Source organism: Blastopirellula marina, assembly GCF_002967765.1.
GTDB lineage: Bacteria > Planctomycetota > Planctomycetia > Pirellulales > Pirellulaceae > Bremerella > Bremerella marina_A.
The window spans coordinates 57,672-115,342 of record NZ_PUHY01000005.1 but is presented as its reverse complement, the minus strand read 5'-3'; the positions used below and the strand labels follow the sequence as shown (position 1 = coordinate 115,342).

At 53.6% G+C, this 57,671-nt stretch carries 42 protein-coding genes, 1 tRNA gene and 4 pseudogenes (2 of these 47 cut by a window edge); 23 read left to right on the top strand and 24 right to left on the bottom strand.

Translation table 11 applies throughout. The annotated features are described in order from the left end of the window. The 4 genes from C5Y83_RS04560 to C5Y83_RS04545 all read right to left on the bottom strand — a co-directional run. Positions 1-1,534 carry the 5' portion of a hypothetical protein gene (locus C5Y83_RS04560; RefSeq protein WP_105328477.1) on the bottom strand. Its footprint begins 128 nt before the window's first position, so the window shows 1,534 of its 1,662 coding nt (coding positions 1-1,534); the start codon lies at positions 1,532-1,534; its stop codon lies off the left edge, out of view. A 107-nt stretch (positions 1,535-1,641) separates the two neighbouring features. Then, positions 1,642-3,309 (bottom strand): hypothetical protein, encoded by a 1,668-nt coding sequence (locus tag C5Y83_RS04555; protein WP_105328476.1) that lies wholly within the window; start codon positions 3,307-3,309, stop codon positions 1,642-1,644. An 87-nt stretch (positions 3,310-3,396) separates the two neighbouring features. Continuing rightward, positions 3,397-3,918: a dual specificity protein phosphatase family protein gene (locus tag C5Y83_RS04550; protein ID WP_105328475.1), complete on the bottom strand. Its 522-nt coding sequence runs from the start codon at positions 3,916-3,918 to the stop codon at positions 3,397-3,399. A gap of 20 nt (positions 3,919-3,938) precedes the next feature. Next, on the bottom strand, positions 3,939-4,532 hold the full coding sequence (locus C5Y83_RS04545; protein ID WP_105328474.1) for a hypothetical protein: 594 nt from the start codon (positions 4,530-4,532) through the stop codon (positions 3,939-3,941). Positions 4,533-4,721: 189 nt separating this feature from the next. On the opposite strand from C5Y83_RS04545, the gene C5Y83_RS04540 reads away from it, so the two are divergent. The 3 genes from C5Y83_RS04540 to C5Y83_RS04530 all read left to right on the top strand — a co-directional run bounded on the left by C5Y83_RS04540 (position 4,722) and on the right by C5Y83_RS04530 (position 6,108). Further along, positions 4,722-4,976 carry a hypothetical protein gene (locus C5Y83_RS04540; protein ID WP_105328473.1) on the top strand — a complete coding sequence of 85 codons (255 nt, stop codon included), beginning with the start codon at positions 4,722-4,724 and terminating at the stop codon, positions 4,974-4,976. Positions 4,977-5,039: 63 nt separating this feature from the next. Then, positions 5,040-5,603 carry a hypothetical protein gene (locus C5Y83_RS04535; protein WP_105328472.1) on the top strand — a complete coding sequence of 188 codons (564 nt, stop codon included), beginning with the start codon at positions 5,040-5,042 and terminating at the stop codon, positions 5,601-5,603. A 118-nt stretch (positions 5,604-5,721) separates the two neighbouring features. Then, a complete protein-coding gene (locus C5Y83_RS04530; protein ID WP_105328471.1) occupies positions 5,722-6,108 on the top strand; it encodes a hypothetical protein in 387 nt (128 codons plus the stop codon). 1,089 nt (positions 6,109-7,197) lie between these two features. On the opposite strand, the gene C5Y83_RS04520 is transcribed toward C5Y83_RS04530, so the two are convergent. Both C5Y83_RS04520 and C5Y83_RS04515 read right to left on the bottom strand, forming a co-directional pair. Further along, entirely contained in the window at positions 7,198-8,259 is a 1,062-nt protein-coding gene (locus C5Y83_RS04520; protein WP_105328469.1) for a ribonucleotide-diphosphate reductase subunit beta, read from the bottom strand. Positions 8,260-8,405: 146 nt separating this feature from the next. Next, entirely contained in the window at positions 8,406-11,261 is a 2,856-nt protein-coding gene (locus tag C5Y83_RS04515; protein ID WP_233207097.1) for a ribonucleoside-diphosphate reductase subunit alpha, read from the bottom strand. Between the two features lie 910 nt (positions 11,262-12,171). Here C5Y83_RS04515 and C5Y83_RS04510 point away from each other — a divergent pair. From C5Y83_RS04510 to C5Y83_RS04495, 3 genes are all read left to right on the top strand, one after another. Further along, the gene (locus tag C5Y83_RS04510) at positions 12,172-12,930 is read left to right on the top strand and encodes a CbrC family protein (protein ID WP_105328467.1); all 759 of its coding nucleotides are present in this window, start codon (positions 12,172-12,174) and stop codon (positions 12,928-12,930) included. A gap of 75 nt (positions 12,931-13,005) precedes the next feature. Further along, the gene (locus C5Y83_RS04505; RefSeq protein WP_105328466.1) at positions 13,006-15,291 is read left to right on the top strand and encodes a DUF1592 domain-containing protein; all 2,286 of its coding nucleotides are present in this window, start codon (positions 13,006-13,008) and stop codon (positions 15,289-15,291) included. A 287-nt stretch (positions 15,292-15,578) separates the two neighbouring features. Next, entirely contained in the window at positions 15,579-16,955 is a 1,377-nt protein-coding gene (locus C5Y83_RS04495; RefSeq protein ID WP_105328464.1) for a DUF1552 domain-containing protein, read from the top strand. 11 nt (positions 16,956-16,966) lie between these two features. Here C5Y83_RS04495 and C5Y83_RS04490 read toward each other — a convergent pair whose 3' ends face one another. Together C5Y83_RS04490 and C5Y83_RS04485 are read right to left on the bottom strand one after the other, a co-directional pair. Beyond that, entirely contained in the window at positions 16,967-18,667 is a 1,701-nt protein-coding gene (locus C5Y83_RS04490) for an ATP-dependent nuclease (protein WP_105328463.1), read from the bottom strand. 262 nt (positions 18,668-18,929) lie between these two features. Beyond that, positions 18,930-19,805, bottom strand: a complete 876-nt coding sequence (locus C5Y83_RS04485; RefSeq protein WP_146117625.1) for a hypothetical protein — start codon at positions 19,803-19,805, stop codon at positions 18,930-18,932. Between the two features lie 172 nt (positions 19,806-19,977). Between C5Y83_RS04485 and C5Y83_RS04480 the strand changes: the two genes are divergently transcribed. From C5Y83_RS04480 to C5Y83_RS04455, 6 genes are all read left to right on the top strand, one after another. Beyond that, positions 19,978-20,469 (top strand): hypothetical protein, encoded by a 492-nt coding sequence (locus tag C5Y83_RS04480; protein WP_105328461.1) that lies wholly within the window; start codon positions 19,978-19,980, stop codon positions 20,467-20,469. A 115-nt stretch (positions 20,470-20,584) separates the two neighbouring features. Next, complete coding sequence (locus tag C5Y83_RS04475; protein WP_105328460.1) at positions 20,585-21,142, top strand: DUF3365 domain-containing protein; 558 nt, start codon at positions 20,585-20,587, stop codon at positions 21,140-21,142. A gap of 48 nt (positions 21,143-21,190) precedes the next feature. Next, positions 21,191-22,234, top strand: a complete 1,044-nt coding sequence (locus C5Y83_RS04470) for a TolB family protein (RefSeq protein ID WP_105328459.1) — start codon at positions 21,191-21,193, stop codon at positions 22,232-22,234. 496 nt (positions 22,235-22,730) lie between these two features. Then, on the top strand, positions 22,731-23,084 hold the full coding sequence (locus C5Y83_RS04465) for a hypothetical protein (RefSeq protein WP_105328458.1): 354 nt from the start codon (positions 22,731-22,733) through the stop codon (positions 23,082-23,084). Positions 23,085-23,378: 294 nt separating this feature from the next. Next, the gene (locus tag C5Y83_RS04460; protein WP_105328457.1) at positions 23,379-23,906 is read left to right on the top strand and encodes a hypothetical protein; all 528 of its coding nucleotides are present in this window, start codon (positions 23,379-23,381) and stop codon (positions 23,904-23,906) included. A 71-nt stretch (positions 23,907-23,977) separates the two neighbouring features. Beyond that, positions 23,978-24,571 (top strand): hypothetical protein, encoded by a 594-nt coding sequence (locus tag C5Y83_RS04455; RefSeq protein ID WP_105328456.1) that lies wholly within the window; start codon positions 23,978-23,980, stop codon positions 24,569-24,571. A 39-nt stretch (positions 24,572-24,610) separates the two neighbouring features. Here the strand turns inward: C5Y83_RS04455 and C5Y83_RS04450 are convergent, their stop codons facing one another. The 8 genes from C5Y83_RS04450 to C5Y83_RS04415 all read right to left on the bottom strand — a co-directional run bounded on the left by C5Y83_RS04450 (position 24,611) and on the right by C5Y83_RS04415 (position 32,395). Then, positions 24,611-25,693 (bottom strand): alpha/beta fold hydrolase, encoded by a 1,083-nt coding sequence (locus C5Y83_RS04450; RefSeq protein ID WP_105328455.1) that lies wholly within the window; start codon positions 25,691-25,693, stop codon positions 24,611-24,613. A gap of 368 nt (positions 25,694-26,061) precedes the next feature. Further along, positions 26,062-26,931, bottom strand: a complete 870-nt coding sequence (locus C5Y83_RS04445; protein ID WP_105329116.1) for a hypothetical protein — start codon at positions 26,929-26,931, stop codon at positions 26,062-26,064. Positions 26,932-27,015: 84 nt separating this feature from the next. Further along, the gene (locus C5Y83_RS04440) at positions 27,016-27,456 is read right to left on the bottom strand and encodes a hypothetical protein (protein ID WP_105328454.1); all 441 of its coding nucleotides are present in this window, start codon (positions 27,454-27,456) and stop codon (positions 27,016-27,018) included. A 58-nt stretch (positions 27,457-27,514) separates the two neighbouring features. Beyond that, entirely contained in the window at positions 27,515-27,748 is a 234-nt protein-coding gene (locus C5Y83_RS04435; RefSeq protein WP_146117624.1) for a hypothetical protein, read from the bottom strand. 307 nt (positions 27,749-28,055) lie between these two features. Next, a complete protein-coding gene (locus tag C5Y83_RS04430) occupies positions 28,056-28,706 on the bottom strand; it encodes a hypothetical protein (protein WP_105328452.1) in 651 nt (216 codons plus the stop codon). 156 nt (positions 28,707-28,862) lie between these two features. Further along, a complete protein-coding gene (locus C5Y83_RS04425; protein ID WP_105328451.1) occupies positions 28,863-30,260 on the bottom strand; it encodes a glutamate decarboxylase in 1,398 nt (465 codons plus the stop codon). A 137-nt stretch (positions 30,261-30,397) separates the two neighbouring features. After that, complete coding sequence (locus tag C5Y83_RS04420; protein WP_105328450.1) at positions 30,398-31,309, bottom strand: glycoside hydrolase family 18 protein; 912 nt, start codon at positions 31,307-31,309, stop codon at positions 30,398-30,400. Between the two features lie 111 nt (positions 31,310-31,420). Beyond that, positions 31,421-32,395, bottom strand: a complete 975-nt coding sequence (locus C5Y83_RS04415) for a hypothetical protein (protein ID WP_105328449.1) — start codon at positions 32,393-32,395, stop codon at positions 31,421-31,423. Between the two features lie 1,229 nt (positions 32,396-33,624). Between C5Y83_RS04415 and C5Y83_RS30130 the strand changes: the two are divergent. From C5Y83_RS30130 to C5Y83_RS04390, 5 genes and pseudogenes are all read left to right on the top strand, one after another. Next, positions 33,625-33,744: pseudogene (locus C5Y83_RS30130) on the top strand (ISAs1 family transposase); the annotation flags it as partial. 103 nt (positions 33,745-33,847) lie between these two features. Beyond that, positions 33,848-34,310 (top strand): annotated as a pseudogene (locus tag C5Y83_RS04405) (ISAs1 family transposase); the annotation flags it as partial. 326 nt (positions 34,311-34,636) lie between these two features. After that, on the top strand, positions 34,637-35,110 hold the full coding sequence (locus tag C5Y83_RS04400; protein ID WP_105328448.1) for a hypothetical protein: 474 nt from the start codon (positions 34,637-34,639) through the stop codon (positions 35,108-35,110). Between the two features lie 254 nt (positions 35,111-35,364). Then, positions 35,365-35,490: pseudogene (locus tag C5Y83_RS30125) on the top strand (ISAs1 family transposase); the annotation flags it as partial. A 103-nt stretch (positions 35,491-35,593) separates the two neighbouring features. Next, a pseudogene (locus tag C5Y83_RS04390) lies at positions 35,594-36,055 on the top strand (ISAs1 family transposase); the annotation flags it as partial. Here the strand turns inward: C5Y83_RS04390 and C5Y83_RS04385 are convergent. Both C5Y83_RS04385 and C5Y83_RS04380 read right to left on the bottom strand, forming a co-directional pair. Then, a complete protein-coding gene (locus C5Y83_RS04385) occupies positions 36,052-37,077 on the bottom strand; it encodes a hypothetical protein (RefSeq protein WP_105328447.1) in 1,026 nt (341 codons plus the stop codon). The pseudogene C5Y83_RS04390 and the gene C5Y83_RS04385 sit on opposite strands and share 4 nt — an antisense overlap. 418 nt (positions 37,078-37,495) lie before the next feature. After that, a complete protein-coding gene (locus C5Y83_RS04380; RefSeq protein ID WP_105328446.1) occupies positions 37,496-38,239 on the bottom strand; it encodes a hypothetical protein in 744 nt (247 codons plus the stop codon). Positions 38,240-38,612: 373 nt separating this feature from the next. Here C5Y83_RS04380 and C5Y83_RS04375 point away from each other — a divergent pair, with 373 nt between their 5' ends. Both C5Y83_RS04375 and C5Y83_RS04370 read left to right on the top strand, forming a co-directional pair. Further along, entirely contained in the window at positions 38,613-39,644 is a 1,032-nt protein-coding gene (locus tag C5Y83_RS04375; RefSeq protein ID WP_105328445.1) for a DUF1559 domain-containing protein, read from the top strand. A gap of 19 nt (positions 39,645-39,663) precedes the next feature. Then, the gene (locus tag C5Y83_RS04370; protein WP_105328444.1) at positions 39,664-40,113 is read left to right on the top strand and encodes a hypothetical protein; all 450 of its coding nucleotides are present in this window, start codon (positions 39,664-39,666) and stop codon (positions 40,111-40,113) included. Positions 40,114-40,396: 283 nt separating this feature from the next. On the opposite strand, the gene C5Y83_RS04365 is transcribed toward C5Y83_RS04370, so the two are convergent. The 4 genes from C5Y83_RS04365 to C5Y83_RS04350 form a co-directional block, all read right to left on the bottom strand. After that, positions 40,397-42,304, bottom strand: a complete 1,908-nt coding sequence (locus C5Y83_RS04365; RefSeq protein ID WP_105328443.1) for an acyltransferase family protein — start codon at positions 42,302-42,304, stop codon at positions 40,397-40,399. Positions 42,305-42,945: 641 nt separating this feature from the next. Further along, a complete protein-coding gene (locus C5Y83_RS04360) occupies positions 42,946-43,701 on the bottom strand; it encodes a DNA polymerase beta superfamily protein (protein WP_105328442.1) in 756 nt (251 codons plus the stop codon). Positions 43,702-43,894: 193 nt separating this feature from the next. After that, positions 43,895-44,257: a hypothetical protein gene (locus C5Y83_RS04355; protein ID WP_105328441.1), complete on the bottom strand. Its 363-nt coding sequence runs from the start codon at positions 44,255-44,257 to the stop codon at positions 43,895-43,897. Between the two features lie 156 nt (positions 44,258-44,413). Then, positions 44,414-45,379: a DNA polymerase beta superfamily protein gene (locus tag C5Y83_RS04350; RefSeq protein WP_233207096.1), complete on the bottom strand. Its 966-nt coding sequence runs from the start codon at positions 45,377-45,379 to the stop codon at positions 44,414-44,416. Between the two features lie 342 nt (positions 45,380-45,721). Here C5Y83_RS04350 and C5Y83_RS04345 point away from each other — a divergent pair, with 342 nt between their 5' ends. From C5Y83_RS04345 to C5Y83_RS04330, 4 genes are all read left to right on the top strand, one after another. Next, positions 45,722-48,103 (top strand): arylsulfatase, encoded by a 2,382-nt coding sequence (locus C5Y83_RS04345; protein ID WP_199194984.1) that lies wholly within the window; start codon positions 45,722-45,724, stop codon positions 48,101-48,103. Positions 48,104-48,174: 71 nt separating this feature from the next. Beyond that, positions 48,175-49,740 (top strand): arylsulfatase, encoded by a 1,566-nt coding sequence (locus C5Y83_RS04340; protein ID WP_233207094.1) that lies wholly within the window; start codon positions 48,175-48,177, stop codon positions 49,738-49,740. 196 nt (positions 49,741-49,936) lie between these two features. Then, complete coding sequence (locus C5Y83_RS04335; RefSeq protein ID WP_105328438.1) at positions 49,937-51,397, top strand: DUF3987 domain-containing protein; 1,461 nt, start codon at positions 49,937-49,939, stop codon at positions 51,395-51,397. Positions 51,398-52,194: 797 nt separating this feature from the next. After that, the gene (locus C5Y83_RS04330; RefSeq protein ID WP_105328437.1) at positions 52,195-54,039 is read left to right on the top strand and encodes a G8 domain-containing protein; all 1,845 of its coding nucleotides are present in this window, start codon (positions 52,195-52,197) and stop codon (positions 54,037-54,039) included. A 273-nt stretch (positions 54,040-54,312) separates the two neighbouring features. Here C5Y83_RS04330 and C5Y83_RS04325 read toward each other — a convergent pair. Together C5Y83_RS04325 and C5Y83_RS04320 are read right to left on the bottom strand one after the other, a co-directional pair. Beyond that, positions 54,313-54,386: transfer RNA gene (locus C5Y83_RS04325), tRNA-Val, on the bottom strand. A 320-nt stretch (positions 54,387-54,706) separates the two neighbouring features. Continuing rightward, positions 54,707-57,671: the 3' portion of a PspA/IM30 family protein gene (locus C5Y83_RS04320; RefSeq protein WP_105328436.1), read on the bottom strand. The gene runs 533 nt beyond the window's last position; only the last 2,965 of its 3,498 coding nucleotides appear in the window; its start codon lies off the right edge, out of view; it ends in the stop codon at positions 54,707-54,709.

Sequence of the window (57,671 nt, the reverse complement as noted above, 5' to 3'; positions counted from 1 at the left end):
CGTCCGTTAACAGCGATCGTCCGATCGTTACCGTCTCCAGACCTTCCAACTTCGCTAACTCCGCCAAAATTTGGTCATCAACTTGTTCCGAGAAGTCGATTTCAAGCGCTTTTAGATTTTTCAAACCGATCAAACGTTGAAAGCCTTCGGATGTGACATTCGAGTCAGGCCCAAGGATAAGGGCCTCCAGCGATCGAAATTCACCAATTGCCGCCAAGTGCTCGTTCGACAGTTTTCCGATGTCTAACCGAAGAGACCTCAGCGTTTCGCGGTCCTTCATCGTCAATAAGCCTACAGATGTGAACGGCTGGTCTTTTCCAATGACGATGATCGTGTGTAACTCCTCTTGCATCGCCAGCTTATGCCAATCGGCATCTTTCAGCGTGCCCTGAATCCAAACCCGCTTGAGCAGCGTTTTGTCAGGCAGATGACTCAGGTCGACAACGTCTTGCTTCGCGACGAGACTCAACGTCGTGGTGTTCTGAATACCATCCAGGCCTGAAATTCTCTCCATCACAACCTTGCCGGAATACACAACGTTTATCCACGGCATGCCATTCTCTAACATCCGAACGCTAACGTCGTTAATGTAGATTTGCTGAGGATCTCGTGCGGCGAACTGGCGAAGAAATTCGTCGGCGGTGATCTCCGTTCCGCTGAGTAGCAAGTTGCCCAAACTTTTCTGGACGGCGAGCTCCGGTAGGATCTCATCCGAAACGGGCACGTCCTTCAAACGGATAAGGGTGAATTGCTTGGAAGCTAACATCTGCTTGAAAGAAGCACTGTTTGTCCTTGATTGATGCCCGACAATCTCTGTCATCGTGGGATGAGAAATCAAATGTCGCGGCCAGTCGGCGTATTGCGTGTTTTCGATCGTTAACTGGGTAAACGAAATGTTTTTCAGCAGCGCGAAGCCTCGCTCGGTAAGCCCGTTTACCTTTAAGTCACGAATCTGAAGTTTGGGAAGTTGCGCAATCGCCGTTACTCCATCATCATCGAGCAAGAGTCGATGGTGCAATTCCCGTAGATTCTTAAATCCCACCAACTTAGTCAGCCCAGCTTGGGTTACTTTGGTGTCCTTCAGATCGAGTGCCTCCAACGCTTCAAGATGGGAAAGTTTGGACAACCCCTCATCGGTAACTCCAGTGCCCCAAAGCGACAAGCGGCGAACATGCTTTAACGTTCGCAGGTGATCGAGCCCCTGATCGCTGATCAACGGATTGCCAGCCAGGTAAAGTCGCTCAAGCGCCGGCAAGTCTCCAAGCAGCGACAACTCTTGATCCTGTTGACCACGCATCTGCAGATCAACCATCACCAGTTCCGTGAAGTAGTAGTCGCCCACCACATCTCGTAGCCACTTCGGCCCAGACGTCTGCCACTGAATCCGCGCATTCCTTTCCAGCAGCTCCTTCGCCACCGCATGCTGACGATGAATCCCGTCCATATGCCACCGCAACAGACCAAAGCAGACCGCTGCCACAAAGCAGAACAATAACAACGTGCGAAGACCAAACTGGCGAAGAAAGCGGGGCATCGTGCCGCTCGTGAAAGAGAATTGGGTGGGGAAGGGGATCTGATAGTTTCGACCGTATCAAATGCTTCAACAGCAGGCAAACATTTCGCGGTGCGGCAACTTGCGTCTTACCGATCAAAGACTTCCATCTTCACCCCGGGCAGCGCCTTACGTAGCCGCTCATTAGCGGCCGGGGACATGCGGGAGTGATAAATTGTCAGCTCTTTTAGATTTGTCATTCCCACCAAGGACGGGACGTTTTCATCCATGAAATCAGATTCTATGATCGTCAACTCTTCCAGTTTCTTCAGTTGGGCGGCCTCTGCTAAGACATCATTCTCGATCTGATCCTCAAATGCGATAGTCAACATCGTCAGGCGCGGCATATCGGCCAGGCATGCGATACCCTGTGGGGTTATCTCTCCGTGCGAGTGAATCGCCAGCGATCTCAGCTGCCTGCACTCACTGATCGCCGCAAGATGTTCGTCGGTCATTCGCGCGTCCTCAACCAGAAGCAGTTCCTCAAGCGATCGGCAATCTTTCAGAGCTTGCAGCCCAGTTGGTGTGAATTGATCGCCAGCACTCACGATGATTGTCTTTAAGCCTAGCTGAGGGGCCAGTCTCGCCAAAGCCGTGTCGTTAATTGGTACGTCAAGCACTATCAATTCCAGACTCGGTAGCGGAGGGAGATGGCTTAAATCAATCTTCGGATAACTAGTTTCGATACTCAGAAATCCAACATCGTGAAGGTTGGCTAACCCTGGTAAATCGTGCAGTGGCACCTGTCCTGTATACGATAGATACATACCCGGGATTCCCATGGACGACATCGATATGATTTCGTCACTTATATGCATCCTACCCGGCTGGCGATCACCAAGATGTTTCAGGAACCCATTGGCCGAGATCTTTGTTCCCTTGAGACGTAGGGTAAGCCCATTTCCTAAAGCGACGAGGGCGGGCAAGATCTCGTCAGAAACGGGAACGTCATTCAAAATCACGTAGTGTAGGTCATTGGTTGCTATCAGTTGCTTTGCTTGCTCGTCGGTAATTTCCACACGATGGAGTTCAATCTGGCTCATCGTAGGATGATCGTATAGATACCAAGGCCAGTCCGTCACGTTCGCGTTCTGTAGCGTAATCTTCGAGAACCGAATCTTGGGTAGCTGCGCAAAACCTCGCTGCGATATTTCGCCAACTTGTAACTCACCGAAATAAACCGTCGGCAATTGAGCGACCGCTTGCAGACCTTCGTCGGTGAATTCAAATCGGTGATAAAGTTCCTTCAGCTTGGGCAGTGGCGACAACCTCGCCAGCCCCGCTTGGGTTACTTGGGTATCTTTGAGATCGAGTGCTTCCAACGCGTCGAAATGGGAAAGCTTGGAAAGCCCGTTATCGGTGACTCCGGTTCCCCATAGCGACAAGCGGCGAATATGTTTTAACTCTCGCAGGTGATCGAGCCCCTGATCGCTGATCAACGGATTGCCAGCCAGGTAAAGTCGCTCGAGCGCCGGCAAGTCTCCAAGCAGCGACAACTCTTGATCCTGTTGACCACGCATTTGCAGATCAACCATCACTAGTTCCGTGAAGTAGTAGGCGCCCACCACATCTCGTAGCCACTTCGGCCCGGACGTCTGCCACTGAATTCGCGCATTCCTTTCCAGCAGCTCCTTCGCGACCGCATGCTGACGATGAATCCTGTCCATACGCCACCGCAACAGGCCAAAGCAGACCGCTGCCACAAAGCAGAACAGTAACAGTGTGCGCAAACCAAACTGGCGAAGAAAGCGGGGCATCGGTTAGACAGCCGGGGGAAAGATCTCGGACAAGGCACAACGCAAGTTCGACGGTAGCAGACCTTACCAGGATAGGCAAACAATTCGCTACTCGTATGCTGGCTCCATCAGTGCGGCTCGGTCGATGCGGCCGAGCTTGCGTCCCCAGTTGTAGATCTCGTCGACCAACGCAGCATCGACCAAGGTGTTATGACCTGGCTGGGCGTCGGGGGAGTGATCGGTGATAATTTGTTTCGCCTGCCGTTTTCCCATTCCCAGCGCGACCAGGTACAGCCACAGAATCGTTGGCGATCGGATTTGTCCCGCGATACAGTGCAAGTAAACCTTCGAATCTGGCTGGTTCAACATCGCATGCAACGTTTGGACGGCATTCAATGCTTGCTTCGTCGGAATCCGCACATAGTCATCAATCGGAATATCGCGGACCTCAGCGAAACCAGCGCTGCGAACCGTCGCCAGGCTATCGGCATCACTCACGTTTAGAATATGCGTGATGTCCTTCTCTTTTAAGAATGCACATCGGTCAGGCGTCGCGAATCGGCCAATCGCAATCCGGGTGGTAACTGGGAAGATACCTTCCTGAATCGCGGCGATCAGCTTCGGATGCATGGTTGCCCCTTTTTCGGCGGCTATGCGTTTCGAGTTCGCTCCCACAATAGCCGAAACCACTCGGCTGACTCAAGTTCACTGCGAAGCGGCGTTTGAATGAATTCAGGCGCGCGGAAGATATATTCCACGGCTTTCGCTTGCCCGATCTCGTCCAACGAGCGGATATGCGCACCCGCAGCCGCTAGCGAGAAATCGGCCTGACCGTAGCTAAGCTGTTTGAAATTGTTCGGTAACCCGGTCCACAACACATAATCGAAATCGGTTAGGCGTGCCCACTGATCGATGCTGGGTGGGACTTCCCGCAGTAAAGGAATTTCGGAGTGGGGATCTTTTCGCCAGACGCCCACCTGCTTCGGCGTCGCGCCTTCACGAATCTGTAGATCTTCAATCGCGTTTCGGACATCTTCCCGGTGACTGACCGTGTAAGCGACCTGACACTCGGAACCAATCGTCTTCTCGATCACCAGCGTTAACGCCTTTTGCCGACGTACCGACACCCGCGAAAACTCTAGCCGCAACCGCGGCCCATCGTAGAACCAAGGGCCGTGATGTTGATCGAATTGCGGCCGGTCGTCCCAAAGCAAGGACCCCCAACCGATAATGGCGGTTTTCATGCGTGATATCTCGGTGTACTGCACCCTCTATCCTAGCCGATTTTCAACGAGAGGTGAGTGCTGCTTCGCTGGCTGGTATAAAAAACATCGCCTGTTGCTCGACCATTTCCGATCAAAGCCCGTTCCTACGCGACCAAGCATCCTGAAACGTCTGAGAGAATTGCCGATCTTCTCGGCTGTATGAGAAACATGAACAACCAAGCTATCACGCGAGCCCTGATCGATCTGCTTTGCTTCCTGGAATTCACCGGCGATGAACTGCTTGACCCCGACGTTGCGGTATCGCAAATGGAACAGGTCGCGGCCACATTGCGAAGCGGCGGCGATCTGGCCGTGCACGCGTTTTGTCAGGCGTGTGAAGAGTACGCTTCCGCCATCGAGCGTACGAAAGCCGAACGAAGCGAATTCCTTCGGTCGCTGCCTGAGGCAATGGGATTGGTTTAAGGAAAAGACCTACACGATTAACGAAACTGGATAACATCGGCGAATAAGTTGGGATGTCTCAAAATGGAAAGTGAATTCCAGCATCTATCGAATCTCGAACATCTGCTACAAGGTCAAGAAGATGATTGCGATGACTTCGACGAAGGTTTCTGCCGAATTGCTGAAATGAGTCCCGCAGAGTACGCGTCGTTTCTTGAGTTAAGGGCTGCCACGACGTTCGGACAAGTCTGGTCACGCTATCGAAGTGCGATGTTCAAGATCGCTGACGACTACGGCCGCGGTAGTTCCGATCGTCAGAAGGCAATTCGGGAGACGATCCTTCAGTATCCCAACGTGCGGTTGTATCTCGGCACATTAATCGACGAGCAATCGTGGCGGGTCAATACGCAGAACGACGAACAACTCACCAATACGCTGCTTCTCATGTTGGCAATCGCGGATTTCGGAGACGACCCCGCAGCGCAGTCAATCATGACCAATCTCTACCATCAAGCCAAACAGGCAGGCATCAAGATCGATTCGCTGGTATCGTCCGTCGCAATAAATGCTTCCGACACACCGACAGGCAACCGTGGATACTCAACACAGCAATTCTTTAGGACATTCGCCCCGACGAAAGGATGGTGATAGGTTAATTGGAAAGCACCCTCGTAATCCACCGTATTTCCGACGAATTCCATCGGCATAAAATACAACGAGACAACGGCGATCTTCAACAACAGGAATCACATTGGGGATTTATCGGATGAATGTTTTTGATCCTTCGACTTGGCATACGCTTGATGATCATCCTGTAATGCTAGGGCTGGGGGATCCGAATTGGCGGGAAAACTACAGAGAGGTTGGGGATGCTCCAGATGCTGCCTTGCACGTTGTCCGAAAAGCAGCTCTTCAAATAAAGTCAACTTTCCCATCCGCTACTACAGAACTGGTTGTCTTAGATAGCCTGGACTGGTTTGCCATGGTCAACGCCTCAGAATTTGATGGGCAGATGGGGCATTGTGAAGACGAAACTGTGTACGTGAGATTTGACACGGAGAACAGAGAATCGTTTTATGAAGACGACATTCCTGTAGAAAAGCTAAGTGAGACGATCCAAGAATTCTTTGGCATTGATCGATGCTCTAACTAAGTAGGTACTGGTTTGATAGCATCTTACATTTGTTTCTAGCGTGCCTGTCTTACGAGAAATCTGTTTACGACCAAATACATAAAAAAGGCTGCCCATCCGTTCCAGAGGAGTAGGCTTGTAGAGCGAGAGCAGCAGCAATGCGAAGGCTTGTGGCTCGATGACAAGAACGTCGTCATCGGACTGTCGATGATCAATCCGTTGACACGGTATTCAGCGGTCAACAAGAGCTTGAGCAGAAAGCCCAAGCCGCCTCCATCAGGCGTGCCCGTGTTCATACCGTGGAAGCCTGCGAAGATCGTGATGCAGAAGCCGAATAGTCAGTGACCGATTGTTTACTACTTCGACACGTCACCGATCAAGTATCTCGATTTGCCTGTGCAACCGCATCGCAAGAGAATCGGCATAGAATCCTGTTTCGACCAATCATCGCTGTAAGCAGTCTCACAGAATTGGCATATCCAATTAAGGTGGCCTTCTCCGTCTGCTATCGACAACTCAACAGTAATGAAATACGCCTCCACCTCATCTTTGCGAATTCGCCAACCCACGTCTGACTTGGTTTCCGCCCACACGTTGCTAACAGCGTATTCGCTCTCTGTTGGATTGCCAAATGCGAAATGACTTTCAACCAATGCCTTGGCAGATTCTTCAGTTAGGGCAAAAACGTAGTCTTTTCCATTGCATTCACCTACGAATACGTTGATTGTTTTCGGACTGGAAGTCATGGACATCTCAATTCGATATTGTTGAGTGCATTGCGAACCAGACGGCGAATGTCGGTTCTCAATTCTGCCGAAACCTCAGAGGAGTAGGCTGGAGTAAGCGAAGCGCATTCCAGCGATTTCCGCCTGCGGTTGGCGGATCATCATTCCGCGGAGTGTTTCTCCTTGTATGATTCGATCAACAATGCAGAGTTTATGTCGGGCGCCGGTTTGTCTTCGCGGGGTCGCGACCCAGCATACATTACTTATCAATCTCAGGCTAACTCTGCCTTCCACCGCACAAAAAAAGGCCGCCCATCCTTTGCAGGGTGGGCGGCCTTTGTGGTCCTTCACAAGACACAATCCTTGGCTCTAACAAAGCTGCCAGTTAGTCCCAGCTGAGACCGCTGGAGCTTTGGTATTCGGTGACGCGGGTTTCGAAGAAGTTCTTTTCTTTGGCTAGGTCCATCGTTTCGCTCATCCAAGGGAACGGGTTGTTCGGTTGGTTGAACTGTTTGGCCAAACCAATACGTTCCAGGCGGCGATCGGCGATGTGGTGGACGTAGTCGCGGAACAGTTCGCGGTTGAGTCCCAGGATGCCGTTGGGGAGGCAGTCGGTCGCGTAGTTGATTTCCAGTTCGACCGCTTCCTGAATCAGGTCGATGATCGATTGCTGGAATTCTTCGGTCCAAACTTCCGGGTTTTCTTCCTTGATGCCGTTGATCAGGTCGATCCCGAAGTTCAAGTGAACCGTTTCGTCACGCAAGATGTACTGGAACTGCTCGCCAATTCCGGTCATCAAGTTGCGGCGATGGAACGACAACACCATCACGAAACCGGTATAGAAGAAGATACCTTCCATAATGATGTAGTAACCGATCAGGTTCTTCAGGAATGTTTGAATTCCCTCGAACGAGTCGGTGCGGAAGTCTGGGTCGAGCACTTCGCGGGTCAAGTTCATCTCGAACTCGTCCTTCTTCGTGATCGCGGGGACTTCGTGATACATGTTGAAGACTTCACCCTCGTTCAAGCCGAGGCTTTCCACGACGTACAAAAACGTATGCGAGTGGATCGCTTCTTCAAACGCTTGACGCAAGAGGTATTGGCGTGCCTCGGCGTTGGTCACGTGTTTAAAGATCGCCAGGACCAGGTTATTGCCAACCAGACTTTCGGCGGTCGAAAAGAAACCGAGGTTCCGCATGATGACCTTACGTTCATCTTCGGTCAGCTTGTCGCTGCGCCAAGTTTCGATGTCCTTGGTCATCGGAACTTCGGTCGGCATCCAGTGGTTGGCACAACCGTTGAGGTAATGCTCCCACGCCCAGTGATACTTCAGCGGCATCAGCTGATTGACGTCGACCTGATGGGCATTGATCAGTCGCTTTTCGCTGGCCCGAACACGCTTGGTTCCGGTCATTTCCGTATCAAAGCCAAGGCTTGGAGTAGACATCGTGTTTCTCCGAGAGGAAAAGTGGTTCAGGAAAATTGCGTCATGCAATCGCGCCGGCCGATTGGGTCTCGACGGCCGACGCGTTCATCATCAGGGCCTAACCGTGCATGATCGGGCCAGGTTAACCGATACGGCTTAACCAACGTTTACTGGCACGATTCGCAATCGCCATCCAAGTTGCAAACCTTGGCTTCCGGTTGCTGTTCCGGAAGTTGATCCAAGTCGGCTTGGCTGGTCTTTTCGCGATCGACCTTGATGTTGGCCGAAGCACTTTGATTCTTCATCCAGCGTGGCTGAATCCCGAATCGGTTGACGTCGACCGTCGACTTTTCGACCTGAGTCGCACTAAGCGTTCGCAGGTAATAGGTCGTCTTCAAGCCTTTGTTCCAGGCCAGGAAGTACATCTCGTGCAGCTTCTTCCCACTTGGCTCGGCCATGTACAGGTTGAGCGACTGCCCCATGTCCAACCATTTCTGGCGACGGGCCGCACATTCGATCAACCATTCTGGAGCGACTTCAAACGCGGTGAGGTACTTCAGCTTGATGTCGTCAGGAATACGATCGATTTCCAACAAACCGCCGTCGTAGTACTTCAGCGATTCGATCATGTCGGAATCCCACAAACCCAGCTCCTTCAGATCGTGCACCAGGCGACGATTGATCTGCGGGAACTCGCCAGAGAGGTTGCTCTTCACGAATAGGTTCTTGTAAGCCGGTTCGATCGATTGAGCGACACCAATGATCGTGGAAATGGTTGCCGTCGGAGCGATGGCCATGACGTTGCTGTTACGCATACCGTTCTTGGCGATCGCGTCGCGAACGACTTGCCAGTCCATCTTGCCATCGCGTTTGATGTCGATCTTGACACCCCGTTCCTCTTCCAGAATATCCAGCGAATCGATCGGCAGGATGCCGCGATCCCACTTCGAGCCCTTATAGGTCTCGTAAGTGCCACGTTCGGCCGCCAGTTGGCTGGAAGCGAGCAGGGCATAGTACGAAATCGCTTCCATGCTTTCGTCGGCGAAGTCAACCGCTTGCTCGCTGGCATAACCAACGCCCAGGGCATACAACGCGTCTTGGAAGCCCATCAACCCCATCCCGACCGGACGATGCTTGCGGTTGGAGTTGCCCGCTTCGACCGTGGGGTAGTAGTTGATGTCGATCACGTTATCGAGCATCCGAACCGCCGTGGTCACGGTTTCTCGCAGCTTCTCGTGGTCGAGCTTGCCATCTTTCACGTGGGCGACCATGTTGATGCTGCCCAGGTTACAAACGGCCGTTTCTTCCTTCGAGGTGTTCAGCAAGATTTCCGTGCACAAGTTGCTGCTGTGCACCACGCCGACGTGATCTTGAGGCGAACGGATATTCGACGGATCTTTCCAGGTAATCCATGGGTGACCGGTCTCGAACAAGCGAGTCAGCATCTTACGCCACAGTTCCAAAGCATTGATGCGGCGGAACAAGCGGATCTTGCCTTCGTCGGCTTGCTGTTCGTAGTACTCGTATCGTTCCTGGAACTTCTTCCCGTACAAATCGTGAAGATCGGGCACTTCGTCTGGGCTGAACAAGGTCCACTGACCGTTCTCGCGAACGCGTTTCATGAACAAGTCAGGAATCCAGTTGGCCGTGTGCATGTCGTGCGTACGACGACGATCGTCACCGGTGTTCTTTCGCAGGTCGAGGAATTCCTCGATATCCAAGTGCCACGATTCGAGGTACGAGCAAACCGCACCCTTACGCTTTCCACCTTGGTTGACGGCAATCGCGGTATCGTTGACAACCTTCAGGAACGGAATCACGCCTTGGCTTTGGCCGTTGGTTCCCTTGATGTGGGCGTTGGTCGCCCGGATGTTTGACCAGTCGTTGCCCAAACCGCCAGCCCACTTGCTGAGCATCGCGTTGTCGCCGACCACCTTGAAGATGTGCTCCAGGTCGTCCATCACCGTGCCGAGGTAGCACGAACTGAGCTGCGGGTGCAGCGTGCCAGCGTTGAACAGCGTTGGCGTGGCCGAGGTGAAACGGAAGGTCGACAAGATGTTGTAGAACTCGATCGCCCGAGCTTCTTTGTCGTCTTCATTCCAAGCCAAGCCCATCGCAACTCGCATCCAGAAGTATTGCGGAGTTTCGATGCGGCGACCTTCGACGTGCAACAGGTATCGGTCGTAAATCGTTTGCAGACCGAGATAAGGGAACGCCGCGTCACGTTCTGGACGGAGGGCGGCCGCGATCTTGGTCAGGTCGAACTCACGCAGCTTGTCCGAGAGACGCTTCGACTCGATACCGACTTCGATGTAGTCTTCAAACTTCCGCTGGCAAACTTCGGACAAATCGTCGCTCGGGTGGATGTGACCCAACGCTTCGTTGTAGATCACCATCAACATCAAGCGGGCAGCGACCGTATCGTAATCGGGGTCGCGTTCGATCCGGCTCCGGGAAGCCAGGATCATGGCGCGGTAGATTTCCTGCGGAGTGATGCCGTCGTACAGGGTACGGTAGGTCTCTTCGACCAGCTCTTCGGCCGAGCAGTTTTGCTCCAGACCACGCACGGCGGAGTAAATCCGACGACGCATGCGAGTCGCGTCGAACGGTAGCTTCTCGCCATCTTCCTGCTTCACGAAGATGCGTGGAGCGTCCAGCGTACCGGTACCTTCAGCCGCACGCAAAGCACGCAGCTTGGCATGTTGCTCACGGTACAGGATATAGCGACGAGCCACGGAGAAGTGCCCGTGTCGCATCAGCTGAATTTCGACGGCATCCTGAATCGTTTCGACGTCCACCCCATCGCGGCTGAACGGGCGATTCTCGATCTGATTGACCACGTTCGTCGTGATCTCAGAGATCTGCTGTTTCAAGGCCGCTTCGATCGGCTGAAGATCTGGGATACCGATCTCCGCTCGGAAAGCTCGCTCGATGGCTTGCTCTACGCGGGTCGACTCGAAGGAAGTGATCCGGCCATCCCGTTTGCGGACGTCCAAAGATACCTGGGTCGTCACTGTCGTCATGACATCGTCTCCTACAGGTTGCTCATTGCCAGCCGGTTTCATGCCGGCTGTGTTCCTTTTCGATTCCATTGCCGTCGCCTTACGTTCCGTTGGGAAACAAACCTTGTATGAACCACACCTTGTGGATGACAACGTTTCGAATTTTGGCAGCATCAAGCGCAAGCAATCCCGAAGGGCATGCGTGGTCGTCCATGACACAATGATCAGGCGAGATCTTGAGACTCCTAACTTCCGATCCTCTCGCAAAGAGAGGCTTTGTCACCCACCCAGTTTGACTGTTTTCAGCCGAACTGCCTTGAGGGCACCACTACAAGATATTGTATCACTGGATCCCCAAGGCACAATATCCTGGGCCGTCAAAAATGTTATATCGCCAGATGTTGGGGGCGAATTGAGTCATTCTTGACGACGGGAGCCCAATATATCGTGGTAGCAGATCACGTCAACCACATTATCTTCACATGTCGTAAACCATTGTTAGCCAACAAGTAATGTCAAGATCCGACAACTCTTTCCACACTCGCTTTGCTAGCAATGCATGCCCAAGACCTAGTTCGCAGGCACAATACAATGGCTCGAATCACCACCACAAGTCCCTGAAATTACGACACTTAGCAGAACCGGCCGCGCGATAGCACTAGATCTTGTGCCTCGACGACACCTGAGCGAGTCGCCCGCGAAAAATTTTGGAGATTTCATCCAACCACCACCACTCGCTTCACCAGACCAACACAATATCTTGTGCCCAGGCCTCGCTAGCTAGAGGCCCCCATTTCGCGCTACTAACGTTTCCGCCTGCCCGTTATGATGAAGTGAGAACCCGCCGACAATCCCCTCCAGGCAGCGATCCTGCCCAGTCGTTCCCCCTTCACATGGGGACGCCCGTCCTCTCCTTTCTTTCCGGTGAACGATGACGACGTTTGCAGAACTGGGAATGCCCTTTCCGCTTTTCGATGCCCCAATCGAAGAGGCGAGCGGTTATCTGGCCGAGACTCGCTGTTGCGTCTGCCACACGCCTGACCAACCAGGCTTTGAACTTGGAGTCGGCGACTGTCTGGTCGTTGCCTGTCCTTCGTGCCAAGCTGACAACGGCCTGCGTGCTCGTGATCAGGCAGATGGATCGTGTCGACTATGCGAAACGACGGTTCCATTTCCTGAACAAGGAAAGCGAAAGCGGATGGCAGTCTGCTACGCCTGCCTTCGCGAAGGCAAAGCCGCGTTGACCAAAGATACCGAGTACGGCGCCATCAGTTGGGAACACGCGATCGAAGGACGTACGCACGGTGTGCCTGGTCTCGAAACCGATCGATACGAAACAATCGTTGTAGATCCTGAAGATGATTGGGTCGCGGTAAAGATGCCGCCTGAGCAACTCTTCGAATTGCTGCGAACGCCCAGCTTTCCAACGTGGCAGGGGGATACCTGGCTTTTCTGTTGCCAAGCCCCCATGACCTACGTCGGTACGTGGCAGTCGTTCGCTCAGCGCCGCCTCTCCCAAGAAACGGCGTGGCCGCAGTTTCAAAAATTGATGTGTCAGTCACAGTTTTCGTACGTCGCCGAAGACCAGTATGAATCGATGATCGATGCCGTTTACAACGAACATATCTGTCTGTACGTCTTCGAGTGCCAAGCATGCCGCCAGTTTCGCGCGACGATGGACATGGATTGATGCCCTATCAATTCGAGTCCTCTCAACCTCGTGTCTCGCCCACCCTAATCGCTCCTCGCACCCTCACGCCTGACTATGTCCCTCAAATCCCAAACGGCTTCGCTGCTCATCTCGCTCGCGTTCAGCTCGGCTGCCGTGGCGATCGAGCCAGAAGCACCTGATCACTTCGAGAAGCAGATTCGTCCGATCGTTGCTCAGTTCTGCGCTGATTGTCACGATCCGGAAGATCCCGACAATCATGTCGACTTTTTGAAGGCCGAGTCGACGGCTGATCTGCAGCAGCATCGTGGGATGTGGGCCAGCGTTTCGGCGCAGCTTCGCAACCGCACGATGCCTCCGCCGGATGAATCGCAGCCGAACGAGAAACAACGCCTGCAAGTGGCGCAGTGGATCGACGATCATCTGCGTGCAACCGCTTGCCAACTGGGGCCGTATGCCGGCAATGTGACCACGCGCCGATTGAATCGCTTGGAGTACGAAAACACCATCCGCGACCTCGTGGGACCGCAGCTTGGCTTCGACGAAACCTTTCCGACCGATGGTGGTGGCGGTGAAGGTTTTAACAACAACGGCGAGACGCTCTTTCTGCCGCCAATGTTGATGGAACGTTATGTCGAAGCGGCGCAAGCGATCCTCGATGCCGCGATCATCACGCCTCGCTTACAGGAAGAATTTCAGGGGAGCCAATTTCTACCCGCGGGAACTTCCGCCGACAGCAATCGGCGCACGGTCGAACCGAATCACGAGATCACGGCCGGCGTGGTTATCTATGTCGCAGGCGACTACGAACTGACCGTCGATACGTTGAGCAAGTCCGACAAAGCGATGAAGCTGGTCCTTAAACTCGACGGGCTACCGGCCGATCGGTTCTCGCTCGATCCGAAGTACAAGGAACAGTCGTTCTCGACCACGGTGCGTCTGAATCGTGGCTTCCATGCGATCGCCATTCGCAATCCCAAAGATCAACCAGCAATTGACGTCCGTCGACTTCGCGTGAAAGAGAACGGTATCAAGCGGCCCGATCAGGCCCAGCAGTTTCACGATCGCCTCTTTCAGGCGAAGGATGGCAAATACCAGCGAAATCGCGACGCGGCCACCAAGCTTATCCGCGACTTCACGACAAAAGCGTTCCGCCGTCCGGTGACCGATGATGAGTTGACGCCATTTCTCACCCTCTACGATCGCGCCTCGCAACGGCACGATCCATACGAAGAATGCGTCAAGCTGGCACTTAAAGGGGTGCTCGTTTCGCCTCACTTTTTATTCCGAATCGAGAACACCCCGACATCGACAAATATCGCACCAATCACCGATTACGAACTTGCCACACGGCTCTCGTACTTCCTGTGGTCGAGCATGCCTGACCAACGTTTGTTCGACTTGGCCCAGCAAGGCAAGCTGCATGAAACGCAGGTGCTGCAAGCGGAAGTCACACGGATGCTGCAAGACGAAAAGTCGGATGCGTTCTTCGATACCTTTACCGGGCAGTGGTTGGGAACGAAGGAAGTGGGTGGTAGCGTTTCGCCGATCAACGGTGAGTTCCGCGAGATCTACTCCAGCGAATTGGCCGCCGACTTCCGGGCCGAGGCCGTTCAGCTTGTCACCTTTATGGTTCGCGAGAACCGCAGCATCCTCGAATTCCTCGACGCCGATTACTGCTTCGTCAACAACCGCCTGGCCAAGCATTACGGCCTGGCGGAAGTGAAGGGCTCGAAGCTGCAGAAGGTCGAGGTCAACAATGGCCAGCGCGGCGGACTGTTCGGTTTGGGTGGCGTGCACATGGTGACTTCGTACCCGCAGCGGACCAGCCCCGTGCTACGGGGCGCGTGGGTTTTGGAAACGCTCCTCGGCACGCCCGTTCCCAGCCCTCCGGCAAATGTGCCCGCCTTGCCGAAGAAGGTGAGTGCGAAGAACAAAATGACCTTCCGCCAACAACTCGAAAAGCATCGCGATAACGCCGCGTGTGCTGCCTGTCACGACCTGATCGATCCGATCGGATTCGGGCTCGACAATTACGATATCTTCGGACGTTGGCGCGATAAGGCCGAGAACGGTAAACCAGTCGACGCCACGGGCACGCTTCCTTCCGGTGAAGTCTTCTCCGGCCCGGCCGAACTGAAGGTGATTCTGCTGGAAAGAAAGCAGGAATTCGCTCGTCATTTAAGCCGAAAAGTTTTAGGCTATGCGTTGGGTCGCAGCCTGGAAGATCCCGATAGCTGCACCATCGAATCGCTGGTCACCGACCTTGAAAACAACGACTACCATTTTCAAACCCTGATCGAATCGATCGTCCTCAGCACCCCCTTCCGCCACCGCCAACAAACGACACCCCACGCAGCTTCGCATTCGGAAAAGGATTAGCTACAAAGGTCACCGAGTGCAGAGAGAAGATTCGTAGAAAAGAAGATGCGTAGGCTGGAATAAGCGTCTTCGCGCATTCCAGCTTTGATAGGATGCTCGAACATAACGCAAGCTGGAATGCGCTGGTGCTTATTCCAGCCACGTTCCCAACGTTTCATCAGCTCCCAAGGAGCGACCGTCAATACATGCCGCCCAAACAAGACGGCACGAAGCCCCGATCATCACCATTCCGACGACCCTCCCCCATACGATCCCACCAATTCCCATCCAACCTTGGAGCTTAACTCATGCCTCAACCTATTTCGCGACGGACACTGCTCAAAGGGACCGGGGCCGCGTTGGCTTTGCCTTGGCTGGAATCGATGCGACGCACGAGCTGGGGATCGGAAACGCTCAGCGAACCTCCGAAGCGGGCAGCGTTTCTCTTCGTGCCCAACGGCGTCCGTTCCGATCAATGGAACCCGCCCCAGACCAAAGATGGCAGCTTCGAGCTGACGCCCATGCTCAAACCGCTGGCAGGTGTTAAGGAAGAGCTAACAGTGCTCGAGAACCTCTGGCATCGTCAAACGGTTGGCCGCAACGGACACTGGCCAAAGGTTCCGGCCTGGCTCTCTGGCGGTTTCGTCGAGCGAACGTCCGGCCGCGACATCAACACCGGCGGCATCTCGGTCGATCAGGTATTAGCCAGCAAAATTGGCGATCGTACGCCCCTCCCATCCTTAGAACTGGGCGTCGACGCGGCTTACACAGGCGTCGATAACGTCGGTGGAGGCTTCACGCGGATTTACGGTTCGCACATCGCTTGGCGCGATCCGCACACGCCGGTCCCGAAAGAGATCGTCCCACGCCTGGCGTTCGATCGCTTGTTCCGCACCACTACCGCCGGGCCGGTTGTCTCTGGCTTCAATCCGAATCAAAAGGCGGTCGCCGACTCGCTGGCCCGCGACGATGCCAGCGTGCTCGACCTGGTGCTGGAAGATGCTAAAGCGTTGCGGGGCAAGGTAGGGGAGAGCGACCGGGCCAAGCTGGACGAATACTTCGAATCCGTGCGGAGCGTTGAAAAGCGAATCGAAACGGCCCTCAAGCCGCAAAAGCGGTGGATCAACCAAGGCCGCTTCGACCTGCCGCGCCCCGGCCCTGGCATCCCGGACGACCACCAGGAACATGTTCGCTTGATGCTCGACATCATGGTGCTGGCCTTCTGGACCGACACCACGCGGATTTCCACGTTCATGCTGGGCAACGCCCAAACAGGCCGCAACTTCGGTTTCCTCGACGGCGTCCGCGGCTCGTTCCACGGCCTGTCGCACCATCGCAACGAAGAAAAGGAACGCCAGCAATATGAAAAGATCGTCCTCTGGCACCTTTCGCAGTACGCCTACCTGATCGACAAGATGCGCAGCCTGAGCGAAGGAGACCGCACGCTGCTGGACAACAGCCTGGTGATGTACGGCTCGAGCATCAAAGACGGCAACACTCACCAAGAACGCGACCTGCCGCTGCTTCTGGCCGGCAAAGGAGGCGGAACCCTAAAAACCAACCGCCGCATCACCGCCCCCAAAGAAACCCCACTCTGCAACATGTACGTATCCTTGCTGCGGCATATGGGAGTCGAGGTGGAGAAGTTTGGAGATAGCACTGGGGCGCTGGAAGGTTGGGGGTAGAAGAGGAGAAGTCAGATCTTGGCCAACTCGTATACGATTTTGTCGAGCAATACCTTGAGTTCATCCAATTTCACATCGTCTACATTCACGCTAGAAAGTGCGTGCTTCATAACGCGGGGTTTCTCGACAGAAAGCCCTGTAGTCTCCTCAACCCAACGGTCTATTCGCTTCGAAAAGGCCATTTGTTGTGGCAGATTTGCACCTTCATTCCACGCCTCAAATTTCACTATTGTAAAGTCGTTCACCGCATTGTCGTAATACTCTGACATTACCTCTGCGAGCGAGTTAACATAGACGTCGGTGGGAATGATCTCTTCAAATTCCATACTTCCTTCTAACAGAACAACCGGAACATTGGGCAAAGCATTTGTGATGCTATTCAAGCGTTGGCCTTTCTTGTCGCCGTCTAAGAAAACAACGGGCCTAGTTCCTTGAGAAATCGCCACCTTACACAATTTGTCAAATTTGTCACCTGATCCATCCAGAATGTGCAACAAAGGTAAAAGCGTTACCACTTTTTCAAATCCTGGAACACCTTCTTGCCAGAGTCGTCGAAATATAATGGGTATTCCTAGTACTTCCGTCGGTCCCTCAACAACAATTGTCACTGGGCCGTAAAGAAGTGAATCGGATGCGTTAAGTCCCAAACTACTCCGCACTGGCAAAAAGTTTTCATCGATTGGACGCTCAATTACTTTAGACCGGGCAAAGCCACCATCGTTACTTCTTTTTACAAGACGCAATGACTCTCCACGCATCGAATTGATCATGGAAGGAGAATGCGTAGCATAAATAATTTGTGCGTTTTGCGAATCTCCGAGAGTCTCGAGAAACGCCCGAAGAACGTGTTGCGCATCTGCATGCAGTGAGTTCTCAGGCTCATCAAACAGTACAATGAAATGACAATCATCGAGCGATTGAGATGTAAGTGCCGCCATCACGCTCACAAGACTCTGAATTCCTGCTCCACGCAACTCAAGTGGTGAGTGCCCTTCATGGTGGTCACGGATATTGACACTCAAGCCTCTTCTATCAGGATCAGTAGGTACGAAATCAAACTCAAGCGTAATATCGTCAGGAAGAAATCGACGTAGTTTTGAATTGAGGTCACCTTTTGCTTTTGAAAGCAAGTTGGAAAACATCCCTGGTGATAATCCTTGAATTTTCGAAAAGGAAAACTCCGGATCGAAAGCCGACTTAAGGAACCCCAACTCTGAATTATTCGGACTAGTTAAATCAATAACGGATCTGATCGGTTCATTTAGCGGCAGTTTAATAATCTTAGGAAAACTACCAACACTTACGGCACCACCACTGCGCCAACCAGCTTCCGCATTCGCCCTAAATCTCACACGTGTTACTTTTCTACTTATGGGTGCGAGTTGGCATTCAATGAAAACTTCTTGCCCCGCCTCTACTCCCTTAACGTGCGATTTCGACAACTCAGTCATCTTGAAGACGGCTTTGCAGCTAATCTCCGTATCATTCTTCCACCCGTTATTACCACTCAATATACGATCGAAATTGACGTCGCTTTCCGTGAGCTCTCTATCGTGTCCGGCTACTCCACACAACAACTCTACAGCATTCAAAATGGAGCTCTTTCCGCAGTCGTTCGCTCCTGTAAACACTGTTACGGATTCTTCAAACTTTACCTTCTCCGATCCGTAGAACGGACCGACATTGCTGATTGTCAATTCGGTAAGAATCATGGAAAGCAATCACAAGTTTAGATTGATCGTATGGCGAAGACTCAAAAACACACTATCGTTGCCAAGAATATACTATGCGCGAACGTTTTGGACGACCGCATGTGGGGTAAAGCAGGCTGAGGTCACGCCCCAGCGGCGCCCCAAGTAACTCCGGGTTGTTAGCACGATCAAAACAGGCAAAAACACTGCGCTGAATCACCTGCCAACCGCAGGCAGAAATCGCTGGCGCGCTCTTACGTGCGTTACGGCAACTCCTCCCCCATCAAACTTCCAGTCGATTCGCCAGCCGCTGCAGCGAGTACCCGTTCAAACGGACGACGCCTGCGATGATGAGGATGATGATCGCCGAGGCGGTGTTGATTCCGATGAAGTGTTCGATGTTGGGCCCGGGGCCGAGGGGGGCGAAGACGGGGATTTCGGCAAACGTGGCGGCGGCAATAAACACGAGTGACAGCCCGATTGCCGGAATGGTCCAGCGCTGCATCAGCACGGCGACCACCAGGGGGAACATCATCACCACGCCTGCAATGCCGAGCAGCACGAATGCATAGACTTCGCCACCGGCGGTGATGTCGATGTTAGCCACGATCACGCGGCCGATCCCGAGCAAGACTCCGACGATCGCCATCGTAATGAACAGATCGCGAATTCCGAAACGAATCGAGCTGGCTTCGGTTTGCGTGGGGAGATCGTCCCGGTATCGCAGTTGAAATCCAAAGCCGACGTAAAGCGACCACAGCGGAACCTGCGTTAGCAGCCACTGCACCAACATCAGAACTCCCACGACGAATACACCATTTCGCGGGCCGGAATGGATCGAAATGTTGAAGCCGACGGCAACTAACAGAAACACGATCCAAACCATTGAAAGGGGAATCCGCCAGATCATTCGCCCCGGACCAAAGGCAGTCCAGGTAGCGGCAAGCGTGGCACATCCCGACAACGTTCCGAGAAAGTAGCCCAAAGGCACGATACCGCGAGGCTCGACAGAGACCACCGAAATCCAGTGGATCACGACCAACAAACTGACCCAGACATAGACTCGCTCACGTGCCAGCAAGATCCCACCCCTCGTAGAAAAGACAAACGCCCACCAATCGCGGCGCGTTAGCGTATTGTAAGCGGAAGAGTCAGGCAATTACCATTCGCTGCGGCGGGAAAGAAGCGTTCGTTTCAAGGGGCCGTTTCTGCGGATGCTAATTCGTGTTGCCGATTCGCGGTGCCGCATTCTACATTGGATGATCACGACCGATCGACGCTTCCGCGAATCGTACCGTATTCAGAGACATCTTCGTCGGAGAAACTGTTCCATGAATCGCCATCATTCCCTGAACTTGCCCATCGCAAATCACGCCGCATGGCTACCAATCTTTCTGCTGGCACTCGGTATCGTTGCTTACACGGCGAGTTCCGCTTACGCGTTGATCAGTATCGGAACGCTCAGCAAGCCCCAGGCCAAAGACAAGTACGGCATCACCATGCATGCCCGGAAGAACGGTGATGCTGGCATCCAGGTTTGGCTCGAGTTCAAACAAGAAGGCTGGCTCGAGAAGTTCACCTACGCCGAACTTCGCGTGCAAGACGAGTACGGCAAGCATCTGGTCTCTGCCAAGCTGGAACCTCGTCCAGTGAAACATGGCCAACCGGATGAGATGACCAGCGTATCTTTCTCCGCCGCCCCCGATCAGCTCAAGAACTGCAGCTTCCTAGTCGTCTGCTACAACAGCAACGAAGGGGACGTCGGCTACTACTTGCACGTGAAAGACTTTCTCGACTTGAACCATTGGGTTAAGGAGAAGTAGAGGAAAGTGAACGCAGCCGTGGAGCCCTCGCGATCGTCGCAACGCATGGCCGCAGGAATGGCGTTCGATTATCTTAGAGGGTTGCTGCTACCGCCCCCTCGATGCGAGCCCCACCATGCCTCAGCCACTTCCTACCCTTGTTTTGCTTACCTTCACGATCTTGTTGAACACCAACACAGCGAACGCGGAACCGCCTAACCCACCTGACATCGCCGTGGCAACTTCCGTGGCGGAAGCAAGAGCCAGGGCGATGCTGCTTCACGAAACGATCCACGGAACACTTCAGGTCGTCCATCGCGATTTCTTCCTGGAAGACGAATCGCGTGTCATTCCTTCGGCTTCGCTGGAAGACGTATTCGAGTCATTAGAAGAGACCTTCCACGTACAGCTAAAATGGCTGGTCGTCGAAACTGATGTGGTAAACACCGATCACCAAGCGGAAGACGCGTTCGAGAAAGATGCCGTCAAGGCGCTTGCCCAGCGAAAACCTTACTGGGAAGCGACCACCAACGAGCAGTACCGCTTTGCTGGCCCAATCCGCCTGGCTTCGCAGTGCCTGAAATGTCATGTGCGAAACCGAAAGGACACCAAAGCTCGCACCGCCGGGCTGATCATCACCATGCCGATTTCACGAGACGTTCCCCAGCCGGCAACGCCTCGTGATATCCCGTAGAACAGCGTCCGGCGTTGTGTGACTCTTCCGCCTGATAGAAACCGTTTCATGCGACGTATCTCGACCATCTTTACGATCTGCTTTTTCGCTCTTTGCCTGGGCTGTTTCGGCTCGAACGTGGAGCATGGATTGGTTCGTTTCGACATGTCCACCGACGGGCGAAAGGTGGTGTTCTCGTCGGCCGCTGGCGATCTGTTCTTACTTGTTTTAGGCACGAACCAGGTCACACAGCTCACCGAAACCGATCGCGTCGAAACGTCTCCTTCGTTCTCGCCGGACGGTACGCAGGTTGTGTTTGCTCGGTCGTACGACGACGGGCTTTCGTTCCATCTATTCAACCTCGATTTGGCAACGCAGACCACCACACAATTGACCGACACCCCGCAGACGACCGATACCTATCCCCGGTTTGGGCCCGATGGGAAGGAGATCGTCTTTTTTCGTGGGCACTTGCTTCGTAACTACTCGATGGGAGGCAAGACATGGGACGATTGGGACGTGTACGTGATGGAAGCCGACGGCACCAACGTTCGGCGGCTAACCAACGAACAATACCGTTCGCCCGGCTGTGTTGTGCAGCGGGCCGGTAAAGCGGTGATCTTCGCGGCGACCACCAACACCAGTGAACTCGCCGAGCAGTTGCTCATCTGTTCTCCTGATTCTGAACCAACCGTACGTGAACCAACATCAAAGGAGGCGAAGCATTCGCAAGATCTGCTGATCCGCGATCCAAACTTAAGCCCGGACGGAACGCGTTTTCTCTATCTCGCAGGCTGGAACCTTCGTTACAAATTTGACATCTCGGTCGAAACCAGCGGCGGGAAGCCAGCGATCTATCCGATCGAACATTCCCACATAACGCGTATGCCTGACTTGGCGGATGACAACAACACATTGCTCTTTCTCCGCCAGGTCGATAGCAACGCCGGGAGCCGGCCGATTTACGCCTTGTGGAAACTAACACTCGCCGACGGCAAGCTCTCGGAAGTCGCCTCAGACCAGCTGTTCACCGAGCCGCAAGCCTGGAAACCAAGTCCGCCCGACGCGTCTTCTAACCCGAGCCTAAGAGCTGCGATGCCGGATAAGAGCTGATGTATTAGACCCGCCCCGGTTGGACCGGCTGGGTTGCCATCTCATTCGACGATGGCCAAGTGTCTCACATCGATGTCCAGCAGTGATGCGAACTCTTATACGACGGCAGTCAACGGCCTTGGCAACAGCGACGGAAGGAGCCCAGGAATCACTTGGAGGCTTCTGTTTCCTTAATCTGACTCCGGCCGATCCAGCGTGCTAGTTTTGCAGCCAAACGGTTTGGACGCTACGGGATTATCGGTACAACTCTTCAACGAGAATTATGCCGTCCTGGCGTCTTCTTTTTGCTCGTAAATTCTCGATACGGCGAACGATTCCGCGGTCACAATCGCCATCACGACCGTTCGTCCTTGGCACGGTTTTCGCCTTAACCAAGTTCCATCTCATCGATCGCCGCGTGGACGTGAGTCCTTATCGGAGAGAGCTTTTCTCATCGAATCGTGACTCGGGTCCGCACAGGCCAATCACCCCGAAACCCCAAATAAGGAGCAGTCAAATGGTTCATAAATCGCTTGACTATACGAAGGACGAATTGAGTACCTGGGAACGCGTGAAGAAGGCGTTTGCCAACGATTGGGAACAAACCAAGGCTGACTTCGGCATCGAAGGCAACCGCGACATGGACCAAGACGTTGACGACACCGTCAAGCAAATGGCCGGTTCGGATGATGCGTTCGAGAATCGCGAACAAGCATTCCGGTTCGGCTATATTGCCCAACACCGCTATCAGTCAAAGTACCCGAAATGGAACAACGAACTGGACGAACGTCTGCGTTCCGAATACGACGGCGACTACGATACCGATCGACCTTATGTGCGCCACGCTTATGGATACCACGGCGGTATCTAAGCCGCGCACACCTTCGGCGCTAAACCGTTTTGGTTTGCGCGGCTGAAGGGAGAGAAGCCGCAGGCCGCGTCCTGCGGCTTTTCTTCATTATGATCACCAATCACCACTTGAAGCCTGCGCCAGCAAGCTAGTAGGGGCGACCAATGGAAGCCCCGGATTCGCGGCAAATCGGCCCATTACCACGTTGGATTACGGGCGTAAGCACCAATAGGTATCGCTTAAAAGATGATTGTTCTACCCCAAGCTTGGCGGTTATCCTGAAGAAGTCAGTCCCCGTTATCAGGACAACTTCCAATGGTAAGCGAAACCTATATTTATCGCCGCCGATTTCCTCTCGTGGTGATTGTGAGCGCCTGTTTTCTTTTTACGGTCATTCTCATCCTCGATTGGCTGGCAGTTCTCCATTTCGGTTGGTTTCAGCACGCGCCGTGGCTATCGTTCAGCCTCTTGCTTTTCCTGGGACTGTCAGGATTGTGGGTATTTTACATGTTGGCGAATGCCTCGTTTCCTGTCATCACAATTAACGGCAACGAAGCGACATTTATCCGTAACAATTTACCCTCGTGCGGTACCACCATTTCCCTCGAATCCATTCAAACAGTTACCGCCGTATGGCAACCTGATACGGTTCCCAGTTTTTTGGTTTTACAAGTTAAGAACATCGACTCGACTCAACTTCGCTCCAATGTCTGGACGAAGACCCGCGGAAACCAACTCTACTTCGAGTGTTCGAACCTTTCGCTCACAGCGCGACAAATCGCTGTAATCTTTCAGCAGCGCATCTCTGCCCAATCAGGATCCGCGAGTTCCGTCGTAAATTGAAATCGGCTGCTGGCCACATCATAATTGACGCCTTATTGGTATCACTCCGCCAGCGATCATGCGAGAACACCATGCCGGCCAAGAAATGGGAACATCCCGAACTCGGTTCTTTTCGTTGCGAACGTGACTATGGCGAAACGCGTTGGATCGGCACAGTCGAACTGCCTGCATTTTCAGTCTTTCGCTTTCGCGGCACGCGTCCATTTCGCGGTACAAAACGCATCGAACTAGCCTTCGAATCGTTCGCCGATGAAGAGGAGATGTTCGTCCCTTCGAAGGTTATGGCCCGGCTCGCGCTAAAGATCGTTACCAATCAAGAGAAGCTTGCCAAGAAGATCAAACAGGCTTACTTCGACGAATTGTGGGGGAAGGGGCCCAAATCTGGAATGTGGTGGCATGGCGATGAAGAGGCACGGCAGTATTGTGCCGACGTGCTGCAGAAGAGAGTCAAGCGGACGACCATCGCCTCGCCGGACGATTTTGAATTGCTGCTGGGAGAACCTTCGATTCAAATCACGGACGACGAAGAATCCCCCAAGCAATTCGCGAGAATTTCATTTGGTTCCGCCTTCGAAGACGAGCATGGCACCGAAGCCCTGACCGATGGAACGAAGATCGTTGGGATTGGCTACGAAGGGGAAGCCTCGCTCTTTCGCGGATCATAAGTAAGTGCTTCTCGATCGCGTGACGATTTACCACAAGATCTAACGCATCCGTCCCTTCCAGCCGGTACGATGATTCCTAAGCCGTGCGTTACGCACGAACAGTGGATGTAATCGCGGCCCCGCGATCTTATGTGCCGAGTCGATTCGGAAGTAGTGAACCCTGTTGTTCGCAACCGCAGCTGTCGTTTCCCTCTTCTTGTCTGCCGGAGCGACGTCGCGTTGGATCTCGAAGTAGTCGCGTAGTTCCAGAAACTTTACGATCTCGCTGGCGACTTGGTCAGGATGTCGCAGAAAGAAATCGTGACCACCGTCGATCTCTGCTTTCTGCAACCAGGGCGTTCCGTCCGCGCGATGGTAACCCGAGCGATAGAAGAATTCCGTCTCGCGATACTCGTTGACCACGCCATCGCTGCGAAAGATATAGTCCGTCGGACTGGTCAGCAGGAGGTTGGGTTGTTCGTTATGCTTTTGTAACCGGAAGAATCGCAGCACATAACGCAGTGTTAACTGCAAATAAGCGGCGAAAGGAGAATGCTTCAAGTGCCGACAGCATCCTTTTACCGTGCTGCTGCCGGCGTGCTCGTCGAAAAAGACTCGGCGAACCTCTTCCGAACGCCTGACGAGCGAAAGGACGCTCAGTGTCAGGATCGCCCGCGTCATGCCGAACGGTCGTCGCAAGAGCAAACGAACGAAAACGCCAGTCGCCCCCTGAACAGGAATCGGCGCCATCAATACCGTGGGCCGGCGAAGTTCGGGGTAGCGTTCTTGCATCTGTTCACCGATCGCCGCCCCCATCGAATGAAAGACATACGACGTGACCTCGTATTCAGGATAGGCCTCCTGAAATGAACGGATTGCAGCCGCCATGCCTTCGACGTATGAACCTAGTCCAATGCAATTTCGCCAACGACTGTCCTCCGACTGCTGATCGATCATCAGCACATGGACGCCCCGTTCGTTCAACTGCTTAATCAACGCCAGAAAGTGGGCCCAGCTATGTAGAATGCCATGATGCATGGCGACCACACGCCGATTCGCTCCTGCTTTCTCAGCTCGGTGAAATGAACATGTCACCGCGAGCCCTGTACCAGCTTCGACTGGTACTAAATCGATTGCTACCATTTGCCACACCCCCTGTGATAGAACGATCTCAAGCTAAGGGGAAAACAAAACGATGTCCAGAAAGAACTAAGCCAAGAATTGAATTTGCAATCGCTCGGTAAACTTCATCTTCCGCTCATCAGCGAACGCTGATTTATCGTGGCCAGATCCAACTCACAAATTCGATGTCCGAAAGAACTGATCAATGGAAAAGTAGCGCAACCAAGGGTTGCACCAATGGAGGCGGATTCTCCATTGGCAAAGCAACCCGTCGTAAGGAAGGACATCCAATGGCTTAACCGGTTCTCGCAAACACCTCTCGTCTGGGCGATCGCGTTTACCTCTTTGGTCGAGGACGTTTTTTTTCTCACAATTGCGCAAGTGGTGCGTTACTCGGCTGCTTCCGGGAGCATCAACACAGCCCCGATCCAGAAACAAATCGCGCCTTGCAGCGTGAAGGTAACCGCAACCGTCGACATCCAGTCCACTTCGCCCCCAGGCAGTACCAGGGCGAACACCGCCGAGACCATAAAGCCGACGCATCCCAACAGATTCGCGAACACCACCCACCACGTAATGCTCGCCGGTTGCCACGTCCACCAGCGGTGGGCAACTTCGATGAATGCCAGATAGCCGGAAGCCAGAAACAAGACCGACCCGACGAAGTTCGGCAGCCAGACGATTAGTTCACTTTGCCACCACGCCAAGCCTGGCAACATCGCGTCGAACGTATTGAAGTTGAACAGCACCGTGCCAGGGAACTGCAGCGCACAGCTCAGCCAGCCAATCTTGTGTGGTTTCCAGCCGAACCATTTCCAGCGGCTTTGGTCGAAATCTGGCTCACCCGGTGCTGGGTCGGCATTGGCAGCTTGGAACAGTTGGAGGTAAGCGGCAGTGGTGAAGGGGATCGAGCCCAGAAAATAGATCGCGTTTACCTGCATCGAAGAAAGCGAAACGGCCTCCGCTAGGGCAGGCCAAAGTATCAGCACACTGGCCGCGGCGAACAAGGTCGACCCGAACGCAAACGCCACTCCGATCCACCAGTTCAGTTGCCCTGGCTGCCATAGCTGAGCCAGAAACAACCTTCCAAAGTGGACAACACTTCGCACCTCCCGCAATACCAACCGCTTGCGATGATGCCGCGAATGCCAATGCCACAGCTCGCCCCCAGCGCGGCGTAGTAGTCGATGCGAGACAAATGGCCAAACGCCGTCCGCCTCTAAACATTCATCCTGATTCGATCGTTCGTCAGTCTGCATGTCGCTCGATTGTCGACATCTGGCCGGCGATCGCAACCCAGGCAGCGGACTCGAAATGATGTCCGTATTGAATTCAATACACACTTACCAATAGGCGAACCCAGTATCTCCGGCGATGAAGAGCCCCATGACGCTCAGAGGAATCAGCGCGACACACATCAGAATCGACGGTAGGGAACACTTTGAACGGATGGTAGCAATACATCCAAAGATTGCCATGAAGAACGCACCAACCCAGTACAATGCGGGAACATAAAAGAAGGTGACATCGTAGTCATCCCAGATTTGTGTTTGGATTTCACTATCGTCCCATTCCGGATAATGCCAGACATCTCGCGTATTCTCGGCCCACACCGAGAATACGAACAGCTGAAAAAACAGCATCATCAGCGATAGCCCCAGCAAGAACGAGACCGCGCATTCGACGGCACGCTGTCCGGGCGTGAAAGCGGGCTGTTCTCCCTTTGCATCTTCAACAACCTCTACTGGTGAGGCAAAGGGGTGCTTCGGATTTAACTCGTTCATCAAAACGCCTTCTACGTCTCGGTCTGCACACGCTTGGTGTCGTGCCTATCTTAATTCCTTAACGATCCGAGTGCTCTTCCTGACGGTCTTGCTCACGCACTTGCTTGGAGCCGCAGATGACATCGCATGAGAAGAGCACCGCCAGTTCGCTGACGAACGGCAGGAAGAAGGCAAGCACCAAAAGGATGCCTGCCGGGATGGTCGACAGATGGAGCCATCGCGACAAAGGAATCGACAACAGGGCTGCCGCCATCATGAATCCAATTCGGCTGAGGCATCCCATAGTGGTCATGCGTGGTCTCTATCGCGCTGGTTGGCGAATCGCCCCTTCAAGCAGGTTGTTGAAGAGGCTGGTCCTGTTTTCCATTGAAGTTGATCGACTCGATCAACACTGCAAAATGCTTCGTCCCTCACCCTAGCCCTCTCCCCGCAGGGGCGAGGCGACCAGAGAAGAGCGCGAAGCGAATAGGGGCCTCTACCGGCAACTCGCCACTGAAAACTTCAAACTAAAAACTAGCGCTGCTCCAGGGAGAGGGCTAGGGTGAGGGGCGGAGCACGTAGCGGTAACCAATATTCATTCTTTACTGAATTACTTCAAACTACCCCCAAGATATCGCATACTGCCACGAGGTTACCCGCCACAATTGGATTCCGACGCCGATCAGCAACATGATCAGCAGAAAGTGCCAAATCCGGATGGGATAATTCTTGTCTTGGAAAAATATTGCCAGGATTGCCAGGCACGTGCTGGCTATCTGAACGCCTCCCAGCCAAAGCAGGGCTTGGGTGACCGGGTCCACGCGAAATTGAATTAAAAGATCGTTCGGACTCCACATGTGGTCGTAAGCATCAAAAACAGGCGACCCCTTACCCGTCAACCACGAAGTCCACGTACTTTCTTCAAGAAACCAGATCAGTAGCCCCCAGTACATCCAAAGCAGAATCACCATGACTCCGCTTTGCCATAACCGCATTGTTTTCGTTTGAAGACTTCCAACAAAGAGGGCGAGCACCACAGCGGAAACTATCGCCAGCGCAGCAAAAAACGGATCCCAGGCCAGTGAGCGGACAACCCATCCGACTCCCGAGTCACTGGCAACTTCAATCCGCGGTCCTCCCAGAAACCAAGTCAACTGCTGCGCAAGGATCGCCACCGCCAGGACCACTTGGACACACAAAACCAACCCAAGTATTCCCGTCAAACGTCGAGGCCCGGTGATCCCTTGCTCAGTCAAGTTACGAACCTGCATCACCACTTTTCTGTAATGAGTTGCCGGTGGTTACCTTTGCGTGCTGCTCCCCCTCACCCTAACCCTCTCCCCGCAGGGGCGAGGGGACAGGATTTGGTGGTTAGCAAGCTCCAGCATACCAACATCTCTTCAATGAAAACTTCAAACTGGAAGCCATCAATGATGAAACCCAGACGCTTCCTCTTCCGTCAGGCTTGTCTGCACCGGGTGTCCTTCGAAGTGCTCCAAGGCCCGTCGCATATCTTCCAATAGTAGCAACGCCAGGTCGCGGCTGACGCCGTGCCGGACAAGGATGCGCTGGATAACGAGGTCTTGGCGGTCGGCCGGCAAGCTATAGGCCGGCACTTGCCAACCTCGAGCCCGCAACCGGTCCGCATAGTCATACAGTGAGAAGCCAGGGTCTGTACCTTCTTTTAGTTTCCAGCACAACGCTGGGATACCGCCGTCCATCTCGCCGCCGTACAAAATCTCGAACGGTCCCAGCTTGGCAATTTCTTTGGCCAGGAATTGGGCCGTCTCGTAACAGGCATGATGGATCTTGTGATATCCTTCCTTCCCCAGACGCAGGAAGTTGTAATACTGACACACGACCTGACCGCCAGGCCGCGAGAAGTTCAAGGCGATATCCCGCATGTTGCCGCCCAAGTAATTCACCCAGAAGACCAACTCTTCCGGCAAATCAGCTTCGTCACGCCAGATCACCCACCCCACACCGAGCGGCGAAAGGCCGAACTTGTGGCCCGAGGCGTTGATCGACTTCACGCGTGGCAATCGGAAATCCCACGCGATCTCTGGCGCGCAGAACGGTGCCAGAAATCCGCCACTGGCCCCGTCGACATGAATCGGGATATCGATGCCGGTCTCTTTCTCATACTTGTCAAGCGCTTCGGCAACGGCCTGGACCGGTTCGTACTGGCACGTGAATGTCACGCCTAACGTCGGCACAACGCCGATCGTGTTTTCATCGCATCGCTTGATGACTTCCTCAGGCGTCATGATCAGGCGATCGCCTTCCAGCGGAATCTCGCGCAGTTCGATATCCCAATAGCGGGCAAACTTATGCCAGCAGATCTGAACTGGGCCGGTGATCAGGTTCGGCTTGTCGATTGGCTTGCCATCTTTCTTTCGCTTGGCTTCCCAGCGGCGTTTCATCCCCATGCCGCCAAGCATTGCGGCTTCGCTGGAACCAGTCGTCGAGCAGCCGACCGAATTCACTTCGTCCGGAGCATTCCATAAGTCAGCCAACATCCGCACACACCGGGCTTCGATCTCGGCGGTCTGCGGATACTCGTCCTTGTCGATCATGTTCTTGTCGAGGCATTCGTCCATCAACTGATGAATCTCGTCCTCAACCCACGTCTGGCAAAACGTCGCCAGGTTTTGACGCGAGTTGCCATCAAGCATCAGCTCGTCATGAATGGCCGAATAGACGTGCCGCGGATCCCGTTCGGCATGCGGAAACTGCGACTTCGGCAGCCCTCGTCGAAGATCCTTCGAGGCATAGATATCGTCGTCCACAATCTCCCGCGCGGACTTCTTGGAATGCAACGTCATGATAGCTCCCTCTCTTAGAATAAGAATTGAGAAGCTTCATGATAGCGGAAGCGGCGTCCCCGTTGGGGCTTGCTACTTGGAAGTTTTCCGTGTTCCGTTTTCAGTAGAGATATGACGTCGGACGATTGCGCGGCTCCCTAGCGAACCGCATCCTCAATCACACCCAGAAGCGACAACTCACCGCTGGCATCTTGGCCCAACTCCCAGATCATCACGCCGGCCAGACCTTTTTTTTTGGCGAAGGCGACCTTCTGCTGCACCATCTGCGGGCCATTGAATGCATAACCATCGACTAAAGAAGTATCCTTGCTGAACGTTGGTCGCTCGATCAGCTGCGCATAGGTACGCGTCTTGCGATCTTTGTTTCGTCCGTAGAAAGGCATTCCTAGTGCGATCTTTTCCGCTGGGCAGCCATCTTCCATCAATCGCTGGACATCTATCTGCGACTTCTCCATCGTCGCTTGCGGAAAGCCATGATCGTACGACATCAGATGGACACGATCGATCGCGTCGTAGCACGCCTTACCAAGCGGTTGCCAACTTGCCTGGGCGATGGTGACCAGCCAACCATGCTCGGCGAATTTACTCTTCGTTTCGGTCAGCAATTGGGCGAGCGCTTTGATTTGGGCGGCGTCTTCAGGATGTTCCCAGTCGTAATCGACGCCATCGAAACCGTTCTCCTGGCAGTAAGCCGCGATCTGCTGCACGAACTCCTTTCGCAGCTCGGGATCGGCCGACATTTTGGCGAAACCGCTCGACTTGCCCCAGCCGCCGACACAAAACAATACGCGACAGCCCGACTTTTGCTTTGCTTCTTGAACCGCGGCTCGATGCGATGCCGAGATTTTCGATGCATTGAACTTCCCATCTGGCGAAACCGAATAGCCAAACAATATCACATCGGTCACCGGTCCCACTTCGCCTGACCACTCAGCGATCCGATAATTCGGCAGGTAGCCCGCCACGACCCAATCGGCATCATCCGCCCGAAGTTGAGCTGACAGAATCGTGCAGAAAAGCAAAGCGGCAATCGATAGGCGGGCAAGCATAGCCGGGTGATCTCAAGCGAGGGCAGGGCGGGGAAGAAGTTGATTCGATGCTATCGGGATTGTGGACACCGTACAAGGTTGTCACGCCCAATAGAATCAGTAAATAACGCCCTATTTTGCTTTGCGCTTCGCCAGGTTTTCATCAGCTAGAGTCAATGCGTCGTCTTCACGTGGGGCATGAAAGTAAAGCTTCTTCTGCGGATCGCGACTATCGATCATCCGGGTTTTCTCGGGCACTTGTAAATGAACTTCCTGATCGCCCAGCTGGATGTTGTATTCAGCTTTTTCAATCAGGAACGCTTCAAACGTCCGGACTTTGTCGTCGAGGACCGTGATATTGAAGCCGTAGGTCGGCATCACAATTTCGCCGGGATAGGTCGTAAGCCCACCACGAACCATGTAGTTCGTCGCTGGCGTCCCGATAACCCACTGCGTCATGACATTCGATTGCGTATCGAAGGAAAAGAACAACGGTAACTTTTCCGTCCGACCAATCGTCACCGTGCCAGTGGAGTTCGCAGGAATCACTTTCCAGCGGTCCCCCGGGTCGGCAAAGACCGGGCGAAGAAATGTAAGCGACTTGATCACACGTTTGGCAGGCTGATCTTTCGATTCAATCTCCGCTTGCTGAAGCCCGTTCTCGTTCCAGTAATACGTTCGATGATCCGCATGGGTGGCGAAGTCATTGCTTATCTCGCTTTGGGGAAACGTGCGTCGATTCCGAATCGATTCTCCTTGCTGAACCAGCAGTACCTCACTCCATTGATCGCCGCCGGTGAGCTCTTCGACTACCTTCTGAAACGCTTTCCGCGACGACGGCAGATCTTCGATCTCCATCGCGCGACGCAGTTTTTCGATGGCTGCGTCGACCTTTGGTCCCGATAGCTGCTCTCGCGCACCACCATTACGGTACTTGAAAACAACGCGGGCCGATTGAATCTCGTGAGCCTGTCTTCGCCCAGCGACATCGATCGCTTCCAGCAGATCACGATCCGCTTGTTGTGCCAGCAGAGCAGGGGAGTCGATACCGATCAGGACAATCGCAAGTGACCAGAATATGCCCACACGGGAACTTGGCTTCATCATTCACCCCAACCTCAACCAAACGCGTATCCAGTCACCTTCGACGTCCCATCTAATATGAGGATTCTATGAACTTCGATCAACAAAATTGATCACCCGGGAAATCGCATTCGTTTCCGACAAACAGCCAATTTATTCCCTGTGAGACGGTAACAATCTTGGCAGCTAGGGGTTATCTTAAGGATCGGCCACGGCCAGCGCGCACTCACCGGTGTATGGCAAAGATCTCTCAAAATGGCCGCTAACGCTGCCTGCCACAAGACTGGTGTATATGACATTATTGCACATATCAACACAAGGCACCACGATCCATGTATCGTAAGTGCGTAATACTTGCATTAACCATAGCGGACATGTGCATTGCGGCAGCACCCATTCCTAATCTATGGGTGGGTGTTCGATTAGCCTGGATATTGTATTGGCTCATGGTGGCATGTTCTCTGGCGAGCTTGCTTACTGATTATCACTGGTTAAAGTACGTGATTGGCCTAAGCGTCGCCGGGGCAGGGGCAATTCTGATGTTCCTATTCTCCGGGTACGACATATTCAATGATTCATATAATTTTGGACTAAACCACGCAAGCAACAGTTTTGGTGCCATGCTGCCATCTTGGACCCTTCTTTCGTGTTTGGCGGTGCACTGCACTCGCATGGCAACTGCCATGATAGACAAAGACAATAACTTCAGTTCACAACATTTATTAGTAGTAACATGCCTGTCATGCATTCAGCATGCACTAGTTGTTTTGGTTTTGACACTTCCTTATTGGTGGTCCGTCCCACCAGCAACCTCTCAGGTCGGTGTTTCCCTAAGTCAATTGTGTGGACCAACTGAGCGCGGGAGATTCACATTTGCACTGACGATGGCCGCTTCCGATTCTCTTGCCATGTCTACCTCGATTGTGATGGCTATCGTAAATCGCGTGCTTGTTATTTCGTCCGCGTTACCACTTGGGAATACCAAGCCAAGTGATTTAAGAGCCAGTGGTCAGCACGGCCAGCGCGCACTTTAGTAAATCTACGGTAGCGCGTTCAATCTCTTTCTGCGATGACAATGCTTTTCCAAGTCCGTGTCTCACGCCGTAGGGAAGAGCCGATGCCTCGCCAGGTTGATCAGGATGATGTCGTTTCGACTCGACTACTTTCAAGAACTGGACGATCCGCGTTGCCATATCAATCGCAAACAATTACTAGGCGATCTGTTGGTCATCTGCGTGTTGGCGGTGATCGTCGAGAAGGTAACCGACGGCGAAGGGGACTTCGTGCTGGCCCTCAAAGGGAATCAGGAAACGCTGCACGATCACGTTCGCAACTACATCGTAACGCACATGGAAAATGATTTCGCGGACGTTACTGATATCCGCGCCCGTAATCCAACATGATAATTGGCCGATTTGTCACGAATCCGGGGCTTCCGTTGGTTGCCCCTATTAGATTGCTGGCGCAGACTTTAATAAAGCCCAGAAGCACGAAGAAGAATCGCGTGGGCATGGGCAAAGTCGACAAGTTGGTTTACTATCAGATGAGATGGCCGAAGCAGTTGCCTGGCCGCGATCGTTGGCCAGGCGTGCGAACGATCGGCGTGGCCGTTCGGATGAGCGAAGAAAACGGACGACATACGAGTGATACACGATATTATATAAGCTCGTTACGACTGGGCGTGAAGCAATTCGCCTCGGCCGTTCGCGGTCACTGGGGGATCGAAAACACGTTGCACTGGTCGCTCGACGTGACGTTCCGAGAAGACGACAGTCGCGTCAGAAACCGTTACGCGGCCGAGAACCTCGCATGGCTCAAACGGATGGCGATCAGCTTGATCAAACAGCAGAAAAGCAAGGAAAGCATCGTGATGCGAAGACGCATGGCAGGCTGGAACGTGAACTTCCTCGCGGAAATCATTGGTCTGCCAACGGGTTAGTGTGCGTTAGCCGTGGCTATCCACCTCACTGACAGATACATATACCGTCGCATATATCACAGGCAGTGTCTCTAAGACATCTGGGCTGGGTGTTGTCGCAGATGTAGCACATCTTCTGGGGCTTATTTTTAACTATCGTGCACTGAAGACGGCATATCACCTTATGATACATGTAGAAGTTAACACTCAGTTGACATGATACCAGGTATGGTTGTTAGATCCCGAGTTTACAGCTATCGAAAGGCAGGCATTTTATGCCCAATAGACGCGATTGCGAACAACTTATTCGCATCGACTAGGATGTGCTTTCGGCTTGGAGGATACGAATGGCGAAGCGTGATGCTGTACCTCATGTTGTTTATGCAAAGGCATTTAGCTGTGTGTTTATCATGGCGTCATTTATATTGTGCATTTTATTTATTTCGATGCTATATCATAAGCAGGGCGTCGATGGTAATTGCAGGCGTGCACTGCATGACGATTTTCACAAAATAGCCTCAGCAGTCAGTAGTTATGACAAGGACCACTTTGACCTGCAGTGGAATCGCGTCTCAGAGACCGAAAAGATTGGTAGGTTAGTCGAAATCTTGGTGGATGAGGGGTATTTAAGTCGTGCATGGTGCTCTTCTCGTTGCTGGGACTTGGTAGATGGCATTGATCCCTGGGGAACTCCTGTTCAGATTTACAAGAGGAGTGACAAGGAGTGGGTGATATGCAGCTTTGGAAGTAATAGAACTGATAATGATGGAAATGGAGATGATATTCGCGTACTGGTATTTCGGTTATATGAAGTGCCGTAATGCGCACGGCCATCGCCCCCCACGGCCAGCGCGCACTTTAGGCAATCTACGGTAGCGCGTTCAATCTCTTTCTGCGATGATAATGCTTTTCCAAGTCCGTGTCTCACGCCGTAGGGAAGAGCCGATGCCTCGCCAGGTTGATCAGGATGATGTCGTTTCGACTCGACTACTTTCAAGAACTGGACGATCCGCGTTGCCATATCAATCGCAAACAATTACTAGGCGATCTGTTGGTCATCTGCGTGTTGGCGGTGATCGCCGAGAAGGTAATCGACGGCGCAGGAGACTTCGTGCTGGCCCTCAAAGGGAATCAGGAAACGCTGCACGATCACGTTCGCAACTACATCGTAACGCACATGGAAAATGATTTCGCGGACGTTACTGATATCCGCGCCCGTAATCCAACATGATAATTGGCCGATTTGTCACGAATCCGGGGCTTCCGTTGGTTGCCCCTATTAGATTGCTGGCGCAGACTTTAATAAAGCCCAGAAGCACGAAGAAGAATCGCGTGGGCATGGGCGAGTCGACAAGTTGGTTTACTATCAGATGAGCTGGCCGAAGCAGTTGCCTGGCCGCGATCGTTGGCAAGGCGTGCGAACGATCGGCGTGGCCGTTCGGATGAGCGAAGAAAACGGACGACATACCAGTGATACACGATATTATATAAGCTCGTTACGACTGGGCGTGAAGCAATTCGCCTCGGCCGTTCGCGGTCACTGGGGGATCGAAAACACGTTGCACTGGTCGCTCGACGTGACGTTCCGCGAAGACGACAGTCGCGTCAGAAACCGCTACGCGGCCGAGAACCTGGCATGGCTCAAACGGATGGCGATCAGCTTGATCAAGCAGCAGAAAAGCAAGGAAAGCATCGTGATGCGAAGACGCATGGCTGGCTGGAACGTGAACTTCCTCGCAGAAATCATTGGCCTGCCAACGGGTTAGTGTGCATTAGCCGTGGGTAAAGAGCTCAGAAGCTCTAGAATTCCCTCGTGTGTTGTACCTTCACCTGAAATATAAACTATCATCAAATTAGGCATTCCGTGCAATTGCTTGATGCCATTATCGCCGATGGCAGTATGGAAGGCTTCCAAGCGTTGGAGCTTGCGCAGTTGACTGATCGAAATACCGGCACGATCGTCCAATCGCTCGCACGTATTTAAACTTAGTGTTTGAAGCTCACGCAAGTGTGTTAACTCTTTTAGTCCTTGATGCGAAATCGGATTGTAGTCAAGCGATAAGTGTTTTAGAAAGCTCATGGCGCCAATTTTGATCATATGATCGTCCGTAATACCACAACAATTTAGGGTAAGGTTTTCTAGCTGGCTTTCCTCTGCAAGGCTATTTAGCCCTTGTGACGAAACTTTGCCTGCGGCATTGATGACGAGGGACTTCAGAGCAGGGAGTTTCGAAATTATCTCGATGGCTTGGTCGTCGATGGGAATGATATCTTGATTGCGGCTTGCTGGGTGGGCCGCGCCAAGCAGCGGTGAATCGAGATCGAACGGTTGGGATGACATTATCGGAAGTGGCACCCCAACAACGATTTTTTCAATGTCTTGGCAGTGATGTAAGTCCTTCCAAACATTAGGTTTCAAAATCCCTCCCCACGAAATTGACGGCCCAGACGGTTCACTACTGCACTTCAGTTCGATCGAATGCCAGTTGTTATTGTGAACGCAATTGATCTCTAAACAAGAGGGACCAAATGTTGAAAGGACACCAGTCGTTGTCACGTTTGTTTCTCTAAGCGTTAACGACTTCAAAATCATTCCGTTAAACGGTGTAACAAGCCCCAGGTCTCCGATTGGAACCGAGTTTATTTCCAGATATTCAAGCGTATTCGCTAACAGCAAGCCTTTCATCTGATCATCACTCATCAAGCCGCGATTTACTTCTAACTTTAATAGGGTCGGATGTCCGATCAAGGAATTGGCCCATAGAGTTCCCTTAGGGGTTTCAAGCATCAAATGTCTAACGTGTATCGAATCTTGCAGGTACTTTGCTCCCACTTCGGTGATGTTTTCACAGAAAATCGTTTCAATTTCGGAAATGGGCAGTGATGCAAGATGACGGAGGCCTACGTCGTCGACAGGGGCCTATCCAATGTCGAGTTTATTTAACGTTGGGATATCGCAAAGTAGCTCGAGATCCTGATTATTAACGCTATGCCATTCAACAGCGACGATACTCTGAAAATAGCGACTATCGAAACTCGCATGAATCCACGATGGCCCCCAAGTTTCCCATGTGACATTTCCATCACGTCTCGTGATTTGCGCTGCTAAGTCGCATTGGCTGTCTACCCATTTCATGTGCCAACGCCATAGTCCTAAGCACGTAGCAATCAATGCACAGAAAGCTAGCATTGCACGAAGGCCGAATTTATGAGTACAACATCGCATCAAAATTGTCTTCACTAGCGCAGGAATTGATGTCGGAACAAGCCTCACGGCGATTGCGCCATGATGGGTAATTTGCGACAATCTGGCAAGTGCTTCTTGGGAAAGAAAAGGGGTCAGGATTGAATGGCACGAGCTTAATCTCTAACTCGTTGTAGCCTCCTGGATCCTGATCGACTTTCGGGCTGACTGCAGTAGCTCGGTACGGTTTCGGGCCGCGTTTGATCTGGCGTGATTCTTTGCGATTAGAGCGATTGCCTACCGTCAACTTGGCGATTGTTCGCAGCAAGCATTCCCACTGTTCGCAATAGCGGCCAGAGCGTCGACTAAGGTAGGCCGCGAACTCTTCGCTCGCTTGCAGGGATCCGGTAAAACTTAGCCTGTTCGGACGGCGTTGGGATTTGAGTGCCGACCCGATCATGGCCGCGCCGACAATGTTGTAGCCGATTAAGTGGCAATGGATTTCTTTGCGAACCATCGCGCGACGCAGTTTTTCGATGGCTGCGTCGACCTTTGGTCCCGATAGTTGCTCTCGCGCACCACCATTACGGTACTTGAAAACAACGCGGGCCGATTGAATCTCGTGAGCCTGTCTTCGCCCCGCCACTTCGATCGCTTCCAACAGATCACGATCCGCTTGTTGTGCCAGCAGAGCAGGGGAGTCGGTACCGATCAGGACAATCGCAAGTGACCAGAATATGCCCACACGGGAACTTGGCTTCATCATTCACCCCAACCTCAACCAAACGCGTATCCAGTCACCTTCGACGGCCCATCTAATATGAGGATTCTATGAACTTCGATCAACAAAATTGATCACCCGTGAAATCGCATTCGTTTCTGGCAAACCGCCAATTTATTCCCTGTGAAACGGTAACAATCTTGGCAGCTAGGGGTTATCTTAAGGATCGGCGGCGGCTGATCTGTCTTTTCAAATTGACTTCTCTTCCTACAATCAGTTTCCATCGACCGAAAATACCACATACGAACTTAATCTCAGCGAAATGAGATTCTCATAAGGTTACTGACAAACTATTAGCTGGCTTTTCTGGATCACTCGGGTCGAATCGATCTCTTCTCTTCTAAGGAATGGTGCTCTCATGAGTTCCCCAGCACGACGCGTCGCTACCGATCGGAAACAGGCATTCACACTGGTTGAATTGTTGGTGGTGATTGCCATCATTGGTGTCTTGATCTCGCTGCTGTTGCCGGCGGTTCAGCAAGCTCGCGAGGCTGCCCGGCGGATGCAGTGCTCGAACAACTGCAAGCAGCTTGGCCTGGCGTTCCACAACTACCACGACACATTCGGTTCGTTCCCTTTCAGCTGGAACTTTACCGCCGACATGAACGCTTCGAGTTGGGGCATTCAGATCTTGCCGTTCCTGGAGCAAGGCAACCTCTCCGACGCAATCGATCCGAAGGTTCCTGCATTCAACGAAGCAACCTCGCTGGGCTACCCGGCCGCCTCGGTCAACTCGAACATGGCTGCGATCGCCACACCGGTCAACGTGTTCATGTGCCCCTCCGCCCCCGAAGCGGAGAAGCATGATTACTTAATCCCCCAAGGAGCGATGGCCAGTGGAATTCCACCGCTGGACTTAACCTGGACGGCAGCCCGCAGCGACTACAGTGCGACCTCCGGCGTATTCGGTGATTTCTCGACGCTGGCTTACTCAGGCGTTGGTCAAAGTGATCGCAGTGGCGCGCTGGTGAATACCGGTTACGGAGCCGCTGGCAAAGCGTCTCGCATGGCCGATATCCAGGACGGCACATCCAATACTTACCTGATCGGCGAACGCCTGGGTGGATCAAACGTGTATAAGAAACGCCAGATCGATGCCACACTGACCTCCTTACTCGGCTCGACGCAGGGTGGTGCTTGGGGTGACGTGCTCAACGGCGAACAATGGGTGAAAGGTTCGCTGTACGATGGTTCGTACACCTCCGGCGGTGGCCCGTGTGCGATCAATTGCTCGAACATTCGCTCACGAGGTTTCCTTTCGATGCATCCTGGTGGGGCAGAATTCTTGATGGCCGATGGCTCGGCACAATTCATTTCGTCGAACGTCGCCGCGCACACGTTCGCCTCGCAGATCACCGCCAAGAACGGCGAAGTCATCGCGAACAACTAACCGCAAGGAAGGGACACGCATGAGTCGACGACGGCTACTTTGTTTTGTCGGCCTGGCGATACTGTCGTCCGGCCTCGGGTGTACTGCCAACGAGCACCAATACTACGCCAAGCCCACCACCAAAGTCACCGGCACCGTAACCGTCGACGGCCAACCGCCAGGCAGCCCGATCGTGATCGAATGTCATCCTGAAGGAGGTCTCGACGCCGAGCATCCTTCCATCACCCAGGCCCTGACCACGCCGGAAGGAACCTTCGCTTTCTCCACCTACGAAGAAGGAGACGGCATCCCAGCCGGTAAATACCAGATCACCTTCTTCTGGGGCAAATTCAACCCCGTCTCCGCCAGCTTCGTCGGCCCCGACAAACTAAAAAACCGCTACGCTAAGCCAGACAAAACCCCCATCACCCTCGACGTTAGCGGCGATCAACCAATCGACATGGGCGTGATCGCATTAACCACGAAGTAGAATGCTCCTATCTGGCAAGCAGTAGAGCCTCGGGCAATCCTGGTCGAATGGCGGTCTGATAATAGTAAGTTTTCCAAGGGGGTAGCAAAGCGAAAGGACTACAATGAATCGCATTTGTATCGTGTCGTAGGCCACCGTGCAGCACGAGAATTCGTGCGACTTTCTTTCCAGAACTCACGGAGATAAGCTCCTGAGATCCGAAAATGCCAACTGGATCAAGTTGGGGGTGAACGTCAAAGGCTTGGTTTACTGGCTCAGATGTCGGTCGTTTTGCCCGGATCGATCAATGATTTGGACGACGAGACATCCTTAAGGGATTTACCTTTGCGATAAAACTGCCGAACCGCTTTGCTCCCTCCACGGTGAGGTGAGTTTGATCAATGATAAGAGGGTCGCCCTCTTCGGTCATCAGATTGAATGCCATCCTACCCGCGTTAGATGAAGGGTCAATCTCAAACATGCGATAAACGTCTACGAATGGAATGCCACGTTGTATCGTGACTTTTTGGACTTGGAGCGAGGCGTCTTTGCTTCGGATATGAATGTTTTGTGCGAAGAAGTCAGGCCAATCTTCTCTTGGAATGTTGCGGCTCGAAATCGCAAAAAAAAGAGAGTTGATCTCGTTAAATGAAGCGTTGCCAAAAACCACCACATCGGCACCACCGCACCAATCAAGTAGGGTCTCCAGATTTTCAGCACTACCCAATTGCCAACCGCAGGAGATTAGAATTATGTCTGGCGATTCAACTTGAATACGCTTAAGAAATTCTTCTGCCTCTTTACGGCATTTACCGCCGGAAAGTGATTGCGAATTTTTGAGCGTGGAAAAGCACAGATCGTCTAGACGCTGGTAGCGAAACTCTGTCTGAGGAAAAGAGCTCTCATTGAGCTTTAGCGAAACATACAGATCCTCTCCTCGTGAATCGCCTACCACTAATACGCGTTCTTGCGAGTTGTTACCCGAGAATTGCTCAGCTGATTCCGCCAAGATTTCTTTCCAAGCCTTATGTCTTTCACGGGAAAGCTGAGCCAAGCGTTCGTCAAAATCGCGAAACAATGGCCCGGCTTGATTGTATTTCATTTTCGCAAATCCATCGGTTCGATCCCCGATCAATCCTAGTACACAAACCGAAACAATCGGCAATGCGCAGTAAACGGCAAGCTGCTTTCGCGAAACGAGCTCCTTATTCCGAAATGGTTTTTCAATGTAACGCCAACTGAGATAACCAAGTCCGATCGAAACAATTACCAATGCGATGAAGAGCCCCAAAGGAGGTTCGCTAATGTAATAAACCCGCACGGCCGCAAATAGAGGGTGATGCCATAGATAGGTACTGTAACTGATGAGCCCCAGTCCAACGAACAATGGGCTTCCCAACACCTTACCGGTGAGATTGTTAGGAGACGCACAGTAAATTGCCATTGCGGCGCCTAGCGTAGCGGGGATTGCTAACAGGCCAGGAAAGGGCATTTCTGCAGTAAGTTGATTAATCGATATGATCATCAACAAAGCGCCCAGTCCCGCTCCTAACTCCCACTGAAACCCCGACCGCTGCTTAAACCTAGGCAGAAAACTCAAAAGAGCCCCAATCATCAATTCCCAAGCTCTACCCAAGGGCAAAAAGAAACTTGCGGCCGGATCGTAGTTGAGTTGTGCCTGGGCCAATGCGAAACTGGCGACTCCCAACAACACGATTAACGGTATCAGTGCCTTACGAAGCCAATAATGCACAATCACCAGAAAGACAGGAAAGATAAAATAGTACTGTTCCTCAACCGCTAGACTCCAAGTGTGCAGCAACGGGCTCAGCTCGCTGTTCGGTTCAAAGTAGCCACTTTTGAGATAGAAGAAGATGTTCGCGCAAAAGACGGAAACAGCGACGAGACTTTGCGAAAAGTCCTGCAACTGGCTTGGCATCATCATGTAGTACGACACGGGAATCGTAGCGAATATCATGCAATAAAGCGCTGGCAGGATTCGACGTGCTCGTCGTTCATAGAAGCTCGTGATCGAGAACGAACTTTGCCTAAGATCCCGCATGATGATACCGGTGATCAGATATCCGCTGATCACAAAAAAGATATCAACACCGACGAATCCGCCACTGAAACCAGGAGCACCAGCGTGAAACAACAGAACTGCAACCACGGCCACGGCTCTTAAGCCATCAATTTCGCGTTGGTATTCCATGGAGAAAGCGATGAATGCAAGTACCTAGAAGGAGTGGACGTTAAACGGTGTTGGTATGTGGTCTGATCCGCACGAAAACAACCGAGGAAGAGAATAACGATTCGTCTCCCGAGCCAATGGACAGATTCTCGAATTTGACCAATAAAACAAGAACTGCAATGGCGCCAGCCTAGAAGACTCTATGCTAATCCACCCTCTCTTGCGAGTACATCAGTCGGGCCAAATTCCAGGGAGGTATCTATACAATTCGATCTAGTGAAGACAGAGAAGATGAGGATAGTTTCGATGCACTACAACAATGTAAAGATCTAAACGGAGAATTTCCTGCAGTATTGGAATCCGTCGTAGTATCGAGAGATCTTAAGAAACCAAGGTAGAACTGGTTAAATCGACACGACAGCGGCAGGGCAAACGCACACGAACTCGTTGACAGGCCATTGAATTCCGCAGGGATGTCGACGATCTAGCTTGCGATTATTGTTCGCATTGCGATGCTTTCCTTGCCTTTTCCGCTGTTTGATCAGGCAGATCGCTAGAAGTTTGGGTTATGCAAGTTTTCCGCCGCGAAGTCTGTTCCGCTGGATGCGTCGAGACGCACCCTACAGAAACTCATCCCTACAGGCTGAACTTCAGAAGCAATCTCACTTCGACGCAGTCCTCACTTCAATCAAAAGCTCATTCAGCCCATCGGCCGCCGTGGCAGTCTCTGGCAATTTGCTCTCGGCATAAGCGGTCTCCAACTTTGCTACCAGGCGCTCGTACTCGCGGTGGTGGAATGCCACGTCGGCCGCTTCGAGCATGCCTTTCTCTGGGCCCACAAGCTTCCTTTCGATTAGCTCTGGCAGTTGCGGCAGGCGGAATGTTTCGTTCAGGCGCACGAGGTTCGCTTCGACTTCGCCCGTCCGCATCAGATGGATCCCGGTTAGCAATACGCGATAGACGTACAGCAGCGGTTTGACGCGCGGCGGCTCTTCCTTCGCGAACAACTTCCACTGCGTCGTCGCGAACCCGAGGTAATGGTGCGCATGATGCTTCGTCACGCAGTCCACCGCCAGTTCTCGCAAGCGGGCATGCTCCGGCGAAGTCAGCACAACCAGAGGCGAAAGAACTTGCTCCAGCACGTACCCGTTCTTCTTCAGCATCAGCCCGCAGAACTTCTTCACATCGTGCGTTACCAGGTCGAGCTCCAGCCCATCGTAAAAGCCAGTCTTCTCAACCGTCTCGCGACCGGTCTTCAAACCAACCACTTCCGGCAGAGGCAGCACATGCACACCTCGCAGATCGAAGTCCGAATCAGGCGATGGAAAGCCATATAGATGCGCCCCGCTGATCGTAGCGAACAACAGCGGGTAAGGATGCTGGTCAACGTGTTGTTGCAGACGTGGATCGTAGTTCATGGGATGGTTTATTTTTCTCGTTGGAAGTTATCAGTATTCAGCGAGAGTTGTTGATGAACGCTGAGAACTGCTTAACCGTTTCACCCTAACCCTCTTCCCGTAAGGGGCGAGGGGAACAGATGCGGTAGCTGGCGATATTGGGCTTCGACGATAATTCGGAGTTGAAAAGGGAATACGGAACACTTCACTCTTCTCATGAGCGAAACTCGTAGATGACTTGAATCGTTCCCACGATCTGATCGTTGAACGTCTCCAACTCTTCCGCTGGTACCCACAACTCAAGCGACTCTGGGCCGCCAACGTTTTGCACAGGGAATTGCTGGACATAGTCCGCATCGATGTCGAATTGCAGCACATAGCCGACGAAGCCTGAGTTGGGGTCCTTCGTGTTCCACTGCTTGGCAATAAAGATCGCGTACTCTTCGGTGAGCACCGGGTAGAAAATCGGTTGCCAATCGAGCCGCGGCGGAAAACGCCGCCAAGTACTAGCCGCGATCAAATCAAGCTCGGCTTGACCGACTGGGCGGTACAGCGTTTTCGTGTTCGTGGTGTTCATGTGTAAAACCCAAATCAATTCAGTGGGCGTAGCCCTGCTTCGCCCCCTGACCCCAGCCCTCTCCCCGCAGGGGCGAGGGGACCGGATGGGGTAGGAAACGCGTTCCGATTTCCATCTGCATCTCTGCACTGAGAACGGAATAAGGAAAATTTCAAGCTAACCACGTTTCTCTTCCATCAAACCGGCCGCCTCGCGCCGAGCCGTTACCAGGAAAGCATTCGCGGTTTCATAATCTGGTCGCTCCGGCAGGCGGGTGTTCCTGACTGCTTCGTTGAACTGCCGATGCAGTTCGGTCCGCAGCTTTTCGGTTTCTTTCCACGGAAGTTCCCCCCGCTTGATTGCCAGCAACTGATCGCGGTGCTCTTCGACGCGAACTTGGACTTCTCCTTCGCGCAGCACATGAATGCCCGACATCAGCAAGCGGATCAGGTGCATCACATGCTTCCACTTCACACGCCCCTGATTGCGAAGGTCGGCCTGCATCTTCTTGAACTGCGAAAAGACATACCCGTTGTACGTTTGGAAGACCAGCTTCGAGAGAAAGATCGATCGCATCGCGAGCAACTTCTCTGCCAGCGGCGTTGCCTTCTCCACTAAGGGTGAATAGAGACACTCCAGCACGTTTGGGTTCGCCTTGAGTGCCAGCACTAGAAACTTCTGCACTTCCCAGTACGCTTCCTGCGTTTGGTCGCACTCAATTTGCTCTGGCACACCTGCTAAGGACCAATGCCGCTCGGCGGGAGGGAGAAAGATGCCGCGTCGGTCGATATCGGATTGATCGTCTGCCAGGCCGTACGCTTGCGAACCAATAATGCACTGGTAGATGACGTGCTGGTACAGGTCACTGTTCTGCTCGAGCCCTCGACCAGCGCTCAGTTGTCCTTCTTTGAACAACGCCAGCTGCGAGATTTCACTCGGCTTCAGCGATTCTTCCACGCCGTCTAAGAAGCGAACGCGATAGTCGTGCGTCAGATCGACCGGCGACTTGACAATTACGCCCACCGCACCACGCGGGTGCAAAATTCGCCCACCTTGTCCGACAACATCGCGCAGGCTCACCACCTGGGTGCCGGGCGAATAGATCAAGTTGTCGTGATGATGAACGGTCATAACAGAAGACATACCTCAGTTGCGTGAATAATAGCCATGTAAATAGGTGGCGTTTACGCGACGCACGTTCGCGCATCCATGGCGAAAATGCATCCATGATGATCTATTCGACAATTGCGTTAACTTTGCGCATTCAAGCCGGTCAATTATTGCGTTGCGATGGAATCGTACCGCATAATTTTTGGTGGCTAGACACTTTATCGCACGCTTCTCATGCACTGCTCGCAACTTTCTAGCCCCAGACAAGGAATCTACGATGCGTCGAATTACCTTGGTAGCCGCTTTCCGATTCAGCGGACTTGTCCCTTTGGAGTAATCCTCTCCATTCGCCTCAGCGTTAACACCGGACAACCAATGAACGATCTCAACAACAACTACTTCTTCGACCCCAAGCGAGGATTCACCATGCGATACTTACTCGGTTTACTCGGCTGCCTGGTACTTTCCAGTACCACGTTTGCCCAAGCCATGCTTCCCGAACCTCCGGCTCCCTTCCAAGGCAAGATCGGCCTGACGTACAAAGACTCGGAAGCCGTCAAACCCGAGTTAAAGATCCCTGCCACGTTCGGCCTGAAAGATCCGCCGAACATTTTGATCGTTTTGATCGACGACTGCGGCTACGGCCAAATGGGAACCTTCGGGGGCGGCATCCCCACGCCCACCATGGACCGTATCGCCAAGAACGGTCTGCGATACACACGCTTTCATACCACGGCACTTTGCTCTCCCACGCGGGCCGCGCTGCTCACCGGACGCAATCATCATTCGGTCGCCAGTGGTGTGATCGGTGAAGCCGGAACAGGTTTCCCCGGCTACTCGGGCGTCATCCCATCTTCCGCCGGCACCTTCGCGGAAATCTTGCGTGAGTATGGCTACTCAAACGCCTGGTTCGGGAAAAATCATAACGTGCCAGACTGGGAGACCAGCCTGGTTGGTCCGTTCGATCGCTGGTCGGATGGACTTGGCTTCGACTACTTCTATGGCTTTGTCGGTGGCGACACCGATCAATACCATCCTGCCTTGGTCGAAGGCCGGAAGCGAATCGAACCCCCTGAAACCAACGAAGATGGCTCGCCGTATCACTTCACCACCGATATCGCCGACAAAGCGATTCGTATGATGCGGGCCTCGAAAGCGGTTGCTCCGCAGCGTCCGTTTTTGGTTTACTTCGCCACCGGGGCCACGCATGCCCCACACCAGGTCCCGCAAGAGTGGATCGATAAATTCGACGGCAAGTTCGATGGCGGCTGGGATAAGTATCGCGAAGAAACGTTCGCCCGCCAAAAGGAAATGGGCATCATCCCGGCCAATGCCAAGCTGACGCCTCGTCCCGAATCGCTACCTGCTTGGGATTCACTGCCGGAAGACCAGCGCAAGGTCTATGCCCGCATGATGGAAGTCTTCGCTGGGTTCACCGCCCATACCGACCACGAGGTCGGCCGCGTGATCGATGCGATTGACGAAATGGGCGAACTCGATAACACGATCGTCCTGTATATGGCCGGTGACAACGGTTCCAGTGCGGAAGGGGGCCTGGAAGGTCTGCTTAACGAAATGACCTTCTTCAATGCTGTGCCCGAGCCGTTAGAAATGAAGCTCGACGCGATTGATACGCTCGGTACCGACCAGCACTACAATCACTTCCCAGCCGCGTGGGCCCATGCCATGGATACGCCGTATCAGTGGACGAAGCAAATCGCCAGCCACTTCGGCGGCACACGCAACGGCATGGCTATCTCGTGGCCAAACGGCATCAAAGCACGTGGCGAGATCCGTGATCAATTCCACCATGTGATCGACATCGCCCCAACGCTGCTCGAGATCGTCGGCGTCGAAGCCCCGGTCGAGATCGACGGGATCGCTCAGAAACCGATCGAAGGGGTCAGCATGGTCTATACCTTCGACGATGCCGACGCAAAAGATCGCCGCACGACGCAGTACTTCGAGATGATGGGCAATCAAGGGATCTACCACGACGGCTGGATGGCCAGCGCGATGCGTGGCGCGCCGTGGCTCAGCGAAAACGAACCGATGGATCTGCTGAACATGCCCTGGGAACTTTACAACGTCGAGGAAGACTTCACGCAGACCAATAACCTGGCGGAGAAAGAACCTGAGAAGCTGAAGGAGATGGTTAAGCTCTTCTTCGCCGAAGCCGCCAAGTACAACGTGCTTCCCCTGGACGATCGTAAAACGGAACGACTCAACGTCGAAAATCGCCCCAGCTTGACCGAGGGACGCACCAAGTTCGTTTACCCGAATCTCTTACGTCTTCCGGAAGGCGCATCGCCCGATCTGAAGCACAAAAGCCACACCATCACCGCCGACGTCGAAATTCCTGAGTCTGGGGCTGAAGGGATGCTGTTCACGCAAGGGGGTCGCTTCGCCGGGTATGGCCTGTTCGTGAAAGATGGCAAGCTGGTCTATCACTACAACCTGGTTGGCGTCGATCGCTACACCATCGAATCGACCCAGCGTCTTTCCCCTGGCAAAGCGAAGCTGAAAGCGGTTTACGAGACCGACTCCGACAAACCCTTCGCCGGGGCGGATGTCACCTTGTTCGTCAACGATCAAGAGGTCGGCAAAGGCCGCGTCGAGAAAAGCATTCCCAATCGTGTCACCTTGGACGAAACCTTGGACATCGGCTTCGATACCGGCACACCGGTCATGGAAGGGTATGACATGCCGTTCGACTTCACCGGCAAACTGAAAACCGTGACGATCGAACTGAAGTAACTTCTGTAACTTAGCGTTTCACGAACATTTCCCGCAGTCATGACGACCTCCTTGAGAAGAAAGGTAATTCTGTGAAAACCCTCCACAGAACCGCAGTAGCCACGATGCTGGCCTGTTTCACGCTCCTAAGCGGAGCGTTCACGCCAGCAACTTGTGCTGCCCAAGAGACGAAATCGAAACCGAACATCCTCATCATCTGGGGTGACGATGTCGGCATGTGGAACATCAGTGCCTACCATCGCGGCATGATGGGTGGCTCGACTCCCAATATCGATCGCTTGGCCAAAGAAGGCATGATCTTCATGGATCACTACGCCCAGGCCTCGTGCACGGCAGGCCGCGCGGCGTTCATCCTCGGTCAGTACCCGATCCGCACTGGGTTAAGCACCGTCGGCCTTCCTGGCGCCAAGGAAGGGATTCAAGCTTCCGATCCGACCCTTGCGCAAATGCTCAAGCCGCTTGGCTATGCGACCGGGCAGTTCGGCAAGAATCACCTTGGCGATCGCGACGAGCATCTTCCCACCAATCACGGATTCGACGAGTTCTTTGGCATTCTGTATCATCTCAACGCTGGCGAATACCCGGAACAGTACGATTACCCCAAGGATGAAGCGACTCAGGAAAAGCTCCACCTCAAGCAGCGGGGTGTGATCCATTCCAAGAAGCTCGCCGATGGATCGCAAGAGATTGAGGATCTCGGCGAATGGGGACGCGAACGCCAACGCAATCTTGATGAAGAAGTTCTGACCGAGTCGAAGCGATTCATCACCGACGCCGTCAAAGCAGACAAGCCATTCTTCGTCTGGCACAACACCACGCGGATGCACTACCGCACCAACCTCAACGACGAATACGACGGCAAGAGTGGCTACGGACTGTACGCCGACGGCATGATGGAAATGGACGACGACGTCGGCGCACTGCTCGACTTGATCGAAGAGCTGGGCGTGGCGGACAACACGATTGTGATGTTCTCCACCGACAACGGCGCCGCTTCCAACTCGTGGCCTGATGGCGGCAATCAGCCGTTCCACGGCGAAAAAGGGGCCGGTGCTTGGGAAGGAGGCTTCCGCGTCCCGATGCTTGTCCGTTGGCCCAGCAAGATCCCAGCCGGTGTTGCGACAGGCGAGTTCATGACGATGGAAGATTGGATGCCAACCCTCATGTCGTTCGTCGGCCAGAAGGATGTCAAAGAGCAACTCCTCAGCGGCACCGAGATCGGCGACACGACCTATAAGGTTCATCTCGATGGCTACGACCAGAGTGATCTGCTGTTAAACCAGGGACCATCCAAGCGAAAAGAGTTCTTCTATTTTACGGAAGACAAATTTCACGGGATGCGCCATGGCGATTGGAAACTACTGTTCATCGACCAGGAAAAATGGTTCCGCGCTCAACAGCCCGCACTTTCAACGCCGTTCGTCATCAACCTGAAACTCGATCCCTTTGAACGCTTCATCGAAGCCCGCGGGTATGACGAATGGGCCGAGAACCACAGTTGGATCCTCGGTCAGGCCGGCTCGAAGATTGGCGCTTTCGTGAAAACGTTCGAGCAATTCCCGCCGAGCCAGAAAAGCATGTCGCTGCAAGTCGATGCCGTCAGCAACATGATCAACTCCCGCGCGGTCGCCCGCTGATTCGCTTCCGCGTTGTTCAATCCAACCATCACGAGCACGCTTGGCCTTCCGGTCGAGCGTGCTTTTTTTATCGCTTTCTCCTGCCGCAGCATCCGCGAAAGATTTCGAAAACTTTTGCTCGCCAAGTTTACACGCGGCGCAGACAATCTTCTCTTGCACGTGACCAGCGAACCGCACGCGTCCCGGAGAACCGCCGATGAACCGTCTCGAATATCCCACCAGCGCCGCTACCGGCCACCTTCTTCCCAGCTTCCCGGCGACAGCCCTTCCGCCGGCGCTACGCCGTTACGTCGAGGGGGAATCGGCTGCCTCGCAAACACCGCTCGACTTGGCGGCGACCTGGGCCTTAGGCGTTTGTAGCGCGGCGATTCGCGGGAAGGTTCATATTGAGGCTCGGGCTGGTTTCTCGCAACCTGCCAATCTGTTTGTGGCTGCGATCACCTCCGGAACTGACCGCGAAGCGAGCCTCTTCACACGAATTCGCCGCCCGCTTGAAATGCTCGAAGTCGGCCGCATCAAGGCCGCCCGCAGGGTGCAAGCCGAAGAGGAGTCACGCCTCCGCCAGGCCCATCTACGCCTCAAACAGCTCGAACGTGAGTTCTCCCGGCCGCAAGCTTTTAAGTTAGCCCAAGAGATCGCCGATAACCCGCTTCCTCCCGTTCCGCGGACTATCTTGGACGATGGCACGACGGTCAAGCTCGACCAGGTTTTGGCCAACCAGCAAGGTCGCATTGCCCGCTTCTCCGGGGAAGTGGCCGCCCGGGAGCTGCTTTCCGGGACCACCGCGCGCACGCATCTCGCCCGTCACGAACTGTACCGCAAGGGATTCCGTGGCGAATCGATGATTGTCGACCTTCGCGGCGGCGCGCGCGTACCGCTACAGCAAACCGCCATCACGTGCACATGCGCTATTCCTTGGCGGGCAATCGAAGCGATTCACAAACGTCGCCATCAGGGCCGGGGAGTCGCCGATTGCTTTCTCTTCGCGATGCCCGAGAGTAACCTCGGCCACCGTCAGCTCGCGTCTGCGCCCCTCGCCGAAGAGATCACCGACCAATACGCGCAGCTATTGGAGAAGTTGGAAGCGATCGAAGGGCAGGCCACGTTACGTCTCACCGACGAAGCTCGTCAGCGGTTTGAAACATGGGAAGCAGAAGTCGAAATGATGCTGGCCCCCGACGGTCCACTCGCTGCGCTGCCCGCTTGGGGTGACAACCTCTCCGGCAACACCTTGCGAATCGCCGCTTTGCTCCACTGTTTGGAGAACTCGCCCGAAGCGCAAGTCACGCGCGGAACGATCGAAGCAGCCATATCGATTGCCCGCTATTACTTGTCTCACTCGATTGCCGCACTGGAGGTGATGCAATCGCCAGAGACACAAACGCAGGGGACTCCTCAGTCCCAGGCATCATCGACCGAGACCTCTCCCCAGGACACCCCGCCTCAGCCAGTTCCCCCTGCCACGATTTCGGACGCCCCGCCCGCGTTGCCGCAAGCATCGCCTTCTTCGCCACAGCGCCTCACGCCGCGAACCCCGCTTCCCGGACAGCAACTCGATTTCCCCGCAGCAAGTTCCGGTGCCGATCCACCGCGACCAGGGCGCCCGCCCCGCAAGTTCCGCGGGCATCCTATCGGTAGTGGTCGCAAGAAACGCTGACCAATCCGCATCTTCTCATTACGATCGATCTCGCTCAACAAGAAGCGAGGCCAGTGTTGGATTCATCCCCGCAACGAATCAGGCGGGGTAAGTATGTTGGTTTCAAATCCAAGGAAGACGCGCGTCCTTAACACGCGTCGATCGAGACGAACGCCAACACGACACTCTCCCCAATCAGGGGACCTCTAAGGGGTTAGCGACCACGATGTCGCCCGATTCGAATCTATTTCCCCCGACCGTGTGAAGACCGTATTACCCGCAGACAACCAGAGACCGAGACGCGTGTTTGCGGGTTGCCCCATATGAAATCGTGCCGTGACTGAAAACTTTAGTTGTGGGCAATTCCGTTCTAAATGGAATCGAGATCGAAAGTTGCGAACAACAATGCTCGGCAACGGCAATTTCTCTAACTTCCTGAAAAGCACCAAAGTGATTTCTGACCTAGAGTTGCAATGGCACTTTCGATAGGGCAGAAGCGTTGTCGCGTTGTCTAACAATCACAACGGAACAACGTTGCCAAAAAGACTCACGGTTCATTTTAGAACCAAACTCGTCATCCACCTGATCGTTCGTTGAAACTCGGCAGCCGTCTACGGTGATGGTTCACTTTTCAAACTCGAGGACACGCTGCTAAACGTGTCTCATCAAGCTTTTCCCTCGATAGCGATGAAGATCTTGCGACGCGAAGCCCATGACCTTGGTCACGCGGTTTCGCTTCGACCGTTACGGAAAGAAGGACGTTTTCTGATCGGTACCCTCTTATCAAAATTACGACCACTTACTGAGCGAACCCATCTATGAATCCATTCGTAATCCTCTCGATTTGTGTATTGGTAGTATCGACCGCTGTAGCACACGGTCCTATCGATTCGAGCCAGGCAACAGCAATTGCGATGCAAAGTGGTAACTGGTCGGAAGAGAGTACTTGGGACGGCGAGATTCCGGGTAGTGGCGACAAAGTGCTGATTCCCAAAGGGACCAGCGTAGTACTTAATTGCGATACGGACCGGCTTGATTGGCTGCAAATCGATGGTGTACTCGAAGTTGATTCATCCATCCCAACTTCGATCACCGCGCATACCATTGTGACGGGCATGGTATCGCGTTTAGAGATCGGCACGGAAAAAAGACCGGCCCACTGTACCATTACCTTTACTGACGGCGATTTCTACGCCGACGACTTTGCACAGCACGGACGCGGACTGATTGCGATGGGAATCGTTGAGATCCACGGCGTTCCCAAGACACACGCGAGCGAAAACGACGTTCCTCTCGACTGGGACCGTGATGATGACATCCTCGTCCTTGACCCTCACGCTGTGAACCTGACTCGTAGCGTCGTCTTCCGCAGTGAGTCGACAAAGCAACGCGGGCACGTGATGTTCATGAACCCTCGCGTTAACTGCCGTTACGCATCTTTCATCGATCTCGGCCGCACCGATAAGAGTCAGCCGGTGACCGACCCCGAAGCAGGCAACAATGAGAACCCTCGAGCACGATACGCGCTCCATTTCCACCGCACCGGCGCGCCTTCGCCAGCGGGAGGATCACGGTTTGACTCAACTGGCCGAGGACAGATTCTATCGGAGGTTGTTGGCTGTGTTGTCGATGGATCGCCTGGCTGGGGATTCGTTAATCATGTTGGCAACGTCGAGTTCCGAGAATGTGTTGCCATCAATGTATTCGGCGCCGGCTTCGCGACCGAAGAAGGAGACGAAGCAGGCGCCTTCATCAATTGCATCGCCGCCAATTGCGTAGGCTTGGCCAAAGATGGTAATCCAGACAACGTCAAGGGAATCGCGGAGATCGCAGACTGGGGCAAGGCCGGGGACGGATTCTGGTTACAGGCTCCGCTAGTCGAGACACTATTCTGCACGGCCTACAATTGCTCAGGATCTGGCTACAACATCTTTGACTTTGAATTCAACATCGGCGGTGGCCATGGTTCGATCGCAGAACATCTGAAATGGCCGATCACAATTGAACCGAGCCGCCTGCCGAAGCCTATCCTCTCCGATGTACCACTGAGAACGCGCTTCATTCCATGCCAGTTCTTTACGGCTAACCGTGCCTATGGTTGTAGTCAAGGCCTTCAGCGTTGGTCAGATCCGAATCCATGGGGAGCGAGGGCAATGATACGCGATTTTCGTGTCGAGGAATCATTCCGGTACGCCGTAAATCTTGAATACTCACACGGGAACACGCTGAACGATATCTCGGTTATCAACTGGAATGAAAGCAGAGCTACAGGGATCTTCGCGCGTGGTGGTGAGCTAACGCTGAATGGATTTTATGTACTTGGTCGCGGAAGCGGAGTTCGAGTTCCAACGTCTGGCGTGAACGTTATATCTGGTGGGCAGATTCGCAACTGCGCTTCTGCATTTACATTAACTGGTCCTGAAGGTGAGGCGATCACGATGATCGAAGATTGTCAGATTGACGTCTGTGGTATCGACGTAAAACTGACACCAAATATTAAGAAGCGTTACTTTCCGAACGAAGTCGTATTCTCCCTCGGCAAGCGACTATCTATTAATGCAAGACAAGTTGATGTGAACGGGGAAACGGGAGAAATGGAGCTTGGAACTGGGAGTTATGAAGCCACAAACGACCGCGGTTCCTATTACTTTTCTATCGAATAGAAACACATCTCGGGAAAGACGTCTAAGCGGTCAAAAAGATCGATTCGATAGAGCGCCTAAGGCGGTGCAACCTTATACATAGCCGCTCGCAGACACCAGAAGACTTCGTGGAAGCCTCAACTTCAAGTAGCTTCATGCTCGTCTGCTAGAGAAACATGTCCATCCAGCTAGCAATCGCACCGAAATCCGAATTTTTCCGCTCCAATCGCGCATGAAAAAACCCCGGAGATCCGAGGTTTGTGATTCCCGAGCCAAAAATGCCTGGGAATAGAGTGGGCGATATTGGATTCGAACCAACGACCCCTGCCGTGTGAAGACAGTGCTCTAACCAACTGAGCTAATCGCCCGATATGTAAGTTGTTCGGCTGAAAGGAGTTGCTGCTTTAGCGGAAGATGGATACTAGCAGCGGTTTGTGTACCTTTCGTGACGTAGTTTACCTCTCAAAACGCGTTTTTGAAAGCGGAGGTGGCCGAATTCCCCTTTGTCAGATGAGACGGCCATGGCCAGGGTGAGGTTCAGGGGTTGGCTTTCGATTTTTGTGGGGCCGATTTCGCGAACTTCGGCAGCGGTCAAGAAACGGTTCCATCCATGAAAAACGCCCTGGCGTCGCGCGGAAACCATGGCGGAATGGCGGTTTCAATGGTGCTCACGTGGTCCGGTGGGTAACTAGTACGCAGGAATCGTGCTGGCCGCGACTGGCTCAACTTCCGGCTTAGTGGCTTGCTTCTTGCCGGTTTTGGTGGGTTGAGCAGGCAAAGCTGGCAGGGTTGTTGCCGCTGGCGTGCTGACCGTTGGGGGTAAGGCCGGGCCCGCTTCGGATGGCTTCGGAGAAGAGTCGCTTGTCGAAGATGCCGGAGACGGTGAGCTGACTGAGGCAGCTTTCATGGTTGAAGCGGCGGCAGGCTGAAGTGCAGGCTTGGCTCGCTGCCCATACGCTGGTCCCCCTGCGGCGACCGGCAGCTGGGTTTGCATCGGCGGATGGTTGCCACTCCTTTCCGGAGCAGGATTCAGAAAGCCACCGATGTCCGAATGCTCTGGCCCGGCATTCCAGATCGGACGTGAAAAACCGGTGACGGACTTCGATGACTCATTGAACGAGGGAGACTCAGTTGTTCCGCCTGACTGACGACCGGAGGACTGGAACGTGTTGGGGGAAGAGGTCGGCTGCCCTTTCGACTTGGCCGGGACAGAAAAACTGTTATTCCGCGGCGGACTTTTCAGCGAACTCGGAGCATACGGTTTCGATTGATTCCAAGGGCTTGAGTTCGATTGAGGGGGCGCGTAAGTCGGTTGAGGCGAGCCATAAGGTGTTGGCTGCGGATCGCGATAGCCACTGGGAACCGAGAAGTTGGGTCCGCTGTTATTGGGTGGCGATCCGTAGGCTGGCTGATACGGCGACGCGTCGTTCCAGGGGAACGGGTTATTGCCGGTCAGGTCTTCGACACGTCGAGTGATAATTTGCTCGGCGTGCTCTTCTCGCTTCTGCAGATGTTCGCGGCTGGCCTTCAGCTTGGCTTCGGCCTGATCCAATTGTTGACGCTGCGTTTCCAAGCGACGCTCGAACGCTTGCTTCACCACGGCTCGCAGTTCTTCGGCCAGGCGGTCTTCCTCCTCCGGCTTGCCGGCCGCTTGCTTCACACGCAATGCGAGCGAGGCGGCTTGGGCTTCGAGTTGGCGATACTGCTGGTCGTCGGTCACTTGATTTGGCACGAATGACGGAGCATAAGACGAACCTTGCATGCCTTGGGGGGAATTGAACGTCGGGAGATCATTAAAGTCTGGTTGCAGCCATCCCGTTGATCCCACCACACCGGATGGATATTGGTTCGCAGTGGAAGGAGGCGTGGCTGAAGGAATCGATCCTTGCCCCATCCCGGCACCGTAACGCTGAAAGCTGTTTTCGGAACTCGACCGCTGCGAAGGCGTGCGGCTGGTCTTGGTGGCACTTAACAGTTCACTGATCTTTTGGTTCTCTTCCGACTTCAAACGATTACTCGCCTCGGTCGAAAGCTTCGTGAGAACTTGTGTGAGGAGCCTTCCGTAGCGGTCGTATCCCTCCTGCGAAAAGTGCAAGTGTAGTGCGTTGCGGCCTTCTCCAATCGGAAAGAGTTCGACGCGGTTTCGCGTAACATTCGGATCGTTTTCAAATGCACGGACGATTGCCTGAGCGAGCTTCTCGCGAGCCGTCGCGTCTAAGTATTGCTTTCGCTCGTTGAACCATTTGTCGCGATCGACGACCACCAAAAGGTATTCCGAAGTTTGTAGGGCTTTCTCGATTTCGGCCTCATTCGCCTCAACCGTCTTACCTCCAGGCCCTGGCGAGTAACCTTTCCCTAGATTCACAGAATTGAAAGCCATTCCCATGCTCCCAGTCAGAGCAAAATCCCTTACCAAGTTGGGCACCGGTCCGCCGCCCAAAACATCCATATCCGCCCTCATCGGCTCAGCGTCCGCGGTAGGCATGGCTTGCTGCAACTCGGCGTTGGCGTCGTCTGCGGCCAGTTGCGGCTGGATGCTTCCAGCCGGCTGATCGGCAGCGCCGAGCAGTTCCTCAATCCGCTGGACGGCGTTCTTGTATGAATCTTGGTCGTACCGCTCGAACAAACGTTGTACTAGGCTCGGCAGATACTGGCCGTACTGATCGTACCCTTCGCTTGACAGGAAGACATGCACCGCCCCATCCGGCACATCGCGCCAGGGATGCGTCTCGATGCGGTTCCCTTCGACGTTCGGATCCTTATCAATGGCCGCCAACAAAACACGAGCCAGACGTAAACTGGTCTCGGCATCGATGCCACGTTTGTCATCGACGATATATTCATGTTCCCATCGCTTCCGATCCACGACAAGCACAACGGCTTGCGCCTTCCGCAATGCCGCCGCCAGTGCTTCCGGTTCCGCTTCAACCTTCTTACCGGGCGAAAGCCCCTCGCCGTAACCGGGACGTAAGCGGTTGCCATATCGGCTGTCGAGGCGTTGCGAGGCAGGATTGGCCAGGCTCGTCTGCGATGGAGTGGTTGGATCCGACAACAGTTCGTCGACTCGATTTGCCCAACTGCCATTCACACGGGCTTGGGTCTCCTCGAACAGTCGTTTATACACGGCATTGAAGTACTTGCCGTATTGCTCGTAGCCTTCGCTGCTAAACCAAATCGAAAGGACATTCGCCTCGGTATCGAAGACAATCGGCTTTTCCACCGGTTTGGCAGGCGCGTCGCCTACCTTCGCCTTGAAGATTGCCGAAGCCAGGTCTTTGCGAGCCTGAGCGTCAAAGTTACGAATATTAAGACCGATGGAATATTGATCCTCGGCAAAGATTCCAACCGTGCCAACTTTTGTCAGCGCCTCGATCAATGCGGCTTCATCCAACGGAACCACTTTACGCGACTTGCTGTTGGTGTGGTCAGGATAGGCAATATTGATGAACCGATTATTCAACGTGCTTTGAAAACCATGATCATCCGCCCAATTCGCTTGCTCCTGGGCGATCTCCGAATTGAACATCGGAACAGCTGCCGAACTTGGCGGCGTAGCAACGGCGGTATTATTGGGGATTTGAAACCGTGAACTTACTTTGTCCGTCGATTTGGCTAACAGCTGCACATCAACGAACCGGGCAATGTCTTTGGTG

Bases quoted from the DNA above. Each gene is read 5' to 3' on its own strand.
- C5Y83_RS04335 (WP_105328438.1), top strand. From the start codon at position 49,937: ATGAACCGTCTCGAATATCCCACCAGCGCCGCTACCGGCCACCTTCTT.
- C5Y83_RS04550 (WP_105328475.1), bottom strand. From the start codon at position 3,918: ATGCATCCGAAGCTGATCGCCGCGATTCAGGAAGGTATCTTCCCAGTT.
- C5Y83_RS04425 (WP_105328451.1), bottom strand. From the start codon at position 30,260: ATGACGTTGCATTCCAAGAAGTCCGCGCGGGAGATTGTGGACGACGAT.
- C5Y83_RS04555 (WP_105328476.1), bottom strand. From the start codon at position 3,309: ATGCCCCGCTTTCTTCGCCAGTTTGGTTTGCGCACACTGTTACTGTTC.
- C5Y83_RS04415 (WP_105328449.1), bottom strand. From the start codon at position 32,395: ATGATGAAGCCAAGTTCCCGTGTGGGCATATTCTGGTCACTTGCGATT.
- C5Y83_RS04370 (WP_105328444.1), top strand. From the start codon at position 39,664: ATGAGTCGACGACGGCTACTTTGTTTTGTCGGCCTGGCGATACTGTCG.
- C5Y83_RS04515 (WP_233207097.1), bottom strand. From the start codon at position 11,261: ATGACGACAGTGACGACCCAGGTATCTTTGGACGTCCGCAAACGGGAT.
- C5Y83_RS04465 (WP_105328458.1), top strand. From the start codon at position 22,731: ATGGTTCATAAATCGCTTGACTATACGAAGGACGAATTGAGTACCTGG.
- C5Y83_RS04430 (WP_105328452.1), bottom strand. From the start codon at position 28,706: ATGCAGGTTCGTAACTTGACTGAGCAAGGGATCACCGGGCCTCGACGT.
- C5Y83_RS04480 (WP_105328461.1), top strand. From the start codon at position 19,978: ATGAATCGCCATCATTCCCTGAACTTGCCCATCGCAAATCACGCCGCA.
- C5Y83_RS04540 (WP_105328473.1), top strand. From the start codon at position 4,722: ATGAACAACCAAGCTATCACGCGAGCCCTGATCGATCTGCTTTGCTTC.
- C5Y83_RS04545 (WP_105328474.1), bottom strand. From the start codon at position 4,532: ATGAAAACCGCCATTATCGGTTGGGGGTCCTTGCTTTGGGACGACCGG.
- C5Y83_RS04330 (WP_105328437.1), top strand. From the start codon at position 52,195: ATGAATCCATTCGTAATCCTCTCGATTTGTGTATTGGTAGTATCGACC.
- C5Y83_RS04420 (WP_105328450.1), bottom strand. From the start codon at position 31,309: ATGCTTGCCCGCCTATCGATTGCCGCTTTGCTTTTCTGCACGATTCTG.
- C5Y83_RS04510 (WP_105328467.1), top strand. From the start codon at position 12,172: ATGACGACGTTTGCAGAACTGGGAATGCCCTTTCCGCTTTTCGATGCC.
- C5Y83_RS04460 (WP_105328457.1), top strand. From the start codon at position 23,379: ATGGTAAGCGAAACCTATATTTATCGCCGCCGATTTCCTCTCGTGGTG.
- C5Y83_RS04360 (WP_105328442.1), bottom strand. From the start codon at position 43,701: ATGAACTACGATCCACGTCTGCAACAACACGTTGACCAGCATCCTTAC.
- C5Y83_RS04470 (WP_105328459.1), top strand. From the start codon at position 21,191: ATGCGACGTATCTCGACCATCTTTACGATCTGCTTTTTCGCTCTTTGC.
- C5Y83_RS04350 (WP_233207096.1), bottom strand. From the start codon at position 45,379: ATGTCTTCTGTTATGACCGTTCATCATCACGACAACTTGATCTATTCG.
- C5Y83_RS04530 (WP_105328471.1), top strand. From the start codon at position 5,722: ATGAATGTTTTTGATCCTTCGACTTGGCATACGCTTGATGATCATCCT.
- C5Y83_RS04520 (WP_105328469.1), bottom strand. From the start codon at position 8,259: ATGTCTACTCCAAGCCTTGGCTTTGATACGGAAATGACCGGAACCAAG.
- C5Y83_RS04455 (WP_105328456.1), top strand. From the start codon at position 23,978: ATGCCGGCCAAGAAATGGGAACATCCCGAACTCGGTTCTTTTCGTTGC.
- C5Y83_RS04475 (WP_105328460.1), top strand. From the start codon at position 20,585: ATGCCTCAGCCACTTCCTACCCTTGTTTTGCTTACCTTCACGATCTTG.
- C5Y83_RS04440 (WP_105328454.1), bottom strand. From the start codon at position 27,456: ATGAACGAGTTAAATCCGAAGCACCCCTTTGCCTCACCAGTAGAGGTT.
- C5Y83_RS04365 (WP_105328443.1), bottom strand. From the start codon at position 42,304: ATGGAATACCAACGCGAAATTGATGGCTTAAGAGCCGTGGCCGTGGTT.
- C5Y83_RS04505 (WP_105328466.1), top strand. From the start codon at position 13,006: ATGTCCCTCAAATCCCAAACGGCTTCGCTGCTCATCTCGCTCGCGTTC.
- C5Y83_RS04400 (WP_105328448.1), top strand. From the start codon at position 34,637: ATGGCGAAGCGTGATGCTGTACCTCATGTTGTTTATGCAAAGGCATTT.
- C5Y83_RS04445 (WP_105329116.1), bottom strand. From the start codon at position 26,931: ATGCAGACTGACGAACGATCGAATCAGGATGAATGTTTAGAGGCGGAC.
- C5Y83_RS04490 (WP_105328463.1), bottom strand. From the start codon at position 18,667: ATGATTCTTACCGAATTGACAATCAGCAATGTCGGTCCGTTCTACGGA.
- C5Y83_RS04450 (WP_105328455.1), bottom strand. From the start codon at position 25,693: ATGGTAGCAATCGATTTAGTACCAGTCGAAGCTGGTACAGGGCTCGCG.
- C5Y83_RS04375 (WP_105328445.1), top strand. From the start codon at position 38,613: ATGAGTTCCCCAGCACGACGCGTCGCTACCGATCGGAAACAGGCATTC.
- C5Y83_RS04535 (WP_105328472.1), top strand. From the start codon at position 5,040: ATGGAAAGTGAATTCCAGCATCTATCGAATCTCGAACATCTGCTACAA.
- C5Y83_RS04380 (WP_105328446.1), bottom strand. From the start codon at position 38,239: ATGATGAAGCCAAGTTCCCGTGTGGGCATATTCTGGTCACTTGCGATT.
- C5Y83_RS04435 (WP_146117624.1), bottom strand. From the start codon at position 27,748: ATGACCACTATGGGATGCCTCAGCCGAATTGGATTCATGATGGCGGCA.
- C5Y83_RS04355 (WP_105328441.1), bottom strand. From the start codon at position 44,257: ATGAACACCACGAACACGAAAACGCTGTACCGCCCAGTCGGTCAAGCC.
- C5Y83_RS04385 (WP_105328447.1), bottom strand. From the start codon at position 37,077: ATGCTTGAAACCCCTAAGGGAACTCTATGGGCCAATTCCTTGATCGGA.
- C5Y83_RS04345 (WP_199194984.1), top strand. From the start codon at position 45,722: ATGAACGATCTCAACAACAACTACTTCTTCGACCCCAAGCGAGGATTC.
- C5Y83_RS04495 (WP_105328464.1), top strand. From the start codon at position 15,579: ATGCCTCAACCTATTTCGCGACGGACACTGCTCAAAGGGACCGGGGCC.